A 51,918-nucleotide genomic window follows, 5' to 3' on the forward strand; every position below is an offset into this window, starting at 1 on the left:
AACGGCTCCGAGCCGTGGCGGGTGCCCGACGTCGCCGACCTGCCGGACCTGACCGTGCAGTTCGCGACGGAGACCAACGGCACCGACGCGAAGGGGGAACCGGCCTTCCTCCCCTTCGTCCGGGACGAGGAGACCCTCGCCCGCCCGTGGGCGGTGCCCGGCACCCCGGGCCTGGAGCACCGCATCGGCGGTATCGAGAAGGACAGCCGCACCGGCAACATCTCCTACGACCCCGACAACCACGACCTCATGGTCCGGCTGCGCCAGGCGAAGGTCGACGGCATCGCCGGGACCGCCGGTCCGCTCGAGGTCGACGACCCGACGGGCGATGCCACGGTGCTCGTCCTCGGCTGGGGCTCCACCTACGGCCCCAACCTCGCCGCGGTGCGGCGGCTGCGCGCGGCCGGGAAGTCGGTCGCGCACGCCCACCTGCGCCACCTCAACCCCTTCCCGGAGAACACCGGCGAGGTCCTCGCCCGGTACGAGAAGGTCATCGTCCCCGAGATGAACCTCGGCCAGCTGGCCATGCTGCTGCGCGCGAAGTACCTCGTCGACGTCACATCCCACACCTCGGTTCGCGGCCTGCCCTTCAAGGTGGGCGACCTCGAAGAGGTCATCTCCTCGACCCTGACGGAGGTCATCGCATGAGCATCGATCTGGGCATCCCCACCGCGATCGGCGGCACCGCCGGCGTCCCCGCACTGCCGGAGGGCGAGAAGCAGACCCGCAAGGACTTCGCCTCCGACCAGGAGGTGCGCTGGTGCCCCGGGTGCGGTGACTACGCGGTCCTCGCCGCGGTCCAGGGCTTCCTGCCCGAGCTCGGGCTGCGCCGGGAGAACATCGTCTTCGTCTCGGGGATCGGCTGCTCCTCACGCTTCCCGTACTACCTGGACACCTACGGGATGCACTCCATCCACGGCCGCGCGCCCTCGATCGCGACCGGGCTGGCCACGAGCCGCTCGGACCTGTCGGTGTGGGTCGTCACCGGGGACGGGGACGCCCTCTCCATCGGCGGCAACCACCTCATCCACGCGCTGCGGCGCAACGTCAACATGACGATCCTGCTCTTCAACAACCGGATCTACGGCCTGACGAAGGGGCAGTACAGCCCGACCTCGCAGCCCGGCCTGGTCACGAAGTCCTCCCCCATGGGCTCGGTCGACGCCCCCTTCAACCCGGTGTCGCTGGCCCTCGGCGCCGAGGGGACCTTCGTCGCCCGCACCATGGACTCGGACCGGGGGCACCTCACCTCGGTGCTGCGCGAGGCCGCCGCCCACCGCGGCACCTCGATCGTGGAGATCTACCAGAACTGCCCGATCTTCAACGACGGCGCCTTCGAGCTCATCAAGGACGTCGAGGAGCAGCGGGCCCGGCTGGTCCACCTGGTCGACGGCGAGGCCGTCACGACCGGCGAGGAGGGTGAGCGCGAGGTGCTCGTGCGCGACGGGCACGGATCGGTCCGCTTCGTCCCTGAGGCCGAGGTGGCCTCCGGGGGGCTGGCCGAGCACGTCGTCGTGCACGACACGAGCCTTGCGGACCCGAGCCAGGCCTTCTCGATCAGCCGGCTGGACTCCGAGGCGATGACGCACGTCCCGATGGGCATCTTCCGCAGCGTCGAGCGCCCGACCTACGACGACGAGGTGCGTGCGCAGGTCGAGTCCGCGGTCGACCTCGGCGGCGGGCCCGCGACCGACGCCGACCTGGGCGAGCTGCTGCGCGGCCCGGACACCTGGACGGTCGAGTAGCCCCGAGCGGGGCTCACTCCCCGAGGACCCGCCCGAGGTAGTCGTTGGTGAGCACCCGGTCCGGGTCGAGCCGGTCCCGCACGGCGACGAAGTCACCGTGCCGCGGGTAGAGCTCGGCCAGCCGCTCCGCGTCGAGCGTGTGCAGCTTGCCCCAGTGCGGCCGTCCCGCGTGAGCGGCGACGATCTCCTCGAAGGCCGCGAAGTAGGCCCGGTGGTCCCCCTTGCGGTACTGGTGCACCGCGACATAGGCATTGGCCCGCTCGTACCCGGTCGAGAGCCAGATGTCGTCCGGTGCCGCGACCCGCACCTCGACGGGGAAGGGGATCGGCTCCCTCCGCCGCTCCACCCACGCGGCGAGGTCGGTGATCACGTCGGCGACCGCTTCGCGCGGCACCGCGTACTCGGACTCGACGAAGCGCACCCGCCTCGGGGTGCAGAAGACCTCGTGGGAGGGCCCGGTGTAGGAGCGGGCGCTCAGGGCGCGGGCGGAGACGGAGTTGAAGGGCAGCGCGAGCCGCGGCACCGTCGCGACGACCTCGTTGACGGCGCCGAAGACGACGTTGGAGAGGAACTCGTCGTCGAGCAGCCGCCGCCACGTCGCGAGCGGCTCCTGCACCTCGTCGGCGACGAGGTCGTTGGCCTTGGTCTGCACCCGCCGGGTGCCGGGGAACCAGTACATCTCGAAGTGCCGGTGGGCGTCGAAGTGCTCCTGGATCCGCGGGAGCACCGCGTCGAGGGAGTCGGGGCGCTCGACCGCCCGCAGCCGGTACGCGGGCAGGCAGGCCAGCTCGAACTCGGTGATGATCCCGAGCGCGCCGAGGCCGAGGCGGGCGGCGCCGAAGAGCTCCGGGTCGCTCCGGTCGATCCACCGGTCGGTGCCGTCGGGCGAGACGAGCCGCAGCCCCGCGATGGCGCCGGTGAGCCCGGGCAGCGCCGCCCCGGTGCCGTGGGTGCCCGTCGAGAGCGCCCCGGCGAGCGTCTGCGCGTCGATGTCACCGAGGTTGGGCATGGCCAGACCGAGCAGCTCCAGCGCCACGTTCAGGTCACGAAGGGGGGTCCCCGCCGCCACCCGGACCCTGCCGGTGGCGCGGTCCGCGGCCAGCACCCCGGTGAGGTGCTCGAGGCTGAGCTGGACGTCCTCGGGGGCCGCGACCGGGGTGAAGGAGTGGCCCGACCCGACGGGACGGATGCGGTGCCCGGCGGCAGCGGTGACGCGCACCTGCTCGGCGAGCTCCTCGGCGGTGCGCGGCCGCAGCACCTCCGCCGGGCGGCCGTGCACGTTGCCGGCCCAGTTCGACCACGTGGTGCTCATCCGAAGTTCTTCCCCTCGCCGCGGTAGGTGGGCAGGACGTCGACGACCTCGTCGCCGCGCAGGGCCAGGTAGGCGTCGAAACGCTCGGCGGGCTCGCCGGCCTTCGCGTGGCGGAACCACACCCGGTCCCCCATCGCCAGGTCGCGGGCGGCCCGGCCCCGCAGCGGCGTCTGCACCTCGCCGGCGCCCTCTGCCCCGCTGAGACGCAGGCCCTGCGGCGCGTGCACCGACGGCACCCGGCTCGCCCCCGGTGGGCCCGAGGCGATGTAACCGCTGGAGAAGACCGTGACGACGTCGCGGGCGGGGCGGCGCACGACCGGCGCCGCCCAGGCGACCGCCGGGCGCGGGGAGAAGCCGTCGTAGCCGTCGAAGAGGGTCGGGCCGATGAGCCCCGACCCGGCGGCCACCTCGGTGAGGGTCGGGTCGGCACCGGTGAGGTCGACCGAACCGGTCCCGCCGCCGTTGACGATCTGCAGCGGCCCGACGACCTCCTCGACCGCGGCCCGCACCCTCGGGCGGCGGCGCCGCAGTGCGGCGTCGCTGCGGGACTTGACCATCCGCACCGCCGCGGAGGTGTCCGGGAGGCCGGCGATCTGGGCGTCGTAGAACATCAGGCCCACGACCCGCAGCCCCGCCCGCCGGGCCTCCCTCGCGACGGCGGCGGCACGCCGCGGCGACCGGGTCGGGCTGCGGCGCACCCCGAGGTGGGCCGGCCCCACCCGCAGCGAGGCGTCGACGTCGATGACCACCCGGACGGGCGCCCCCTTCGGCAGCCACGACGTGAGGGCCTCGACGTGCTCGGTGGAGTCGATGGCGATGCTCACCTGCTCCAGGGCGTGCTCGTCGGCGGCGAGCCGCGCGAGGGCCTCCCGGTGGCTCGTGGGGTAGGCGACGAAGACGTCCTCCAGCCCCTCGCCGACCAGCCACAACGCCTCGGGCAGCGAGTAGGACATCACCCCGGAGAAGCCCGGCTGCGCCAGCACCCGCTCCAGCAGGCCGCGCACCCGGACCGACTTGCTGGCGACCCGGATCATCCGCCCGGCCGCCCGTCGGCGCAGGTCGGCGGCGTTGGCGTCGAAGGCCTCCAGATCGACGATGGCGAAGGGGGCGTCCCGCCCCGCGGTCGCCCGGTCCCAGTCGGCTGCCGTGCTCACACCACGGACATTACCTGTGGGTCACCTGATGTGGCACTAGCCTCGTCCCGTGAACGCCCCACACCACGCCAGAGGAGTCCTCGCCGCGTGGTTCGCCTACGGCATCTGGGGCCTGTTCCCGCTGTACTTCAACGCCCTCGTCCCGACCGGGGCCCTGGAGATCCTCTCCCACCGCATCGCGTGGACCTTCGTGCTGTGCGTGGTCGTCCTGCTCCTGCGCCGCGAGCTCCTCGGCCTGCTGCGACAGCTGCGCGGGCGCCTCGCGGTCGGCGTGACGATCGCGGCCCTCGTCATCGCGATCAACTGGCTGGTCTACGTCTACGCGGTGCTGGCCGGACGCACGAACGAGGCCGCCCTCGGCTACTTCCTCAACCCGATCGTCACGGTCGCGCTCGGCGTGCTCGTGCTCGGCGAGGGGCTGCGCCGGCTGCAGTGGGCCGCCGTGGCCATCGGGGCCGTGGCGGCGGTCTACCTCACCATCGTCGGGGGCGGCCTGCCATGGGTCTCGCTCGTCCTGGCCCTCTCCTTCGGCACCTACGGCCTGACGAAGAAGCGCCTCGGCACCTCCTTGCCGGCGCTGCACTCCCTCTCCGCCGAGACCATCGTGCTGCTCCTGCCGGCCCTGGGCATCATCGGCTGGCTGACCTCCAAGGGTGAGTCGACCTTCACGATCGACGCGCCCTGGCACCCGCTGCTGCTCATCGCCGCGGGCGCCGTGACGGCGGTGCCGCTGCTGCTCTTCGCCGAGGCCGCCCGACACATCCCGCTCGTGACGATCGGGCTGATCCAGTTCATCACCCCGGTGCTGCAGCTCGTCGTCGCCGTGACCCTGCTCGACGAGACGGTCTCCACGAGCCGCTGGGTCGGCTTCGCGATCGTGTGGATCGCACTGGGGTTCCTCACCGTGGACTCGGTGCGCACGGCGCGGCGGCAGCGCCGGCAGCAACCGGACGAGGTCGAGTCGCTCGAGCCGGTGGAGCCCACCTGAGCGACCGGCGGTGAGGGGCCTCAGCCCACCCGGTGCACCACGCTGTCCATGAGCGCGACGAGTGCCTGCTTGGCGTCGCCGTCCGGGAGGGGGGCGAGGGCCTCGATCGCCCGGCGACCGACCGCGAGGGTCTCCTCCCGGGCGGCTGCCATCCCCGGGTGGGCGCGCAGCAGCTCCAGGGCCCGCTCCAGGCGGGAGTCCTCGCGCAGGTCCGAGCGCAGCAGCTCCTGCAGCTCCCGGTCGGCCGGGTCAGCCGAGGCGAGGACGTTGAGCACCGGGAGGGTGCGCTTGCCCTCGCGCAGGTCGGTGCCGGGGGTCTTGCCGGTCTCGTCGGAGTCGCTCGCGATGTCGATGAGGTCGTCGGCCAGCTGGAAGGCGACGCCGAGACGCTCCCCGTACTCGGTCGCCATCGCGACCGTCTCCGGCGGGCAACCACCGAACATCGCCCCGTAGCGGGCGGCGGTCGCGACGAGCACACCGGTCTTGTCGGCGAGCACGCCGCGGTAGTACTCCCCCGGGTCCTGCCCCTCAGGGCAGGGCCGGTCGTCGCGGATCTGCCCCGAGCAGAGCCGGATGAAGGTCTGCGCCTGGATCTTCACCGCGTCGGCGCCGAGGTCGGCGATGATGTCCGAGGCCGTGCCGAAGAGCAGGTCACCGACGAGGATCGCGGTGGAGTTGCCGTACTGCGCGTTGGCGCTGGGAGCCCCGCGCCGCAGCTCCGCCACGTCCATGACGTCGTCGTGGTAGAGGCTCGCCAGGTGGGTCAGCTCGACCCCCGCCGCCGCCGCGACCACCTGCTCGGAGATGCCCTCGCCGAGCTCGGAGACGAGCAGCGTGAGCATCGGGCGGAAGCGCTTGCCGCCGGCCCTGGCCAGGTGGGTGCTCGCCTCGCTGATGAAGCCGTCCTCGTGACGGGTGCTCTCGATGATGAGCTCCTCGACACGGGCCAGGCCCTCGGTGAGCCGCTCGCTCAGCCCGGCGCTCGCCTCGGGCAGCGCCAGGACGGGTGGGGTGGTGCTCGACACGTCAGCCCGCGACCAGGACGCTGGACATCTGCGCGAGGTCGAGCAGCGGCGCGGGGAAGACCCCGAGGACGAATGTGAGCAGCACGCCGATGATGATAGCGACCATCGTCATCGACGCCGGTGCCGCGACGACGACATCCCCCTCCGGCTCCTCGAAGAACATGATGACGATGACCCGGATGTACATGTAGGCCGTCACCACCGAGGCCAGTGCGCCGATGACGACGAGCAGCAGGCCGGCGAGCCCACCGTGCGCGATCGCCGGCATGAAGGCCGCGATCTTCGCGGTGAAGCCCGAGGTCAGCGGGATGCCGGCGAAGGCGAGCATGAGGAAGGCGAAGGCGGCCCCGGTGAGCGGGTGCCGACGGCCCAGACCCGCCCACTGCGACAGGTGGGTCGCCTCGGCGTCGTGCTCGCGCACGAGGTGCACGATCGCGAAGGCCGCGATGACCGAGAAGCCGTAGGCCGCGACGTAGAAGAGCACGCCCTCGATCGCCGTCTTGTCGAAGGCGATGAGCGCGACGAGCGCGAACCCGGCGTGGGCCACCGAGCTGTAGGCGAGCAGCCGCTTCACGTCGGTCTGGGGGACGGTCATCACCGCGCCGATGATCATCGTCAGCGCCGCGACCCCGATGACGCCGATGCGCCACTCCCACCGGGTCGTCTCGAAGCCGACGTAGAGCAGGCGGAGCAGGGCGCCGAAGGCGGCGGCCTTGGTGCACGCGGCCATGAAGGCGGTGATGGGAGTGGGCGCGCCCTGGTAGACGTCCGGGGTCCAGGAGTGGAAGGGCACGGCGCCGACCTTGAAGAGCACGCCGATGATGACGAGCGCGATGCCCGGCAGCAGCAGCCCCTCGAACTCCCCCGTGGACGCGGCGGTCGCGGTGGCGATCTCCGGCAGGTTCACCGAGCCGGCGTAGCCGTAGAGCAGCGCGGCGCCGAAGAGGAAGAAGCCGGAGGAGAAGGCACCGAGGAGGAAGTACTTCAGCGCCGCCTCCTGCGAGAGCAGCCGTCGACGGCGCGCCAGACCCGACATCAGGTACAGCGGCAGCGAGAGCAGCTCGAGCGCCACGAACATCGTCAGCAGGTCGTTGGCCGCGGGGAAGAGCAGCATGCCGGCGAGCCCGAAGAGGGCCAGCGGGAAGACCTCGGTCGTCGCCCAGCCCCGGCGCGTGGCCTGGGCCTCCAGGTCCGAGCCGGGCGAGGCCGCCCCCATGGGGGTGAAGCCGTCCTGCCCGTCGATCCGGTCGGCCATGACGAGCAACGACATCACGCCGAACACCAGCAGCGTGCCCTGCAGGAAGCGCGTCATCTGGTCCACCGCGACGGTGCCGTCGACGGTGACGCCGGTCGAGTCGGCGGTCAGCAGCAGCGCGACGAAGGAGATCACCACGGTGGCGATGGCGAGCCCGACCTGGGCCGCGTAGCGGGCCCGGCGGGGCACGAAGGCCTCGAGCAGCACCCCGACGAAGGCACCGACGAGCAGCACGATCATCGGCGACAGCGCGCGGTAGTCGATGTCCGGCTGCGCGAAGGCAGCGGCCATGGTCACATGCATCAGTCGTCACTCCCGGTGGTCGAGGCGTCCGCCGGGGCGGACGGGGCCGGATCGGTGACCCCGACGATCTGCAGGGTCTGGTCCACGGCCGGGTTGAGCGTGTCCAGCAGGGGCCCGGGGAAGAAGCCGAGGCCGATGAGCGCCACGACGATCGGGGCCATGACGATCTTCTCGCGCATCCCCAGGTCGCGGACGCGGCCGGCGAGTCGACGCTCGGGCACACCGGTGTCGAAGTCGCTGCGGACGTACTCCAGGTCGTCCCCCGCGGGGACCCAGTCGCCGTCCCCCACCTTCGGGGTCGGACCGGTCGCCATCCGCTTGTACATGAGCAGGATGTACAGCGCGGCCAGCACGATCGCGGTCACGGCGAAGGCCGAGACCACCGGATAGCGACCCCAGGTCCCGGCGATCACCAGGAACTCCGAGACGAAGGGGGAGAGCCCGGGCAGCGAGAGCGTCGCCAGCCCGACGAGCAGCCACAGCCCGGCGAGGACCGGGGTCACCCGCTGCCAGCCGCCGTAGTCGTCGATCCGCTTGCTGCCGCGACGGGCGACGAACATCCCCGCCAGGAGGAAGAGCCCGGCGGTGGTGAAGCCGTGGTTGATCATGTACAGGTTGCTGCCGGCCTGGGCCATGGACGTGAAGGCGAAGATGCCCATGACGATGAAGCCGAAGTGGCTCACCGAGGTGAAGGCGATCAGTCGCATCATGTCCCGCTGCCCGATCGCCAGGATCGCCCCGTAGAGGATCGTGACCACCGCCAGCGCGAGGACCACCGGGGTCGCCCACCGGCTGGCGTCGGGGAAGAGCTGCAGGCAGAAGCGGATCATCCCGAAGGTACCCACCTTGTCCAGCACGCCGACGAGCAGCGTCGCGACGGCCGGCCTGGCCTCGGTGGCCGCGTCCGGCAGCCAGGTGTGGACCGGCCACATCGGCGCCTTGATCGCGAAGGCGATGAAGAAGGAGATGAACAGCCAGCGCTCGGCGGTCGCGCCCAGCTCCAGACCGGTGAGGCGCTCGACGAGGAACCCGTCCGAGCCGCCCGGCCCGACGACGTAGAGCGCGATGACACCGACGAGCATGATCAGCCCGCCCAGCAGGCTGTAGAGGATGAAGTTCAGCGCGGCGGAGCGACGGCCCTCACCGCCGTACATCCCGATGAGGAAGTAGATCGGGATGAGCATCGCCTCGAAGAAGATGTAGAAGAGGAAGACGTCCGTGGCGGCGAAGACGCCGACCATGAACGGCACCATGAGCAGCATCAGGGCGAAGTAGGTCTTCTCCCGACTGCCTCCCTCGGGCACGTCGTCCCACGCGGCGAGCACGCAGACGGGGGCGAGCACGAGCGCCATGAGGATCAGGCTGATCGCGATCCCGTCGACACCGAGCGAGTAGCTGACGCCGATCTGCGGGATCCACTCGTGCTGCTCGACCATCTGGAACTGCTCGGTCGCGCCACGGGTGTAGCTCGTGGCCGTCGCGACGATCGCGATGAGCAGGGTCAGCAGCGAGAAGCCCAGCGCGAGCGGCTTGGCCAGCGACGAGCTGCGCGACGGGAGCACCGCCACCACGACCGTGCCGACCAGCGGCACGAGCATCAGCAGGGTGAGCCAGGGCATGTTGTCCATCAGTTGATCACCCACACAGCACCGAGGAAGGCGACGACGCCGGCGAGCATCGTCAGGGCGTACGAGCGTGCGAAGCCGTTCTGGGCGCGGCGCACCCAGCCGGCGGCGTCCCCGACGCCGCGAGCGAGCCCGAGGACCACACCGTTCTGGAGGGCGTCGTCGTCGGCCTCGGTCAGGCCCCGCGTGAGCCGGATGCCGGGGAACATCAGGGCCGTCTCGTTGATCTCGTCCTGGTAGAGGTCGCGCCGTGCGGCCCGGGTCAGGGCGTTGCCCACCGGGGGCACGACCGGCACCTCGTCCCGGCCGTAGACCAGCCAGGCCCAGACGCCGCCGATGATCACGACGGCCAGCGTGCCGATCATGATGACCGGGACCGGGATGACCGGTTCGTGGTGCCCGACCCGGCCGAAGACCGGCTCCAGCCAGGCATCGATCGGGGCGAGGTAGACGAGGACGAGGCCGAGCAGTCCGGAGCCCACGGCCAGGACCATCATCGGGACGGTCATCGAGAGCGGCGACTCGTGCGGGTCGACGTCGTCGGTCCAGCGGTGCTTGCCGTGGAAGGTCATGAAGAACAGCCGGGACATGTAGAAGGCGGTGATCCCCGCACCGATGAGCGCGGCCAGACCGAAGACCCAGGGCCGCCACCCGTCGCCGACGAAGGCGGCCTCGATGATCTTGTCCTTGCTCCAGAAGCCGGCGAAGGGGGGCACGCCCAGGATCGCCAGCCACCCGAGGCCGAAAGTGACCCAGGTGATCTTCATGGCCGAGGAGAGGCCACCGAAGCGGCGCATGTCGATCTGGTCGTTCATGCCGTGCATGACCGACCCGGCACCGAGGAACATCCCCGCCTTGAAGAAGCCGTGGGTGAGCAGGTGGAAGATCGCGAAGGCGTACCCGACCGGGCCGAGGCCTGCGGCGAGCATCATGTAGCCGATCTGGCTCATCGTCGAGGCGGCCAGCGCCTTCTTCAGGTCGTCCTTCGCGCAACCGACGATCGCCCCGAAGAGCAGCGTGATCGTGCCGACGATGACGACGGCCAGCTGGGCGTTCGGGGCGGCGTCGAAGATCGCGTGGCTGCGCACGATGAGGTAGACGCCCGCGGTGACCATCGTCGCGGCGTGGATGAGCGCCGAGACCGGGGTCGGGCCGGCCATCGCGTCGCCGAGCCAGCTCTGCAGCGGGAACTGGGCCGACTTGCCGCAGGCGGCGAGGAGCAGGAGCAGTCCGATGCCGGTGGCGGTGGCCTCGCTGGCCCCGTCGACGGCGCCGTCCACGGCCGCGAAGTCGACGCTGCCGAAGGTCGCGAACATCATCGACATCGCGAGGAAGAGCCCGATGTCACCGACGCGGTTGACGACGAAGGCCTTGTTCGCCGCGGTGGCGTAGGCCGGGTTGTGGTTCCAGAAGCCGATGAGCAGGTACGAGGCCAGGCCGACGCCCTCCCAGCCGACGATGAGCAGCAGGTAGGAGTCCGCCAGGACGAGCAGCAGCATCGAGGCGACGAAGAGGTTCAGGTAGGCGAAGAAGCGGCGCTTGGCCGGGTCGTGGGCCATGTACCCGAGGGAGTAGACGTGGATCAGCGAGCCGACGAAGGTCACGAGCAGCACGAAGGCCATCGACAGCGGGTCGATGAGCATGCCCGCGTGCACGTCGACACCACCGCCGGCCGGGATCCAGTCGAAGAGCTCGATCGCGGAGGCGCGCTCCCCCGCGTCGACGCCGAGCATGGCGATCCAGATCGCGGCGCCGACGACGAAGGACCCCCAGGAGAGCAGGGTGGCCAGCATCGGTCCGAAGGAGTCGGTGAGGCGTCCGCCGAGCAGCAGCAGTGCGGCGCCGAACAGCGGCAGCGCGACGAGCAGCCATGCCACGGAGGTGACCCCGGTGGCGGCGGCCGGGCCCGCGGCCGCGGTCGTCTGGGCTGCTGCCGTCGCAGTCAGTGCGGTGAGCAAGGCGGCTCCTTACAGCTTCAGCAGGTTGGCGTCGTCGACCGAGGCCGACCTACGGGCGCGGAAGACGGTCATGATGATCGCCAGGCCGACGACGACCTCGGCGGCGGCGACGACCATGACGAAGATGGCGATCGCCTGACCGTCCAGGGAGCCCCTCATCCGGGAGAACGTCACGAAGGCGAGACTGGCCGCGTTGAGCATGAGCTCGACGCCCATGAAGACGATGATCGCGTTGCGGCGCAGCAGCACGGTCGCGCTGCCGATCGTGAAGAGGATGATCGCCAGGTAGATGTAGTTGAGCGGGCTCACTCCTGCCTCCCTTCGGGCGTGGAGGTCGATCCGAGTCGGCCGAGCGACTCCGTCGAGTCCTCCGAAAGGCGGCTCTCGTTGATCCGCGCGTCCTCGGTGTACACGGTCGGGTTGGTCACCTGGTCGCGGGCGACGAGCACCCGGCTCACGGACAGCTCGGAGATCGACCCGTCGGGCAGCAGCGCCGGGGTGTCGACCGCGTTGTGCCGTGCGTAGACGCCCGGGGCGGGCAGGCCCGCGAGGTGCTTGCCGTCGCGGAAACGCTTCTCCATCCACTCCTTCTGGGTGGGCTTGGCGAGGATCCGCTGCCGGTGGGCGAAGACCATCGCGCCGAGGGCGGCGACGGTCAGGAGCGCGGCGGTGATCTCGAAGAGCCAGATGTAGCGGCCGAAGATCAGGTGGGCCAGCCCCTCGACGTTGCCCGGGTCGGCGTTGACGTCGGTGAGGTTCGGGTCACCGACGTAGGTGATCCGGCCGACGGCGCCGACGAGCAGCGCGAGGATCGCCAGGCTGAGCAGGGCGCTGAGCACCCGCTGCCCCTTGATCGTCTCCACGAGGGAGGAGGAGTGGTCCACGCCGACGAGCATGACGACGAAGAGGAAGAGCATCATGACGGCGCCGGTGTAGACGAAGACGTGCACGATGCCGAGGAAGGGCGCCTCCTGCAGCAGGTACATCACCCCGACGACGATCATCGTCAGCACCATGCCGATCGCCGCGTGCACGGCCTTGCGGGCGAAGAGCAGCGCGAGTGCGCTCGGTACCGCGACGCAGGCCAGGATCCAGAACATGACGGCCTCGCCGGTGCCGGTCATCGCGCCCCCTCCGAGTTGCGTTCGATCCACTCCCGCTGCTCCGGGGTGGAGGTGGTGACCTCACCGCGGTAGTAGTCCTTCTCGTCCGTCCCCTCGACCACGGGGTGCGGGGGCGGGAGCATGCCCTCCTGCAGCGGGGCGAGGAGCTGCTCCTTGGTGAAGATCAGGTCGGCGCGGTTGTCGTCGGCCATCTCGTAGTCGTTGGTCATCGTCAGTGCCCGCGTCGGGCAGGCCTCGATGCACAGCCCGCAGAAGATACAGCGCAGGTAGTTGATCTGGTAGATGTGCCCGTACCGCTCGCCGGGGCTGAAGCGCAGCCCCCGCTCGTCGTCGTTGTCCTTGCCCTCGACGAGGATGGCGTCCGCGGGGCAGGCCCAGGCGCACAGCTCGCAGCCGATGCACTTCTCCAGACCGTCCGGGTGCCGGTTGAGCTGGTGGCGCCCGTGGAAGCGCGGCTGGGTCGGCCACTTCACCTCCGGGTACTCCTGGGTGGCGACCTTGCGGAACATCGTCGCGAAGGTCACCCCGAACCCGGCGACGGGTCCGAAGAGCTCGGCGATGAAGCCCTTCTCGTTCTCCTCAGCCACGGGTCTCCTCCTCCTCACGGGTGGACGGCGCGCTGGTCAGGGCCTTCTCCCCGCCCTCACGGGGGGCCTCCACGAGACGCTGGCCCGGCAGTGGTGGGACGGGGTAGCCACCCGCCCACGGGTCGACCTCCGCGGGGACCTCGGCCGCCTCTGCGGCGGCCTTCTCCTGGGCCTCGACCCGGTTCTCCCAGATCCACATCGCGCCGAGCACGATCACCGCGAGCACGGCGATGATGATCAGCGAGGAGACCGGGAAGGAGAGGCCGAGGACGTCGACGGTGCCGTCACCGAAGAAGCCGGCGTCGGCCCCGCGGATGAAGGTCACGGCGACCACCCAGGCGACCGTGAGGGGGATGAGCAGCTTCCAGCCGAAGCGCATGAACTGGTCGTAGCGGGTCCGCGGCAGGGTGCCGCGCAGCCACACGAAGCCCCACATGAACAGCCACATCTTCAGGGTGAACCACAGCAGGCCCCACCAGCCGGTGTTGAACATGCCGTCGCCGATGGCCGCGATGCCGGGAGGCGCCTGCCACCCGCCGAGGAAGAAGGTCGTCGCGAGCCCCGAGACGGTGAACATGTTGACGTACTCCCCGAGGAAGAACATCGCGAAGCGCATGCCCGAGTACTCGGTGAAGTACCCACCGACGAGCTCGCCCTCGCCCTCGGCGAGGTCGAAGGGCAGCCGGTTGGTCTCACCGACCATCGTGATGAGGTAGACGACGAAGGAGACGCACGCGGGGATGACGAACCACAGGTCGGACTGCTGCGCGACGATCTCGCTGGTGCTCATCGAGCCCGCGTACATGAAGACCGCCACCAGGGCCAGGCCCATCGCGATCTCGTAGGAGATGATCTGCGCGGTCGCCCGCAGCCCACCGAGCAGCGGGTAGGTCGAGCCGGCCGACCAGCCACCGAGGACGATCCCGTACGCGGCGACACCGGCGACCGCCAGCACGAGCAGTCCCGCGATGGGGGTGTCGGTCAGCTGCAGCGGCGTGGTGTGCCCGAACATCTCGACCGACCCGCCGAGCGGGATGATCGAGAAGGAGACGAAGGCCATCGTGGCGAAGAGGACCGGCGAGAGCGTGAAGATCAGTGCGTCCGCCGTCGCCGGGCGCACGTCCTCCTTGAACATCGACTTCATGCCGTCGGCGAGACTCTGCAGCAGGCCGAAGGGGCCGACCCGGTTCGGGCCGGGCCGCTGCTGCATGCGGCCGATCATGCGGCGCTCGAACCAGATCATCAGCAGCACGCTGAGCAGCAGGTAGACGAAGATCAGCAGCGCCTTGACCAGCGACAGCCACAGCGGGGTGTCGCTGAAGTCGGCCGCCGCGGGCTTGTCCGCGGCGGCGAGGGTCAGGGCCAGGTTGGTCATGCGGCACCACCCTTGGTGACGGAGACGAGCTCGCCCGCTCGCCCGGCGAGGCTGCGCACGTCACAGCTCTCGGAGTTGGTCGGCAGCCACACGACCCGCGCGACCATGTCGGGGCGGATGTCGGCCGGGACGGTGATGCGCACGTCCTCCGCCGAGACGGTGACGAGGTCGCCGGCGACGATCCCCATCGACTCGGCGGTCTCCGGGGAGATCACCGCCCGGGGCGCACCGGCGGTGCCGGCGAGGTAGGGCTCCCCGTCCTGCATCGATCCCTTGTCCAGCAGCAGGCGCCAGGTGGCCAGCACCAGCTGGCCCTCGTGCGGGCTGATGACGCGGGGCAGCTTGCCGGCGGGGATGTCGCCGCCGGACCGCGGGGCCGGGGTCGCCTCGAGGGAGCGGCGGGCCTCGGCGACGGTGCGGGTGCCGAGGAAGGCGTCCATCTCGTCGGCGAGCATGTGCAGCACCCGGTGGTCGGGTACGGCCTTCGTCGCCAGCGAGGTCTCGAAGGGCCGCAGCCGCCCCTCCCAGTCCAGGAAGGCGCCGGAGCGCTCCGCGTGGGGGGCCACGGGCAGGACGACGTCGGCGTGCTCGGTCACGCTGCTCGGGCGGATCTCGAGGGAGACGGTGAAGGCCTTCTCGAAGGCCGCGTGGGCCTCGCGCAGGCCGAGGTCGTCGGCGTCGACACCGCCGACGAGCAGCCCGCCGACCGTGCCGGCGGCGGCGCCGGAGATGATCCCGGCGGTCTCCAGCGCGCCCTGGTGCGGCAGGCACCCGGCCTCGACGGCTCCGCGTTCACCGGCGCGACGCGGCACCCACGCCAAGCGGGCACCGGTGGCCTCGGCCAGCCGGGTGGCGGCGGTGAGGCCGCCCGGGACGGTGGCCAGCCGTTCACCGACGAGGATGATCGCCCGCTCACCGCGCAGCCCCTCCCGGACCGCGGCCAGCGACTCCTCCGAGCCGTCCTCGCCGAGGGCCTGCAGGACCTCCGTCTCGGTGCCGGGCGCCGTCGGGACGAGGGTGCCGCCCATCTTCTCCAGACCGCGCGTGGCGAAGGGGGCCAGCGCGTGGACCTTGGTGCCGGCCGTGCGGAACCCCTTGCGCAACCGGAGGAAGACGATCGGGCTCTCCTCCTCCGGCTCGAAGCCGGCGAGCAGCACCGTCCCGGCGGACCCGAGGTCCTCGTAGGTGACGCCCCCGGTCTCGGGCGTGCGGCCCACGACGTGGCGCAGCAGGAAGTCGCGCTCCTCCGTGGAGTGCGGGCGGGCGCGCAGGTCGACGTTCTCGGTCCCGAGGACCTGCCGGGCGAAGGTCGCGTAGGCGTGCGCGTCCTCGATGCTCGCCCGACCCCCGACGAGCACGCCGTGCTCGGTGGCGGCCCGCAGTCCCTCCGCGGCGGCGGTCAGCGCCTCCTGCCAGGAGACGACCTGCAGCTGCCCGGCGGCATCGCGCACCATCGGGAAGTCGAAGCGGTCACCGGTGCTCGCGTAGGTGAAGGCCCAGCGGCCCTTGTCGCAGTTCCACTCCTCGTTGACGAGCGGGTTGTTGCCGGCCATCCGCCGCAGCACCGTGCCGCGGCGGTGGTCGGTGCGGATGGAGCATCCGGAGGCGCAGTGCTCGCACACGTCCGGGGTGGAGACCAGGTCGAAGGGGCGGGAGCGGAAGCGGTAGGCCGCGCCCGTCAGCGCGCCGACGGGACAGATCTGGACCGTGTTGCCCGAGAAGTAGGACTCGAAGGGCTGCTCCTCGTAGATGAGGACCTGCTGCAGCGCCCCGCGCTCCCCCATCTCGATGAAGGGATCGCCGGCGATCTGCGAGGAGAAGCGGGTGCACCGGGTGCACAGGATGCAGCGGTCGCGGTCCAGCAGCACCTGGGAGGAGATGTTGATCGGCTTGGGGTAGGTGCGCTTGACGTCGTCGAAGCGGGAGGTGGACCGGCCGTTGGACATCGCCTGGTTCTGCAACGGGCACTCCCCGCCCTTGTCGCAGACCGGGCAGTCCAGCGGGTGGTTGACCAGGAGGAGCTCCATGATCCCCTGCTGGGCCTTGTCCGCGACCGGCGAGCTGGACTGGGTGCCGACCTGCATGCCCTCCGCGACCGTCATGGTGCAGCTGGCCTGCGGCTTGGGCATCGGCCGCACGTTGCCCTCGCGGTCGGGCATCGCGACCTCGACGAGGCACTGCCGGCAGGCACCGACGGGGTCGAGCAGCGGGTGGTCGCAGAAGCGCGGGATCTGGATCCCGGCCTCCTCCGCGGCGCGGATGAGGAGGGTGTTCTTCGGGACGGCAACGGGGACGCCGTCGATGGTCAGGTTGACCAGCTCGGGCGTCGTCTGCTGCTCCGGGGACGATGATGTGGTGGTCATGCGGTCACCATCGGGTTCTGCTCCTTGCGGAAGAGCGTGGACGCGGCGGGCGGGAAGAGCTCGCTGGCGGCGGTGTGGCAGCCGGCCTCGAACTCCTCGCGGAAGTACTGCACGGCCGAGGTGATGGGGCTCGTGGCACCGTCACCGAGGGCGCAGAAGGCCCGGCCGAGGATGTTGTCGCAGATGTCGACGAGCAGGTCGATGTCGGTCCGGGTGCCCTTGCCGTCCTCGAGGCGGTGCAGGATCTGGGCCATCCAGTACGTGCCCTCGCGGCACGGCGTGCACTTGCCGCACGACTCGTGCATGTAGAAGTCGTTCCACCGGCTGACGGCGCGCACCACGGAGACGGTCTCGTCGAAGATCTGCAGGGCCCGGGTGCCCAGCATCGACCCGTGGGCGGCCACCGACTCGAAGTCCAGCGGCACGTCGAGGTGCTCGTCGGTGAAGATCGGGGTGGAGGAGCCTCCCGGGGTCCAGAACTTCAGCTTCTTGTCCGGGTCCCGCATCCCGCCGGCCATGTCGAGCAGCTCGCGCAGCGTGATGCCGAGCGGCGCCTCGTACTGGCCCGGGTGCTTCACGTGCCCCGACAGCGAGAAGATGCCGAAGCCGTTGGACTTCTCGGTGCCCATGTCGGAGAACCACTCGGCGCCGCGGTCGACGATGACCGGGACCGAGGCGATGCTCTCGGCGTTGTTGACCACGGTCGGGCGGGAGTACAGGCCCGCCACCGCGGGGAAGGGGGGCTTGAGGCGGGGCTGGCCGCGGCGGCCCTCGAGGGAGTCCAGCAGGGCCGTCTCCTCGCCGCAGATGTAGGCGCCGGCCCCGGCGTGCACGACGATGTCCAGGTCGTAGCCCGTGCCGAGGACGTCCTTGCCGAGGTAGCCGGCGTCGTAGGCCTCCTGCACGGCCTGGAGCAGGCGCCGGTAGACGTGGGCGACCTCGCCGCGCAGGTAGATGAAGGCCTTGTCGGAGCCGATCGCGAAGCTCGTGATGATCGAGCCCTCGATGAGGAAGTGGGGCGCCGCCATCATCAGCGGGATGTCCTTGCAGGTACCCGGCTCGGACTCGTCGGCGTTGACCACGAGGTAGCGGGGCCCGCCGTCGTGCGGCGGGAGGAAGCCCCACTTCATGCCGGTGGGGAAGCCGGCACCGCCGCGGCCGCGCAGGCCGGAGTCCTTCAGCTCCTGGACCAGGTCGTCCGGCTCGCGCTCCAGCGCCGAGCGCAGCGCCCGGTAGCCGCCCTCCCGCTCGTAGGTGGCCAGCGTCCAGGACTGCGGGTGGTCCCAGAACTTGGTCAGGATCGGCGTCAGCTGCGTCGACATCCCGGTCACTCCCCCTTCTCGTGCGCGCTGTGCGGCGGAGTCTCGTCAGAGGCGTTGTCCTCGTCGGCGGGGATGTGGCGGCCGGGGGCCAGGCCCTCGACCTGCGCGCCCGCCTCGTCCGGCGTGGTGGTGGGCGTCGGCTCCTCGCCCGGGGCGGCCCAGCCCTCGGCGCGGGCCACCTCGAGGCCCCGCAGCGAGGCCTTGCCGGCCCCGGGGCCCTCGTTCGCGTGGTCGTCGGGGAAACCGGCGAGCAGCCGGGAGACCTCCTTGAAGCTGCACACCCGGTCCGGCCCGCGGGTGGGGCGCACCGGGTTGCCGGCGCGCAGGTCGTCGACGAGCTTGGTCGCCGACTCGGGGGTCTGGTTGTCGAAGAACTCCCAGTTGACCATCAGCACCGGCGCGTAGTCGCACGCGGCGTTGCACTCGAGGTGCTCCAGGGTGACCTTGCCGTCCTCGGTGGTCTCGTCGTGACCGACGTCGAGGTGCTCGCTGAGCTGGTCGAAGATCTGGTCCCCGCCCATGATCGCGCAGAGGGTGTTGGTGCAGACCCCGACGTTGTACTCGCCGCTCGGGTGGCGCTTGTACTGGGTGTAGAAGGTCGCGACCCCGGAGACCTCGGCCCGGGTCAGCTCGAGCAGGTCGGCGCAGAAGTTGATGCCACGACCCGTGACGTAGCCGTCGACGCTCTGCACGAGGTGCAGCAGCGGCAGCAGCGCCGAGCGCTTCTGCGGGTAGCGCTCCAGGATCTGCGCGGCATCGGCGGTGAGCGCCTCGAGCGTCTCCTCGGAGTAGGGCTCCTTGCTCTCCGCCGACAGCTTGAGGTGGCCGAACGAGTCCTGCCGGCCGAACTTGATCGTCATCAGCGATCCACTCCTCCAATGACCGGGTCGATCGAGGCGACCGCGACGACGACGTCGGCGAGGTTGCCCCCTTCGCACATGGCCGCGATGGCCTGCAGGTTGTTGAAGCAGGGGTCGCGGAAGTGGGCCCGGTAGGGCCGGGTGCCACCGTCGGAGACGACGTGGCAGCCGAGCTCCCCCTTCGGGGACTCGATGGCGGCGTAGGCCTGGCCCGGCGGGACCCGGAAGCCCTCGGTCACCAGCTTGAAGTGGTGGATGAGCGCCTCCATCGAGGTGCCCATGATCTCGCGGATGTGGTCGAGGCTGTTGCCCTGGCCGTCGCCGCCCACGGCCAGCCGGGCCGGCCAGGCGATCCGCTTGTCCTCGACCATCGTCGGGCCGGGGTTCTTCTGCAGCTCGTCGCAGACCTGCTCGATGATCCGGATGCTCTGGCGCATCTCGTCCAGCCGGATGCACAGCCGGTCGTAGGCGTCGGCACCGGTGCGGGTGACGACGTCGAAGTCGTACTTCTCGTACCCGCAGTAGGGGTCGAGCTTGCGCAGGTCGTGCGGCAGCCCGGTCGAGCGGAGCACCGGACCGGTGATGCCCAGCGCGGTGCAGCCGGTCAGCGAGAGCTCGCCGACGTCCTTGAGCCGGCCGATGAGGATCGGCAGCTCGACGAGCAGCTTGTCCAGCTCGTCGACGCCCTTGGCGACCACCGGCAGGGTCTCGCGGATCTTGTCGATCGCGCCGGGCGGCAGGTCCTGGGCGACGCCGCCGGGACGGATGTAGCCGTTGTTCATCCGCAGGCCGGTGATGTTCTCGATGATCGAGAGGATCCGCTCGCGCTCGCGGAAGCCGATCGTCATGATCGTCGTCGCGCCGAGCTCCATGCCCCCGGTGCCCAGGCAGATCAGGTGGCTGGAGATGCGGGTCAGCTCCATCATGAGCACCCGGATCGCGCTGGCCCGCTCGGGGATGTCATCGGTGATGCCGAGGAGCTTCTCGATGCCCAGGCAGTACGCCGTCTCCTGGAACATCGGGGACAGGTAGTCCATCCGGGTGCAGAAGGTCACGCCCTGGGTCCAGGTGCGGAACTCCATGTTCTTCTCGATGCCCGTGTGCAGGTAGCCGATGCCCGCGCGGGCCTCGGTCACCGTCTCGCCGTCGAGCTCGAGGATGATCCGCAGCACGCCGTGGGTCGAGGGGTGCTGCGGCCCCATGTTGAGGATGATCCGCTCCTCGGGGTTCATCCCGAGCTCGCCGATCTCCCGGTCGAAGTCGCCGCTGGCCTGGACGTCGACGATGTGGCCCTCGGCGTAGTCGTCGGCGCCCGGGGTCGAGTGCACCCCGGAGTCTCCTGTGTGCGTCGTCATCAGTTGTACGACCTCCGCTCGTCGGGCGGCGGGACGGTGCCGCCCTTGTACTCCACGGGGATCCCGCCCAGCGGGTAGTCCTTGCGCTGCGGGTGCCCGACCCAGTCGTCCGGCATGAGGATGCGGGTCAGCGCCGGGTGGCCGTCGAAGACCACGCCGAACATGTCCCAGGTCTCCCGCTCGTGCCAGTCCGCGGCCGGGTAGGTCTCGACGATGCTCGGGATGTGCGGGTCCGCGTCGGGGGCGCTCACGTCGAGCCGCAGCCGGCGACCGCCGTGGGTGATCGAGAGCAGCTGGTAGGCCACGTGCAGCTCCCGGCCCGCCTCGTTCGGGAAGTGGTACCCGGAGACCGACATGCACATCTCGAAGCGCAGTCGCGGGTCGTCCCGCAGGGCGCGCGCGACGCGCGGCAGGTGCTCGCGCGGCACGTGGAGGGTCAGCTCGCCGGCGTGGACGACGACCCGCTCGAGGAGGTCCGCACCCGTGCTCTCCTGCAGCAGGTCGACGACCTCGTCGAAGTAGCCGCCGTAGGGGCGCTTGGCCGCCCCGGGGAACTCGATGCGCCGCTCCAGCTCGCCGTACCCGGAGGTGTCCGAGCCCTGTCGGACGCCGAAGAGGCCGCGGCGCTGGTCGACGACGACCGGCTCGTGGCCCGGCTCGGGAACGCCGAGGGAGTCCTCGTCCTCGACGTTGGTGTACTCCACGGGGCGGTGGCCACCGGTGAGCCCGCTCGTGTCGGGGTAGTCGGTGTGTGCCGTCCCGGCCAGGCCCGGCCCCTCGGGGTGGACCCCCTTCGGCCGGGGGGTGTCGACGTCCTGCGTCGTGGCCTCGACGTCCTTGCCCGCCTCGTCCGCGGGCTTCTCCTCCTCGGTCATGCCAGCAGGTTCCTTCCGAGGAGCGACTCGTGGTCGTGGGTGGGCTCCTGCAGCTCGGTGGGCGTCGCGGTCAGCGCCGCCTGCTCCGCCGCGCGGGCCGCGGCCTCGCGGTTGACGCCGAGCTTGGAGCCCTGGACCTGCTCGTGGAGGGTGATGATCGCGTTGAGCAGCATCTCCGGGCGCGGCGGGCAGCCGGGCAGGTAGACGTCCACCGGGATGATGTGGTCGACGCCCTGGACGATCGCGTAGTTGTTGAACATGCCGCCGGAGCTGGCGCAGACACCCATCGAGATGACCCACTTCGGGCTCGCCATCTGGTCGTAGACCTGCCGCACGACGGGAGCCATCTTGTTGCTGACCCGCCCGGCGACGATCATCAGGTCCGCCTGCCGCGGGGTGGCGGCGAAACGCTCCATGCCGAAACGCGCCAGGTCGTAGTGGGGGGTGCCGATCGCCATCATCTCGATGGCGCAGCACGCGAGGCCGAAGGTGGCCGGCCACATCGACGACTTGCGCATGTACCCGGCGAGCTTCTCGACCGTGGTGAGCGCGATCCCTCCCGGGATCTTCTCCTCGAGTCCCATGTCTAGACCTCCGTCTCGTCAGTCCCACTCGAACCCACCGCGACGCCACACGTAGGCGTCGGCGATGAAGAACGCGTTGAACAGGAAGAGCACCACCGCAAAGAGGGTGAACGCACCGAGCTCGTCGAAGGCGACGGCGAAGGGGTACAGGAACAGCGCCTCGATGTCGAAGATGATGAACAGCATTGCGGTCAGGTAGTACTTGACCGGGAAGCGGCCGCCCTCCTCGGCCTGCGGTGTGGGCTGGATACCGCACTCGTAGGCCTGGGACTTGGCCAGGTTGAACCGGGCCGGCCCGACGATGAGGCTCATCCCGACCGACACGACGGCGAAGCCGAGGCCGATGAGGAAGAGGAACAGCAGCGGGATGTAGGGGTTCATCGCTGCACGACCTCACTTTCTGACGGGGCGGTGACGCCTTCTTCGATACTAGGGCCGACCGTGATCGAGGCCACACCCGGCTCACGCATTGGGGGCCATCCGCGTCATCAGGTGCACGAGCCGGTCGTCCAGTCCGCCGCCCTTCTCCTCCGGCAGGTTCGCCATGAGCTTGAGCATGAAGTGCATGAGCGTCTTGCGCGGCAGGCCGTACTTCGTGGCCAGGCGCATGATCTCGGGCCGGCCGATGAGCTTGGCGAACTGCGCCCCGAGGGTGAAGTAGCCCCCGTGCATCTGCTTCATCGTCTCGGCGTAGGAGGCGAGCACCCGCTCCCGCCCGTCGGCGTCCCGGCGGGCCAGCCCCTGCAGGATCGTGTCGGCGGCCGCGTGGCCGGCCTCCAGCGCGTAGTCGATGCCCTCGCCGTTGAAGGGGTTGACCATCCCGCCCGCGTCGCCGACGAGCATCAGCCCGCGGTCGTAGAGGGGCTGGCGGTTGAAGGCCATCGGCAGGGCCGCGGCGGTGATCGAGCCCTGCATGGTGTCGGCGTTGATGCCCCACTCCGGCGGCATCGTCTCCACCCAGCGGCGCATGACGTCCTTGTAGTCGGTGCGCCCGAAGGCCTCGGAGGTGTTGAGGACGCCGAGCCCGACATTGCTGCGCCCGTCGCCGAGCCCGAAGAGCCAGCCGTAGCCGGGCATGAGGATGCGTTCCCCGCTCGGCGTGCTCGACCACAGCTCGAGGTGGCTCTCGAGGTACTCGTCGTCGTGCCGGGGGGTCTCGTAGTAGGCCCGGACCGCGACCGCCATCGGCCGGTCCTCGCGCTTCTCCCGGCCCATCTTCACCGAGAGCCGGGAGGAGACGCCGTCGGCGGCGACGACGACCGGGGCCCGGTAGGTCTCCTTCTCGCCGGTGGCGCGGCCGCGCTCGTCGACGACCTTGGCGACCACGCCCTCGATCCGACCGTGCTCGTCGAGGATCGGCTCGTGGGCGTTGCGGCCCTCCAGCAGCGTCGCACCTGCGGACTGCGCGTGCCGGGCGAGGACCTCGTCCAGGTCGGCCCGGGCACGGACCATCCCGGTCGCGGGGAAGGAGGTCACGTCCGGCCAGTCCAGCTGCAGGCGCATGCCGCCGCCGATGATGCGCAGGCCCTTGTTGTGCGCCCACCCGTCGGTCTCGTCCAGGGGGACCCCGAGGTGGACGAGCTGGCGGACCGCACGCGGGGTCAACCCGTCGCCGCAGATCTTGTCGCGGGGGAACTGCGCCTTCTCGAGCAGGACCACGTCCTTGCCGGCCTTGGCCAGCCACGCAGCGGTGGCACTGCCGCCCGGTCCTGCACCGACGACGATGGCATCCGCCGTCGAACCGTCCGTCGCGTCACTGGTCACGAAAAGTTCCTCGAAGGCTTGTGAATGAATTCACGATCGCCGGGCAGCCTACCCCTCGCCCGGGGCTCTCGCGTCAGGCCCCCTTCGTCGCCCGGTGCAGCGCGACGATGCCGCCGGTGAGGTTTCGCCACTCGACCCCGCCCCACCCGGCGTCGGCGATCCACCGGGCCAGCCTCTCCTGCGCCGGCCAGGCCTGGATCGACTCGGCGAGGTAGACGTAGGACTCCGGGTTCGAGCTCAGTCGGCGGGCCACCGGCGGGAAGGCGGCCATGAGGTACTCCGAGTAGACCGTGCGGAAGAGCCGGCCCACCGGCTGGCTGAACTCGCAGATGAGCAGCCGGCCGCCCGGCCGGGTCACCCGCAGGAACTCCGCGAGCGCCACCTCCGGCCGGACGACGTTGCGGAAGCCGAAGGACATCGTCACCACGTCGAAGGACTCGTCGGCGAAGGGCAGGCGGGTCGCGTCGGCCGCCGAGAAGTCCAGCCCCGGACGCTGCCGCAGCCCCTGCCGGAGCATCCCGAGGGAGAAGTCCGCGGAGACCACCTCCGCCCCGGCACCACGAAGGGGGACCGAGGAGGACCCGGGGCCGGCGGCGATGTCCAGGATCCGCTCCCCCGGACGCGGGTCGATCGCCCGCACGACGCTGCGGCGCCACAGGCGGGTCTGCCCGAGCGACATGACGTCGTTCATCAGGTCGTACTTCGCGGCGGTCTCGTCGAACATCGCGGCGACGGCCTTGGGGTCCTTCTGGAGGGAGGCACGACTCATGTCCTCATCCTCGCACCCGCAGTCGTACCCTGTTCACGCCATGACCTCCCCTTCCCCTGCCGACCAGCCCCCCGTCGGTGACCCCGGCGACACCCTGCTCGCACGTACCGTCGCCGTCCCCCTCCCACGCGTGGAGGACCTGCTCGCCCTGCTGCCGGAGCCAGAGGACGTCGGGGACGTCGTCTCCTGGGTCCGCCGTGGCGAGGGCCTGGTCGGGTGGGGGCGCGTGGCCACCTTCGCCTCGAGCGGGCCCGACCGCTTCGCCGAGGCCCAGCAGTGGTGGCGACGCACGACGGCCGAGGCCATCGTGCGCGACGACGTGCAGGAGCCCGGGACCGGCCCGATCGCCTTCGGGTCGATGGCCTTCTCCCGCCACTCCGACTCCGACTCGGTGCTCGTCGTCCCCGAGGTCGTCGTCGGACGCCGCGGCTCCCACGCGTGGATCACGACGATCACGCGGGCCTCGACCGTCCCGCCGGCGGACGTGCTGCTCACGCACCAGCCCGAGCCGGAGGGGCCGGGGCCGGTGGACTTCGAGGACGGCGACCTCGGCGTGCAGCGCTGGTCCCAGGCCGTCGACGAGGCCGTCGCGCGCATCGGCGCCGGTGAGCTGGACAAGGTCGTGCTCGCCCGCAGCGTGCGCGCGTGCGCCGGGCGGCGGATCGACCCGCGATGGGTGCTGCGACGCCTCACCGAGGACTACGACACGACGTGGGTCTTCGCCGTCGACGGGCTCGTCGGCGCGACCCCGGAGATGCTCGTGCGCCTCGAGCGCGGACTGGTCACGTCGCGCGTGCTGGCAGGCACGATCCGACGCAGCGGTGACGACGGTCACGACCTGGCCCTCGCCGGGTCCCTCGCCCGCAGCAGCAAGGACCTCGAAGAGCACGAGTACGCGGTGCGCTCGGTCGCGGACGCGCTCGCGGAGCACACCTCCTCGATCAACGTGCCGGAGTCCCCCTTCGTGCTGCACCTGAACAACGTCATGCACCTCGCGACCGATGTCGCCGGGGTGGTCGACGACGACTCGACCTCGCTCGGGCTCGCCGCCTCGCTCCACCCCTCCGCGGCGGTCTGCGGCACCCCCACGCCGGCGGCCGACGACGTCATCTCGCAGCTGGAGTCGATGGACCGCGGCCGCTACGCCGGGCCCGTCGGCTGGATGGACGCCTCCGGTGACGGCGAGTGGGGCATCGCGCTGCGCTGCGGCGTCTACGAGGACCCGACCTCGATCTCGCTCTACGCCGGCTGCGGCATCGTCGCGGGTTCCCGCGCCGAGGACGAGGTCGCCGAGTCGGTCGCCAAGCTGCTGCCGATGCGGACCGCGCTCGGCGGCTGAAGGGGGCGCCCCGCCCGCCCCACGATCATCGGGTCACCCGAGAATCCCCCTCTTCGCAAGAGTTTGGAACTCTTGCGAACCGGCAGGAACTCTTGCCGAGCCGGGGCGAAGGGGACCGCAGTGCCCGGTCAGGAGCGAAGGGGGCCGCCTGACCCGAGTGCCGCGGCGACCACCTCGTGGGTCCGCGCCTCGGTCTCCCGGCGCCGGTCCCCGTCGATGGGCACCCTGACCACTCTGATCCCCTGCGCGGGCCCGGCCACGACCCGGGCCAGCTCGGCGACGTCGGTCACGGTGGTGCAGTGCAGGCCGTGGGCCGCACACAGGGCAGAGATGTCGGTCCCGGTCGGCGTGGTGAAGAGCCGACGCAGCGAGCCGGAGAGCTCCGGGGCGCCGTACTCAAGCGTGCTGAAGATGCTCCCACCGTCGTCGTCGACCACGACGATGGTCAGGTCCGGCCTCGGCTCGTCGGGGCCGATGAGCAGACCATTCGCATCGTGCAGGAAGGTCAGGTCCCCCAGCAGCGCCGCCGTGGGGCGCCCCGGCCGCGAGAGTGCGAGGCCCACCGCGGTGGAGACGCACCCGTCGATGCCGGCGAGGCCCCGGCTGGTGACCAGGTCGACGTCGGGGCGCTGCCGCGGGATGCCGAGGTGGACGTCCCGGGCGACGCTGCTGCTGCCGAGCAGGAGAGCGGCGTCCGGCGGCAGGGCGTCGTGCACGGCACGGGCGAGGGCCGGCCCGTCGAGGTCGGCGCCGGCCACCGCGGCCAGGGCGTCGGCGCACCGTTCGGCGGCCTCCAGCCACACCCGGGCGAAGGGGGTCACCCCCCACCCCTCACCGGTCACCGCGAGCGCCGCGAAGGGGTGCACGGCCTCGGCCTCGTGGGTGGAGTCGGCCCAGCCGTGTGCTCCGGGCTCTCCCGTGGTGACGACCTCGACCCGCACGTCCGTACGGCGGGTCAGGGCGGGCACGAGGCGCCCCAGGGTAGGGCGGCCGATGACGAGCAGCCGGGAGGGCAGGTGCGCGCCGACCCAGTCCCGCGCGCCGAGCAGCCGGGTCCCGTGGGGCAGGACGAGGTCACCGGTGCCGGCGCCGGGCTCGGCGATGACCGGCGCGCCGTGGTGGCGGGCCCAGCGAAGGGCATCGGCCCGATGCGCGGCCGTCGGCAGCTCCCCGATGACGACGAGGGTCTCCGGGTCGTGCGGCAGCGGCGGTGCCGGGCCGGCCGTGGGGGCCGGTGGCTCGGGCAGCGTGACCCAGGGTCGGCCGTCCGGGCGCCCCGCGACGGCGCCACCGGTCCCGGCCCGGCTCCCGGGGTCGTCCCGCTCCCGCCGGGCGGGGGCGGGCGCCCCGGTTCGGGGAGGCGGGTCGGGCGCGAGCGGGTCGCGGTAGGGCAGGTCCAGGTGCACGGGGCCGGCGAGCCCGGACCCGGCGAGGTCACCGGTGGCAGCTGCGTGCGCCCGGGCTGCGGTCGTGCGCCAAGCCGCGGCCTGCCTGGTCGGGTCGCTCGGGGTCTCCAGCTCGGCCATGAGGCGGACGGCGCCGCCGAGCAGGCCGAGCTGGTCGGTGGCCTGGTTGGCCCCGACGCCGCGCAGCTCGGGCGGGCGGTCGGCGGTGAGCAGGATGAGGGGCACCGCGCCGTGGTGGGCCTCGAGGACGGCCGGGTGGAGGTTCGCCACGGCGGTGCCGCTCGTCGTGACGACGGCGGCGGGGCTGAGGCTCTCCTTCGCCAGGCCCAGCGCGAGGAAGGCCGCGCTGCGCTCGTCGACACGCACGTGCAGCCGCAGTCGCCCCTCGGTCTCCAGCTCGTGGGCCGCGTAGGCCAGCGGCGCGGACCGGGAACCGGGGCAGAGGACGAGCTCGCGCATCCCGAGCCGGCAGAGCTCGTCGAGCAGCACGCGGGCGCCGGTCGTCGAGGGGTTCACGGGCCCGATCCTGCCACGCGGCCGCGGGCGCGACGGGAGCCGTCACTCCAGCACCCGTTCGATGTCGTAGTCGATGACGACGACCTCCGGGGCGTCCGGCGCGAGCAACCGGTCCGGATCCCCCAGGAAGGGCGCGGCGCCCTCGCGCCATGCCCGGACCGAGGGGTGGTCGCTGGCGTCGACGAGCCCGGCGGTCTCGGTGTACTCCCCCAGGGCGTGCGCGTCGGTGGCTCCCGCGTCGGCCCCCAGGTCCTCGGCGAGGCTGCGGCGGATCGTCACCCAGTCGGCGCGATCGGGGTTGGGCGCCCCGTCGAGCCCGGCGACGAGGTCCTCCTCGTGCTCGAGGCTGAGGACCGAGACCCCCTCGGGCACGGGCACCTGCCCGATCGGGGCGCCCGAGGTGACGACGTGGGTCACGTCGTGGTCCTCGCGGAAGCGCGGGTCGGCCGCGAGCGCAGCGGCGGTGAGCCCGCCCTGGCTGTGGCCGGTGAGCATGACCGGCCCGGAGCGGGGGGCGCCCGTCCGTGCCCGGGCGTCGTCGAGCGCCCGAGCGGCCCCGCGACTCGTCAGGCTCGTGCCGCGGGCCGAGAGCAGGACGTCGCTCGTGAGGTCCCAGGGGTTCTCACCGGCGCGGGGGTCGAAGCTCTGGGTCCCCGGCAGGTCCACGATCCAGCGCCACCGGCCGTCGGGGCCGGGGATGCCGGTCACGCGCAGCCGGTCCCGCCCCGAGGTCGGCCCGTCAGGGGCGACGAGGTCTCCGAGGGAGTGTGGCGCGGGCACGTGCCGCGGTGCGCCGTGGGCCCGCACCCGCACCCGCCTGCCCGACTCGTCGAGGGCCGTTCCCGAGGCCGCTGCGACGATGACCCGCAGCGCCTCCTTCCGGGTGCGCGGCGGGTAGGCCACCCCGGCGCGTGCGGACCGCCACCCGAGCCAGGCCCCGAGGGGCGGCAGACCGCCGCCGAGACCGGTGACGAACCCGTCGAGCCCGTCCGCCGCGGCAGGCACGAGCCACGGCTGGTCGAAGAGCACCTCGTCGACCTCCCCGCCGACCGAGTGCCCCACGCCGGTGACCGCCTCCTGCACGTCCTCGCCGATCGCGGCGCCGACGGGGGTGGCCAGTGCGGCCCCGACGACTGGCACGGCGAGCGCGCCCACCCCGACGACGGGAGGGCCGATGCCGCCGAGGGCGGACCCGACGGCCGTGCCGGCCCAGGCCCCGACGGCGGTCGCCGCCTCGTCGGCGAGCCGCCCGGCGACGTCCTCACCGCGCCGGTAGGCGCGCACGGCCAGGTCGGTCACCGTGCCCGTTGCCAGGAGCCGGGCTGCCGAACCCGCCGCGCCCCCGGGGCCGGCGGCCGACGCGAGGACACGCTCGACCTCGAGCAGCTCGGCCGGGGCCAGCGCTCCGGCCGCCGCGAGCGCCGGATCGGCGGACAGCCGCCCGATGGAGAGGACGACCTCGAGCAGGTCATCGGCGAGGGTGCGCAGCCGGGCGGCGGCGTCCTCGAGCTCCTCCAGCGTCACGGCCAGCCCCGCGACGCCGCCCCCGACCTCGATGCTGCTCACCACAGCACCCCGGGGCCGGGTGGCCCCCCACCGAGCGCCGCCAGGTGCTCGAGCGCGGCCCGCCGCTCGCGTGCCGTGGACTCGAGATCACGCACCGACCGGGCCGCGCGGCGGACCTGCTCGGCGAGCTCGAGGAGCTCCTCCCGGTGCTCGGCGACACGGTCGGCGAAGGCGTCGGCCGCGACGCCGCGCCACTCCCCCTTCGCCATGACCGGTAGCCGACCGGCGGCGCCGTCGACCGTCTCGGCGCACCCCCGCAGGGCGGTCACGACCCGTTCGGCGTCGGTGATCCGCCCGATGTCCGGCATCCCCTCGATGTCCATGTTCCATGGCACCGTGCGGGAGGCGGTGCGCGCAGCAGCCGTCCCCGGCCTGTGGGCCGGGGGCTCCGGCCGGTCGGGGATGTGGAGGAGTCAGCCCGGCAGCTGCGCCCGGGCGGCGGTGATGCGCTCGCGCCACCACGTCACCCGGTCCGGCGCCGCGGCGTGCGCCTCGAGCAGCCCCGGGTCCGCGGTGACCTCACGTACCGGGAGCCGGCCGTCGTGCGGGCGGAGGGGCTCGTCGGTGACGTCGGCGGCGAGCATCGCCCCGGTGCCGAGGCCGCACGCGTGCTCCAGCGACGGCAGGGCGGCGGCGAGGGCGACGCCGGCGCGCAGCCCGATGCTCGAGTCGATCGCGGAGGAGACGACCGCGGGCAGGCCGGTCTCGGCGACGATGCGCAGCGCCGCGTCGACCCCGCCGAGGGGGGCGACCTTGACGACGACGAGGTCGGCTGCGCCGAGCCGGGCGACCTCGAGAGGGTCCTCCGCCTTGCGGATGGACTCGTCCGCGGCCACCGGGACCTCGACCCCGGCGCGGGCCAGCGCCACCCGCAGGCGGGCCAGGTCCCCCACGGCCGCGCAGGGCTGCTCGGCGTACTCCAGGTCGTAGCGCCGCAACCGCGCCAGCGCGTCGCCGGCCTGGGCGATGCTCCAGCCACCGTTGGCGTCGACGCGGACCCGCCCCTCGGGGCCGATCACGTCACGGACCGCGGCCACCCGGTCGACGTCGTCCTGCTCGTCCTGCCCGGGCTCGGCGACCTTGACCTTGACGGTGTCGCACCCGTCGTAGCGGGCCAGCACCGCGGGGACCTCCCGCGCCGGGACGGCCGGGACGGTCGCGTTGACCGGGACCGTATCGCGCACCGGGTCGGGCCAGCCGCTCCACGCGGCCTCGATGGCGGCCGCCAGCCACCGGGAGGCCTCGGCGGGCCCGTACTCGACGAAGGGGGCGAATTCCCCCCACCCCCGTGGCCCCCGGATGAGGGCGACCTCGCGCTCGGTGACGCCGCGGAAGCGCACGTTCAGCGGCAGCGTGACCACGGCCAGCCCGTCGAGCAGCTCCGCCACGCCGGGCCGCGGCGCGTCGCCCATGGTGCTCACCGGTCGCGGCTGGAGAGCACGCAGAATTCGTTGCCCTCCGGGTCGGCGAGGACGGTCCACGTCACGTCCGGGTCCTGCCCGACGTCGGCGCGGGTCGCCCCCTTCGCCAGCAGCTCCTCGATGAGCGCATCCCGGTCCTGGTCGATGTGGGGTGCGAGGTCGATGTGCAGCCGGTTCTTGGTCGTCTTGCCCTCCGGCACGGGGGCGAAGCTGAGGCCGGTGCGCCGCGCCTGCCACGTCGCGACGTCGTCGACCGGGCCCTCGGTCTGCTCCGGGGGCAGGACCTCGCACTCGTACTCGTCCTCGTAGCCGATGCGGTAGCCGAGGACATCGGCCCACCACCGAGCGAGCGAGCGGTGGTCGCGGGCGTCGATCGCGAGCTGGTACAGGAGCAGGCTCATGCGACCAGACCGTAGACCTTGTCGATCGCCAGCACGCCGAAGGCGATGGCGCAGAGCACGAGAGCGGCATTGGCGGGCCACTTGTTGCGCCACTGCCGGGGCACGCGGTCGGTGTTGAGGATCCACAGCAGCGTCACCGAGAGGAAGGGCATGAACAGCGCCCCGAGCACCCCGTAGGCGAGGATCAGCCACACCGGCTTGCCGAGGAACATCATGGTCATCGGCGGGAAGGTCAGCCAGAGGATGTAGACCCGGTACCAGAGGCCACCGCCCAACCGCTCCGGAGCATCCTCATCGAGTCCCCGCAGGTGACCGACGAGGTCGGCGAACATCAGGGAGACGCCGTTCCAGACCCCGAGGAGGGAGGACATGGCTGCGGAGAAGAACCCGACGAGGAAGACCTTGCCGACCCATACTCCGTACCGTCCGGCGAGCACGTGCGAGAGGTCGAGCAGCCCCTTGTCCCCGTCGGTGATGGCGATCTGGGTCGAGTAGAGCAGCTCGGCGCCGACGATCAGGGTGGCGAGGACGAAGATGCCGGTGACGGTGTAGGCCACGGTGTTGTCCACCCGCATGAGCCGCATGTGGCCGGGGGTGTCCCAGCCCTTCTCGCGCAGCCAGTAGCCGTAGGCGGCGAGCGTGATGGTGCCGCCGACACCGCCGGCGAGTGCGAGCACGTTGATCAGGCCCTCGTCCGGGATCACCGGCCGCAGCCCGGAGAGGATCTCCGGGAGGTTCGGGAGGGTCATCAGCGCCGCCCCGACCATCGTGATGAACATCAGTCCGACGAGGGCGGCGCAGGTCTTCTCGAAGAGGCCGTACCGCCCGGTCCACACCAGGGCAGCGCCGATGACGGCGGCGATGATCCCCCACCAGGCCACCCCCAGGACGGGGAAGAGGGAGCGCAGCGCGAGCCCGGTCCCGGCCATGGCGGCGGCCCCGTAGACGAAGCCCCAGATGACGATGTACGGCACGAAGTAGACATGGGTCCACCGCCCGAGGCTGGACCACCCCTCGTAGATCGTGTGACCGGTCGCGAGGCTGTACCGGCCGGCGCCCTCGACGAGCACGATCTTCATGATGCAGCCGAGGACCACGCACCAGACGAGCGCGTACTGGAACTTCGCTCCTGCGATGAGGGTGGCCACGAGGTCGACGGCACCGACACCGGTGGCGGCGACGACGATGCCGGGCCCGACGAGGGACCATCTCTTCGCGCTGACCTGTTCGACCCCGGGTGTCGTCATCGCACCCTCCTCCTGTCGTGATCGGGGTCACCCACTGTCGCGCACGCCGGCTCCCGTCGCAGCGCGGGAGGGTGTGCAGATCCAGGCGGTCAGCCCGTCAGGACGACCGCGAGCTCACCGCGCTCGGCCTCCGCCGGCCGCAGCTCCCACCGCCACTTCGTCCAGTACCCACCCCGGTCGTCGGCGTGCGCGGTCCAGCCGTCGTCGACCAAAGCCGCGTCGAGACGCCGGCGCAGCTGCCGCTCGGAGCTGCCCGGGCCGCTCTCGTACTCGACCTCCAGCACCGGACACCCCTTGAAGCACCACGTGTTCCCGTGCACGTCGCGGGCCGCCTCGAGGAAGCCCCGCGGAGGGTGCACCTCGCGCTCGTAGGCCGCGACGAGCCGGTCGCGGGTAGGCGGAACCCGGTACCAGGTCACCGCGCCGGCCAGGAGGGCGCAGACGGTCAGACCGACCACCCACCAGCGCAACCGCCGTGGCCGCAAGCCCAGCAGGGGCATCACCAGCAGGAGGAACCACACGATCGCACCCCACAGCCACCCCCTCTGCCCGGAGGCCACGGTGAAGAAGCCGATGGCGGCATAGGCGATGACCGACATGACGGCCAGGACGAGGAGGGCAAGGACGACCCGCACGACGCGGTTGACGCTCCCCCGGGTGGCCACGGTCCCACCGTAGGAGCCCGAGGGGCGCCCCCGCCTGAGTGCAAGTGCTCGGGCTGCTGCTCCGGGGTGCGGGCGTCGTAGGCTCACCGACGTGAGTGCACTGGAGAACGTCAGCGAGACCTTCGACCCGCAGGCCTGGGAGGTGGTACCCGGCTTCGAGGATCTCACCGACCTCACCTACCACCGGGCCAAGGACGTCGGCTGCGTGCGGATCGCCTTCGACCGGCCGGAGATCCTCAACGCCTTCCGCCCGCACACCGTCGACGAGCTCTACCGCACCCTCGACCACGCCCGGCGCACCCCCGACGTCGGCGTCGTCCTGCTCACCGGGAACGGCCCGACCCCGCGGGAGGGCAGCAGCGCGAGCACCGAGGGCTGGGCCTTCTGCACGGGCGGCGACCAGCGCATCCGCGGCCGCTCCGGGTACCAGTACGCGAGCGACCCCACCGGCGACGACACCGTCGCCGGTGTCGACGAGCGCCGGGTCAAGGCCGAAGGGGGGCGCCTGCACATCCTCGAGGTGCAGCGCCTCATCCGCACCATGCCGAAGGTCGTCATCGCCCTCGTCGGCGGATGGGCGGCCGGCGGCGGGCACTCGCTGCACGTCGTCTGCGACATGACGATCGCCAGCCAGCACGCGCGCTTCAAGCAGACCGACGCCGACGTCGGCTCCTTCGACGGCGGCTACGGCAGCGCCTACCTGGCCAAGATGGTCGGGCAGAAGCGCGCCCGCGAGATCTTCTTCCTCGGCCGGGCCTACACCGGCGCGGAGATGAAGGAGATGGGCGCGGTCAACGCGGTCGTCGAGCACGCCGAGATCGAGACCGAGGCACTGCGGATGGCCCGGGAGATCATGGCGAAGTCCCCCACGGCGATCCGGATGCTGAAGTTCGCCTTCAACCTCACCGACGACGGGCTCATGGGCCAGCAGGTCTTCGCCGGCGAGGCGACCCGACTGGCGTACATGACCGACGAGGCGGTCGAGGGGCGCGACCAGTTCCTGCAGAAGCGGGATCCGGACTGGTCCTCCTTCCCCTGGTACTTCTAGACACCCCTCGCCGATCCCCGCGCGTCGGAGGTGACCGGCGCCACATCCGGTCCTAGGGTGTCCCGGTGGACGTCCTGCACACCCTCATCGCCATCGCCGTCGCGATCCTGCTGATCATCCGGTTCCGGATCGATCCGGTGATCTCGCTGATCATCTCCTCGATCTACCTCGGCCTGGCCGCGGGTGTCGGGCTCAAGGGGACCGCCGACGCGATCACCACCGGATTCGGCGACATCATGGCCGAGGTCGGTCTGCTCATCGGCTTCGGCGTGCTCATCGGGGCGCTGCTGCAGGCTACGGGCACCTTCCGCGACCTCGTCCACCTCATCGCCGAACGCGTGGGCAACCGACTGCCCTATGCGATGGCGGCGGCGCTGTCGATCATCTTCCCCTCCATCTACGTCGACGTGCAGGTCGTCCTCGCCTCCCCCATGGCGCGGCAGGCGGCGCCCGTCATCGACAAGCGAAGGGGGCTGCCCTGGCTGGCCGGGTCCATTGCCGTGGGCATCTTCGCCGGCTACGTCTTCGTCGTGCCCGGCCTGGCGGCCGTGGCCGTGGCAGGGTTGCTCGACCTGCCGCTCGGCACCTACCTGATCTTCGGGGCCCCGATCGGCCTCGGCACCGCGCTCCTCGTCGCCTTCCTCTTCCGGCAGCTGCTGCGCACCGGCTACTGGGATGCGCGCACCGACATCGACGAGTCGGAGATCGAGCACCCGGACCACCCGGACCACGCCGCGTGGGAGGCCATCGGCACCGAGGGCGAGCAGAGCGCGGCCGGGGCCACCACCACGGCGACCGACGAGGTGCCGGAGAAGGCCGCCCGGATGCCGCTGCTGCTGCGCCTGACCCCGATCCTGGTCCCCCTCGTCCTCATCGCCGTCGGCGCCTTCACCGAGCTCTTCGACGTGAGCACCCCGGTGCTGGCATTCCTCGGCAACGCGAACATCGCCCTCTTCATCGGCCTGCTCGTCGCCTTCGTCCTCGCCCGCGCGACGCTGGGCACCGACCACTCCGGCGAGGCCATGACCAGCGGCTTCCGCACCACCGGCGAGATCCTGCTCATCACCGGCATCGGCGGCTCGCTCGGCGCCGTCATCACCGAGACCGGCCTGGACAAGACCCTCAAGGGCCTCTTCTCCGCCGACGCGAGCGCCCCGATCCTGCTCAGCGTGCTGCTCTCGTGGTTCATCGCCGCGCTGCTGCACTTCGCCATCGGGTCGGTCTCGGTCGGCGCGATCACCGCGGCCGGCATCATCGCCCCCGTCGTCTCCCAGATCGGGGTCGACCCGGTCGTCATCGCCCTGGCGATCGCCTCCGGTGCGATGTTCGCGCTGCACGTGAACAGCAACTTCTTCTGGATGTTCAAGACACTGCTCGGCCTGTCCACCAAGGGCGCCCTGAAGACCCTGACCATGGCAACCTCCCTCGGCGCGCTCGTCTCGCTACCGTTGGTGCTCGTCGTCAGCGTCATCGCCTGAGGGGGAGCAGCTCGTGGAGGATGACTCCGTCCCGACCTGGGAAGCCGTGCTCTCGCTCGTGCCGGAGGCCCGGTGCGCCGGTGGACCCGCAGGATCTGCATCGCCCTGGCCGTCGCGGCCATCCTGATCTCCGCCCCACCTTCCTCCCGGTGCGGCGGTGACTCCGAAGCCATGTTCGAGCCGGGCACGACCCTGCTTGCCGCCAGCGTGCTCGGGCTCGTGTCGGTCGTGGGGCTCCTGGCCCTGGCGTCGAGGTCACGGGCCCGCACCGGAGGGGTCTGGTACCCGGCGCTGGCTCTGCTGCTGGCCGTCGGCCTCGTCGTGACGATCTTCCGTGTCGACCCGGACTCGTACCGGCCGTTGCTGGACCAGCTGGGCGACTACCTCCTGCGGGAGACGGTCGGGGCCGTGCTGCTGCTGGTCGCCGTCCTCGGATTCATCGCCCTGCCCCTGCTCGTGCGGCGGCGCCCGAGCGTCGCGCAGCTCGTGCTCGGGGGCGCCCGACTGCTCCGGGAGCTCGTCGAGCACTACCCACCGGCGGAGGCACCGCGCTCCTGAGCGTGGCCGGCGCAGCCTGTGGGAGCCGAACGCACGCTCGTCTCGCTGCCGTTGGTTCGTGTCTCATCGAGTCGGGCGAAGGGGGCTGCGGCGCCGCCAGTAGCCGACGAGCGCCACGGTCAGCACCAGCGGCCAGCAGAAGAGCGGGGCATAGGCCACACCGAGCACCGTCGCCTCGAACGGATCCATCCCCGCTGCCGGCGTCCAGCCCTCACGCAGACCCAGCCACACGCTGCCGTACGCGCGCACCAGCTGGCCCATGATGAGGTAGAGCGCCACCGTGCCCGTCCCGCCGAGGGCCATCGGCACGAGCCGGTGGACGGTCCGCCCGCCGAGGCCCGGGACGAACGACGGCACCCGCTCACCCCACGGCAGGGCGAGCCCGAGGCACAGCAGCGCCCCGGCGAGCTGGAGGGCATCGAGCCCGAGCACGTAGGCGACCCGGGAGCCCTCCGCGCGGTACCAGTCCGCATCGGCGAAGCCCGTGTCCACGCCGGCGAGCATGGCCACCCGCCAGAGGATCGACGGGAGGACGCACAGCACGCAGGCGAGCGCCGCCCTTCGCGCCCATGCCTGCGGCGCAACCCCCACGCGGCCGACTGCGGTCATGTCCGTGATCCCCATGCAGATCACGCTAGGGAGGCCGTGGCAGCGAGGCGATGGAGTTGTCCCCATACCCCGCGGCGGACAACCCCCGGTCCACAGTCACCGGCCCCCGACCACGTGGCCCCCGGTCGTCGGACAAGATGGACGGGTGCCGATCACTCCCCTCGCCCTGCCGTCCGGACCCGCCGTCCTCGAGGCGATCCCGGACCTCGAGCAGGCGCTGACCGGGACCGCGCCGATCCTCCCCCGCGCGCCGGAGGAGAGCCCCGAGGTCCCCGGCGGCGACCTGCCCGATGACCTCGCGGCCGTCGTGGCCACCTCCGGCTCCACCGGATCGCCGAAGCTGACGCTCCTGACCGCCACCGCGCTGCTCGCGAGCGCCCGGGCGACCGCGACCTTCCTCGGCGGGCACGGGCAGTGGCTGCTGGCCCTGCCGCCGCACCACGTCGCGGGTCTGCAGGTGCTGCTGCGCAGCATCACGGCGGGCACCACGCCGGTCGTGATCGAGGAGGCGGCCCCCTTCGCCCTCGTCCAGGCGACGGCCTCGATGACCGGTCAGCGGCGCTACACCTCGCTCGTGCCGACCCAGCTGGCGCGCCTCGTCGAGGACCCGATGGGGCTGGAAGCGCTGCGGCGCTTCGACGCGATCCTCCTCGGCGGTGCCGCCGCACCCCCCGGCCTGCTCGACCGCGCGCGCTCGCTCGGCGTGCGGGTCGTGACCACCTACGGCATGTCCGAGACCTGCGGCGGGTGCGTCTACAACGGCTCCCCGCTGGAGGACGTCCACGTGCGCGAAGGGGAGGACGGTCGCCTCGAGATCGGCGGGCCGGTACTCGCCGCCGGGTACCTGGGTGACGCAGGTGGGGCCTCCCCCTTCGTCACCGACCCGGACGGCTCCCGGTGGTACCGCACGAACGACATCGGCACCGTCGACGAGCGCGGACGGGTGAGCGTCCACGGCCGCGCGGACGACCTGATCAACACCGGCGGACTCAAGGTGGCGCCGCGTCTCGTCGAGGAGGCGGTGCTCCACCACGTGCCCGCGATCACCGAGGCCGTGGCCGTCGGCGTGCCCGACCCGGAGTGGGGCCAGGCGGTCTCCGTCGCGGCGGTCACCTCACCCGGCGGCCCGCAGCCCGGCCCCGTCCCCGACGCCGGCGTCGCCGAGATCCGGGAGATGCTGCGGTCCCACCTGCCGGCCCACGCCCTGCCCCGCCGGGTGCACGTCGTGACCGAGATGCCGCTCCGGGGGCCGGGCAAGCCGGACCGGTCCGCGGTGACGGGTCTCTTCGCGGGAGGGCCGGCGTCGTAGGATCGCCGGTCGTGGCCACCCTTTCCGAGTGGATCGCCGGCGCCCGCCCGCGAACCCTCCCCGCAGCGATCTCGCCCGTCATCGTCGGCACCGCCGCGGCGGCGGCCCACCACGACCCCGGCACCGGGGCGAAGGGGGCCTCCCTCGGCCTGGCGCTGCTGGCCGCACTGGTCGCGGGTTCCCTGCAGGTCGGCGTGAACTACGCCAACGACTACAGCGACGGCATCCGCGGCACCGACGAGGAGCGGGTCGGCCCGGTGCGCCTCGTCGGCCAGCGCCTGGCCGAGCCCTCCGCCGTCAAGCTCGCCGCGATCGTCTCCCTCGCCGTCGGGGCCTTCTTCGGTTTCGCGCTCGTGGCGCTCAGCAGCGCGTGGATCCTGCTGCCCATCGGGGGGCTGGCGATCGTCGCCGCCTGGCGCTACACCGGCGGCGACAACCCCTACGGCTACCGCGGCCTCGGGGAGGTCTACGTCTTCATCTTCTTCGGGCTCGTCGCCACCCTCGGCACGCTCTTCACCCAGGCCGGGACGATCACGGCGGTCGGCCTCCTCGGTGCGGTCGGCGTGGGCTGCCTCGCGATGGCGATCCTCGTCGCGAACAACCTGCGCGACATCCCCACCGACACCGAGACCGGCAAGACGACCCTCGCGGTGCGCCTCGGTGACGGCGGCACCCGCCGGCTCTACCTCGGCCTCTACGGCGCGACCGCGCTGCTCACCCTGGCGATGACGATCTGGCGGCCGTGGGCGCCGGTGGCCCTGCTCGGGCTGCTCGTGGCGGTGCCGGGCATCCGGGCGGTGCGCCGCGGCGCGACCAGCCGGGACCTCATCCCGGCCATCGGCACGACCGGGATGGCCGAGCTGCTCTGGGCGCTCCTACTGATCTGGCCGCTCGCGCTGGCCGGCTGACGACGTTCTCGGGTCACCCGAGAAACGGGTGACTGCCGCGCACGGTCAGCGGTACTGGTCGTCCTCGGCGTCGAGGGCGGCGTCCTCGGCGGACTCGTCCACGCCCGGGGGCCGGTTGGCCTTGCGCTCGGCGCGGCGGGCGCGGCGGTCCTCGATCTCGTGGACCATCTCGGCGCGGAAGGGCGAGAGGACGAAGGCCGAGATCACCATCGAGAGGATGCCGGCGAGGATCGCCAGCCAAGCCAGCTCGATGCCGTCACGCAGGCCGAGCAGCCACAGGAGGGCCAGGCAGCCGATGAAGATGAGCAGACGCAGGATCGTGTAGCGGACCATGGCACTCACTGGGCGTAGCTGTGCATGCCGATGAAGTAGAAGTTCACGACCGTGTAGTTGATGATGATGCACGCGAAACCGGCCAGCGCGATCCAGTTGGCCGTCCGCCGGGGCGTGTTCTTCGTCGCGCGGGCGTGCAGGTAGGCGGCGTAGACGGTCCAGATGACGAAGGTCCACACCTCCTTGGGGTCCCAGGTCCAGTACGCGCCCCAGGCCTCCCGCGCCCAGATCGCCCCCGCGATGAGGGTGAAGGTCCACAGCGGGAAGGCGACGATGTGCAGCGAGTAGCCCAGCTTCTCCAGCGAGGCAGCCGGCGGCAACTTGCGCCAGAAGCGCTCCCCGCCGAGCTGGCGGTCGCTGGCGAGGTACAGCGCGACGATCGCCGCGCCGACGATGAAGAGGCCGACCGAGAGGGTCGCGACCGTGACGTGGATCGGCAGCCAGTAGGACTTCAGGGACGGCACGAGCTCGTCGGCCGGCTGGTACCAGACCGTCGAGGCGACACCGAGGATGAGCACGACGGGTGCGGTGACGAAGACGCCGAGCCAGCGCAGGTCACGTCGCAAGCTCCAGATGCTGTAGGCGGCCATCGCGAAGAAGGACCCGGCGACCGAGAACTCGAAGAGGTTGCCCAGCGGCGGGCGCGAGACGGCGACGCCGCGCAGCACCGCGGAGGTGAGCAGCAGCATGGCGCCGAGCCAGCCGAGCGTCGAGGCGATGCCGGCCGCCTTGCGGGCACGGACCGGCACGCTGCCGTCGTCCTCGCCCGGTGCGGACCCGCTCTCGTGGAGGGCCGCGGCATCGCCCGCGGACCCGGGGGTCGCCCCCTTCGCCCCGGCGCCTGCGGCCACGACCTCGCGCTCGGGCACGGTCGCCTCCCGCGGTGCCGCCTCGTCGGCGGCCTCCCGCTCCGGGACGGTCCAGGCGAGGTACAGCGCATGGCCGATCATCGCCATCGTGATGACCATGATGGCTGACCACAGGGCGTAGTTGGCGTAGGTCGCCAGGATCTCGTTGCTCATGATGCCTCCGATTGTCCCACGAGCTCGTCGCGGACCTCCGTGACCACCTCGGTCAGGCCCTCGTCGTCGTCACGGCTCATGCCGCCGACCTCCACGCGCACGACCCCGTCGGCGCCCTCGGACTCGACGACCCGCACGAAGACCCGGCGCCGCTTGAGCACCAGGCTCGCGATGAGACCGGCCAGCGCGGCGAACGCGGACCACAGCACGAGGTGCTTGCCGGGGTCGTGGCGCACCGAGAAGCCGGCGTAGCGGTCCACCCCGTCGAGGCTGATGGTCCCCCGGCCGCCGGGCAGCTTCGCGGTCTCGCCCGGGGTGAGCCACAGCCGTGCCTGGTCCTTCCCGTCCTTGGTGAGGACCTTGTCCATCCCCTTGGTGTCGAGGCTGAAGACCGACTGCGGCATGCCGCCCGGGTAGAGGTCGCCGGTGTACATGCTCAGGGCGAGCGCCGGCGAACGGGTGTCGGGGAAGAGCGAGATCGGGCCGGTCTCCGGGTCGATGTGGGCCGTGGGCAGGAAGAGCCCCATGAAGCCGAACTGCTCGGGCTCGGCGGCCCCGACCTTCACCGCGCCGGTGGAGCGGTAGTTGCTGTCCTGGGCGAGGAAGGGGGTCGCCCCCTTGTAGAGGACCTCGCCGTCGGGGTCCTTGACGGTGATGACGGGCGCGTAGCCGTTGCCGAGGAGGAAGACGGTCGCGTCCGTCATCTCCAGCGGGCCGTTGACCTTGACGAGGTCCGTGAACTCCTCGCCGTCGGCGGTCACGCCCTTCACGTGCGCCGTGAAGTCCCGCGGCTGGCCGAAGGTCTCCGCCCCCGGCTCGCGGTCGTTGAAGTCCGCGGTCATCTTCGTCACCGAGATGGTGAAGGGGCTCAGGCTCTGCTCGTCCACGAGCGGGCCGGGAGCGAAGGTGTCGAAGCGGGTCGAGGTGCTCACGAAGGAGTCGCCCTCGGGGACGATGACGTCGGCCTTCCACCCCCACAGGTAGCCGATGGCCACGCCGATGATGATGAACACGAGCGCGATGTGGAAGACGAGGTTGCCGGTCTCCTTCAGGTACCCGCTCTCGCCCGAGACCGAGACCTCGTCGTGGCTGGCGACCCGGTAGCGCCGACGGCGCAGCACCCGCGTGGCGGCCTCGCGCACCTGCTCGACCGAGCCGGTCACCTCGCCCGTCGCGTGGGCCTCGAGCCGGGAGAGGCGTCGGGGCGCGCGCGGCGGCCGGCTGCGCAGCACGCGCAGGTGCTGGAGGCTGCGCGGCAGGATGCAGCCGATGAGCGAGATGAAGAGCAGCAGGTAGATCGCCGAGAACCACGGCGAGGAGAAGACGTCGAAGGCACCGAGCTTGTCCAGCGTCGGCCCGGTGGTCTCGTGCCGGGCGATCCAGTCCGCGGTCGCGCCGGGGTCCTGGCTGCGCTGCGGGAAGACCGAGCCGGGCACCGCCCCGATGGCCACGAGCAGCAGCAGGAGCAGCGCGGTGCGCATGCTCGTCAGCTGTCGCCAGCCCCACCGCAGCCAGCCGAGGACGCCGAGCCTCGGCTGGGTCACCCCGGCGCGGTGGTCGCTTCGCGGACGGCCCTTGGTCGCGGGCATCAGATGATCACCTCGTAGTCACTGATCAGGTGGGCCTGCAGCCAACGGGTGAGGACGTCCCACCCGCCGGTGAGGAGCAGCACGCCCACGACGAGCAGCAAGACCGCTCCGAAGACCTGGATGGTGCGCTGGTGGCCGCGCAGCCACCGCGAGACCGGCGCCCAGCGCTCGTAGGCACCGGCGATGAGGATGAAGGGCAGCCCGAGCCCGAGGCAGTAGGCCACGGCGAGGACGACCGCGCGGCTGGTGCCGGAGTCCCCGGTGAGGCCCAGGGTCAGCACGGCGGCGAGGGTCGGGCCGACGCACGGTGCCCACCCGAGGCCGAAGACGGCGCCGAGCACCGGGGCGCCGGCCAGACCGGTCGCGGGGCGGACCGGCAGCCGGAGGGTGCGCTGGGAGCCCATGCCGAGGAAGACCAGCGCCATGAGGATCACCAGCGCCCCGCCGATGCGCATGAGCAGCTCGCGGTGGGTGATGAAGACCTGCCCCACCGTGGCGACGAACATCGAGGCGAGGACGAAGACGAGGGTGAAGCCGAGGACGAAGAGCGCCGTCCCGAGCACCATCCGGCCGCGGCTGCGGTCCTCGAGTGCGACGTCGGAGAGCCCCGTGACGTACCCGAGGTAGCCGGGCACGAGGGGCAGCACGCAGGGGGTGGCGAAGGAGACGAGGCCGGCGAGCGCCGCCACCGCCACGGCGAGCGGCAGGGCGCCGTCGGTGACCGTCTCCCCGAGACCGGCGATGAGCATCCCGGTCATCGCCGGGGCTCGTCGAGGGTGTCCTCGATCATCCCGGTCAGCGTCGACTCGGTGATCGGGCCGAGCTTGACCGCGGCGATGCGGCCCTTGCGGTCCAGGACGGCGGTCGAGGGCTGCGCGGAGAGCTTGCCCTGCATGTCGATGGCGCTCTGACCGGACTTGTCGAAGACCGAGGGCCAGGCGTCCAGCCCCCACGCCTTGGCCTGGGCGCGACCGGTGTCCAGGGACGGCTCGCGGTAGTCGATGCCGACGAAGCTGACCTCGTCCTCGTCGACCTTCTCGTGCGCGGCGACGAGCTCCGGGGCCTCCTTCTTGCACGGCCCGCACCAGCTGGCCCACAGGTTGACCACGACGACCTCGCCGCGGTGCTCGGCAGCCTTCCAGGTCTTCCCGTCGAGGGTCTTGCCGGCGAGGTCGACCGGCTCCTCGCGCTCCTTCGGCGGGATGATGAGCAGCTCCCCGTCGCCGCTGCGGTAGCCGGCGTCCTGGGCGGCCTCGCTGGAGGAGGTCCCGTCGTCACCGCAGGCGGTCACCCCCGCGACGAGCGCGAGGGCGCCGAGGCAGGCGAGGAGGGCACGGATGGTTCGGTGCAGCATCGACTTTCGAAGGGGGTCAGGCACCCGACACGACCGAGGCACGGCCGTAGAGGTGGGCAGCGGGTTCGGAGTAGGAGACGTCGACGACCTCGTCGCCGACGAACGTGACGGTGGTCAGCGAGGCGAGGTTGCACTGACGCCGACGGGGGTCGTGCCAGAGCCGGCGCCCCTCGAGGACGCTGCGGATGGTCCAGATCGGCAGCTGGTGGCTGACGACGAGGACCTCGTGGCCCCGGGCGTGATCGCGAGCGTCCTCGATCGCGGCCATCATCCGCTTGCCGATGGCGTGGTAGGACTCGCCCCAGGAGGGCTTCGTGGGGTCACGGACCCACCACCAGCGCCGGGGGTCGAGCAGGAGGCGCTTGCGGAAGCGGCTCCCTTCGAACTTGTTGCCGGCCTCGATGACGCGCGGGTCGACCACGGCGGTCAGGCCGTGTCGGGCCAGCGTCGGCCCAGCCGTCTCCGCGGTGCGCTCCAGCGGGGAGTGCACGACCAGGGCCAGGTCGGCGTCGGCGAGGTGCTCGGCGACGACGTCGGCCATCGCCCGGCCCAGCGGGGAGAGGTGGTAGTCCGGCAGCCGGCCGTAGAGGATCTTCTCCGGATTGTCGACCTCGCCGTGGCGCATGAGGTGGACCACGGTCCGCTTGCTGCCCGGGTGCTCCTGACGGGCCGCACGCGCCTCCTGCGCACCCTCGGCGGCCCGGTCGGCCGCGGTCCTCGCCTGCTGGCGGGTCTCCTTCTCGAGGGGCAGGTCGGTCCCGGAGTCGGGGGTCGGCTCGGTCATGGCCGGGATTGTCCCACCTCAGTCTGAGCGGTCGCTGCGCCGGTGGGCGATGACGGCGTCGTAGAGCGCCTTCTTGCCGTGGCCGGTGGAGGTAGCGACCGCGGCGCACACGTCCTTCAGCCGAGCGCCCCGGTCGCGGCGGGAGATGACCTCGGCGACCGCGTCGTCCAGCGAGACGACGACCTCGGGGGCGCCCTCGACGACGACGGTGATCTCGCCGCGCAGCCCCTCGACGGCCCACTCGGCCAGCTCGCCCAGGCTCCCGCGCCGGACCTCCTCGTGGGTCTTCGTCAGCTCGCGGCAGACCGCGGCCTGCCGGTCGTGGCCGAAGACGCCGGCCATGACCTCGAGGGAGACCGCGATCCGGTGGGGCGCCTCGAAGAAGACCATGGTGCGCCGCTCGGTGGCCAGCTCCTCCAGGACCCGGCGGCGCTCACCGCCCTTGCGGGGCAGGAAGCCCTCGAAGCAGAAGCGGTCCACCGGGAGCCCGGAGACCGCGAGCGCCACGAGCACCGCGCTCGGCCCCGGCAGGCAGGTCAGCTCCTCGTCGGCCTCGACGCAGGCCCGCACGAAGCGGTACCCGGGGTCGGAGACCGAGGGCATCCCGGCGTCGGTGACGAGGAGCACGCGCTCCCCCTTCGTCACCGCCTCGAGGAGGTCCACGGTTCGGGACGCCTCGTTGTGCTCGTGGTAGCTGACGACCCGCTCAGGCAGCTCGACCCCGAGCTCGGCGGCGAGGCGGCGCATCCGACGGGTGTCCTCGGCGGCGACGACGTCCGCCCCGGCGAGCTCGTCGCGCAGCCGGATGGAGGCATCGCGGGGGTCTCCGATGGGGGTGGCGGCGAGGACGAGTGGCATGGGCCCCATCATCTCAGGAGGGCTCACCTACGATGACCGCCATGGATCGCAGGGGGCAGCAGCTGCAGGCCCGGCTGCTCGGATTCCGCCCCGGCGACGCCCTGCTCGGCTGGCTGGGGCCGTTGTTCTTCGCGGTCGTCGGCGGGCTGCTGCGCTTCTGGCAGCTCGGGCGGCCGCACCAGCTCGTCTTCGACGAGACGTACTACGTCAAGCAGGGGGTCTCCCTGCTCGAGCACGGCGTCGAGCTGAAGTGGCGTGGCGAGGGCGAGAAGGTCGACCCCTGGTTCACCCAGGGCACTCCCGACGTCTTCGTCAGCGGCCAGGGCGACATGGTCGTCCACCCACCGGTGGGCAAGTGGATCATCGCCTTCGGCGAGTGGCTCTTCGGACCGACGTCGAGCTTCGGCTGGCGCTTCTCGGTGGCGCTGCTCGGCACGATCTCGATCCTCATGATCGGGCTCATCGCCCGGCGGCTCTTCCGCTCCAGCTGGCTGGGCACGATCGCCGCCTTCCTCACCGCCTTCGAGGGGCACCACTTCGTCCAGTCCCGCACCGGCCTGCTCGACCTGATCCTCATGTTCTTCGCGCTCGCGGCCTTCGGGGCGCTGCTCATCGACCGCGACTGGTCCCGAGAACGGCTCGCCGCGAAGGTCGCCGCCCTCCCCGAGAGCGCGCTGCGCGGCACCGGCCCGTGGCTGCTCTGGCGACCGTGGCGGCTCGTGGCCGCGGTCTGCCTCGGCCTCGCCTGCGGCACCAAGTGGTCCGGGCTCTACTTCTTCGCCGCCTTCGGGCTGATGACGGTCTTCTGGGACATGGGCGCCCGCCGGGCCGTCGGGGCACGCCGCTGGTGGTCGGCCTCCGTCCTCAAGGACGGCGTCTTCGCGGGGATCACCATGTCCGCCGTGGTGCTCGGGACCTACCTCGCCTCGTGGGTGGGCTGGTTCCGATCGGAGTCCGGCTACAACCGCACCTGGGCCGTGGACCACCCGGACGAGGGCGTGCAGTGGCTGCCGCCGGCGCTGCGCTCGCTGTGGGACTACCACGCCCAGGTCCTCGACTTCCACGAACACCTCGACAGCCCGCACACCTACCAGTCGAACCCGTGGTCGTGGATGATCCAGGCCCGCCCGACGTCCTTCTTCTACGAGTCCCCGAAGATGGGCGTCGACGGCTGCCACGTCGACAAGTGCTCCAAGGCGATCACGAGCCTGGGATCGGTCTCGATCTGGTGGGTGGCCACCCTCGCCCTCCTCGTCCTCGTCTACTACTGGGCGATGAAGCGGGACTGGCGCGCCGGCGCGATCCTGGCAGGCTTCGTCGGGGGCTGGCTGCCGTGGTTCTTCCTGCAGCACCGCACGATCTTCGCCTTCTACGTCATCTCCTTCCAGCCGTGGGTGATCCTGGCGGTGGTCTTCCTCATCGGGCTGGTCCTGGGCCCGAAGGGGGCCTCCGCCCACCGGCGACGCATCGGCCACCTGATCATCGGGGCCTACTGCCTCGTGGTGCTGCTGAACTTCGCCTTCTACTGGCCGCTCTGGACCGCGCAGGTCATCCCGTACGAGCACTGGCGCTGGCGGATGTGGTTCCCGAGCTGGGTGTAGCTTCGCGGTCCTTCGAGGCTCGCTTGCTGCGCAAACTCGCGCCTCAGGAACCGCGACATTCCACCCGGTCCCTGAGGTGCGGAGGCCGCCCGCGGCCGGAGCCTCGAAGGGCTGTCACCCCGGGTCCGTAACCTGCTGCCATGCACTACCCGCTCCTGGACGGTCGTCCCCAGCCACCCGTCATCACCGCGGGTGACCTGCGTGCCGGCCGGTGCGAGCTCGGGCTGCTCGCCGAGGCCGACGTGGCCCTCGGGCGGCGCGTGTCCGTGCCCGAGCCGGTCGACCCGATGCGCGAGCGCTTCGGTCAGCTGGGCCGGGACCACGAGCAGCAGGTCGGCGAGCGCCTCTCCGCCGAGCACGGCGGCGGCGAGGTCGCCGTCGTCCCCGCTGCCGGTCCCGGTGGGTACGCCCGGGCCCACGCCCGCACCCTGGCGGCCCTCGCCGACCCGGGGGTCACCCTGCTCCAGGACGCCCCCGTGCGCGGTGCGCGCTTCATGGGACGGGTGGACCACCTCGTGCGCGAGGACGGCCGGTGGGTCGTCGTCGAGTCCAAGCTCGCCCGCTCCGCCCACACCCACGCCCTCGTCCAGGCGGCCGCGTACGCCGAGGCGCTGCTCGAGGACGGGGTCGAGCTGGCCCCCTTCGTCCGGCTGGCGCTGGGCGACGGGTCGCGCGTGGACACCCCGCTCGAGGACGTCCTGCCCGAGCTGGCGAGGCGCCGCGCGCGGGTGCTCGAGGTGCTCGACACCCACCTGTCGGAGGGCTTCGTCGCCGACCTCGAGGACGAGCGCTGGCGGGCCTGCCTGCGCTGCCCGGCCTGCGAGGACCGGATGGCCGAGCGCCGGGACGTCGGGCTGGTCGCCGGGGTCAGCTCGGCCCAGCGCTCGCTGCTGCTCGCGGCAGGGGTGCGGACGATGGACGACCTGGCCGGCAGCACGGGGCCGGTGGAGGGCGTCGACGACTCGCGCCTGGCCGTGCTGCGCAGTCAGGCCCGGCTGCAGGTGACCGTGCCGACCCCGCAGTGCCCGCTGCCCTTCGAGGTCCACGACCCGGCGCGGCTCGCGGCGCTGCCGTCCGCCAGCGACGGTGACGTGTTCTTCGACTTCGAGGGTGACCCGGTCTACGCCGAGGCCGGCTCCCCCGACCGGGGGCTGGAGTACCTCTTCGGGTGCCTGACCGCCGAGGGGGGCGTGGAGCGCTTCACCGGGTTCTGGGCGCACGACCTGGCGCAGGAGCGCACGGCCCTGATCGACTTCCTCGCGTGGCTGACCGAGCGGCGCCGGCGCTGGCCGGACCTGCACGTCTACCACTACGCGGGCTACGAGCAGGCCGCACTGCGGCGCATGGCGGCCCGGCACGGCGTGCACGAGGACCTCGTGGCCTCGCTCATCGACGAGGGCGTCTTCGTCGACCTCTACGCCGTGGTGCGCTCCGCGGTCCGGGTCGGCAGCCGGTCCTACTCGATCAAGCGGCTCGAGCCGCTGTACATGGGCGATGACCTGCGCGACACGGACGGCGTGACCGGCGGGGGCGAGTCGGTGCTGGAGTACGAGCGCTACCGCGAGGCGGCCGCCGCGGGCGAGACCCGGGAGGCCGCCGAGCGCCTCGAGGCGCTGCGGGTCTACAACGAGTACGACTGCCGCTCCACCCTCCGGCTGCGTGACTGGCTGCACAGCCACGCGGCCGATGCCGCGCCCCAGCACACCCCGATCTAGTCTGTGGGGCGTGCCAGCCCCCACCAGCCCCTCGCAGGCCCTCCGCCGACGGATCGGCGTGGGCATCGCCGTGCTGCTCGTGCTCGCCCTCGCCCTCTGGGCGGTGAAGTCCGTCGCCTCCGGCGAGGACACCGAGGCAGCCACCTCCTCCTCCACGAGCGCCCCCTCCTCGCAGGGCAAGGACGGCGCGTCCGACACCAAGGGCGAGGACGGCAAGGAGAAGCAGACGAAGAAGGCCACGAGGTCGGCCTCGCCCACGCTGCCCCCGTACCACTCGACCGGTGAGTACGAGAAGGTCTCGACCGAGAGCAAGGTGCGCGGCACCGGCGGGCAGCTGGTCACCTACAGCGTCGAGGTGGAGAAGGGCTCCGGCGTCGACCCGGAGAAGTTCGCTTCCTTCGTCGATACCGTGCTGGACAACCCCCGCGGCTGGACCGCGGACAGCGGGGCCCGCTTCCAGCGGGTCACCGAGGGCGCGGACCTCCGGCTCCACCTGGCGACCCCGGACACCGTCGACGACTTCTGCTACGCCGCCGGCTTCAAGACCCTCGGCAAGGTCTCCTGCACGGTCGGCCCGGACGTGATGTTCAACCTCGACCGCTGGTACATCGGCGTCGACCAGGTCGATGACCTGAAGACCTACCGCCAGTACCTCATCAACCACGAGGTCGGGCACTACCTCGGCCACGGTCACGAGGCCTGCCCCGGCAAGGGCGAGGTCGCCCCCGTGATGCTGCAGCAGACCTTCTCCCTGGACGGCTGCAAGCCCAACGCCTGGCCCCGGGCCGCCGACGGCAGCGAGATCCACGGCCCGCCCAGCAACGAGTAGCCGTCGGTGGGACCACGGGCAGGCGCGGGTGCCGCGGCGGTGACGCCGGCGGCCGGCTCGCTCTGGTTGGCCCGGGCCGGCGCCTGGGCCAGCGCGGGCTTCGTGCTCACCGTCGGTGCCCACGTGGTCGGGGGCGGGCAGCCCCCTTCGCCCACGGCCACGGCGGTCGTCGCCGCCGCCCTGCTCTGGACCGGTGCGCTGCTCACCCGGGGGCGACGCCTCGGGCGGACCACGCTGGCCGCCACGCTGGGCGCGAGCCAGCTGCTCCTGCACTGGCTGCTCACCCGCTCCGAGGGCACGGTCGGCTGCGCGACGGTCGGGCACGGCCACCACGAGACGCTGGCCTGCTCCGGAGGCGGGCACGCCGCCATGTCCCACGGGCACCAGGGTCTCCTCATGCTCGTCGCCCACCTGACCGCGGCGGTGGCCCTCGGTCTGCTGCTGGCCAAGGGGGAGGACCTCCTGTGGCTCCTCGCCGGCCTGCTGCGTCCGGCGCTGCCCACAGCGGTCGAGCCGCCCGCGCGCCGGGCCGACCACGTCCTCGTCCGGATCACCGCGCCGGCGGCGCAGCCGGTGCCACTCGGTGCTGTCGGGAAGCGCGGCCCTCCCGGCCGGGCCCTCCCGATCGCCTGACCCCCTTCGCCCGAGGTGGGGGCCGGGCCGATCGGCAACGCCCACACCCACCACGTCACGAAGGACGAAGAGAAGACCCATGCACCGATCCACCCTGCTCACCGTCCGCGGCGCCGCCGCGGCCACCGCCACCGGCGCGCTGCTCGCCCTCGGCACCCTGCCGGCATCCGCGCACGTCACCGTCCACGCCGACACGACCACCACCGGCGAGTGGTCGGCCCTGACCTTCCGCGTGCCCAACGAGTCCGACGAGGCGGCCACGAAGAAGCTCGTCGTCACCCTCCCGCAGGACACCCCGCTCGCCTCCGTCTCGGTCCGCCCCGTCCCCGGCTGGACCGCGAAGGTGACCGACAAGAAGCTGCCGAAGCCCTACGAGCAGGACGGCCTGAAGCTCACCGAGGCCCCGCGCACGATCACCTGGACCGCCGACTCGAAGGAGGCGGCGATCCAGCCGGGTGAGTACGAGGAGTTCGCGATCAGCGGTGGCCCGCTGCCGAAGCCGGGCACGATGGTGATCCCGGCGAAGCAGACCTACAGCGACGGCGAGGTCGTCGCCTGGGACGAGGAGCCGACGAAGGGCGGCGAGGAGCCGGAGCACCCCGCGCCGACCGTCGAGGTGACCAAGGCCGGGGCGGAGCAGCCCGCGGACGAGGCATCCGCGTCGACCGGCCAGCAGGGCGCCACCGCCGACTCCTCGGATACCACGGCCCGCGTGCTCGCGGGGGCAGCGCTGCTCGTCGCGCTCGTCGGGGCCGGCTTCGCCGGCGTCGCTGCCCGCAGGCGCGGCTAGCCTGTGGCCATGACCCACCCCGTCGACAGCTGGCTGACCGACATGGACGGCGTGCTCGTCCAGGAGCAGCACGCCATCCCAGGAGCCTCGGAGTTCCTCACCGAGCTGGAGCGGCTCGACCGCTCCTACCTCGTGCTGACGAACAACTCCATCTACTCGCGGCGGGACCTTCGCGCGCGGCTGCTCGCCTCCGGCATCGACGTGCCGGAGGAGCGGATCTGGACCTCGGCCCTGGCCACGGCCCAGTTCCTCTCCGAGCAGGCGACGCGCGAAGGGGGTCGTGGCACCGCCTTCGTCATCGGCGAGTTCGGCCTCACCGGTGCGCTGCACGAGGCGGGCTTCGTCCTGAGCGACCGCGACCCGGACTTCGTGGTCCTCGGGGAGACCCGCACCTACTCCTTCACCTCCATCACCCAGGCGATCCGGCACGTGCTGGACGGCGCACGGTTCATCGCGACCAACCCGGACACCACCGGGCCCTCCCCCGACGGGCCGCTGCCGGCGACCGGGTCGGTGGCCGCCCTCATCACCGCGGCGACCGGCGTGGAGCCGTACTACATCGGCAAGCCGAACCCGCTGATGATGCGCTCGGCGCTCAACGCGATCGAGGCGCACTCGGAGACCACGGCGATGGTCGGGGACCGGATGGACACCGACATCATCGCGGGCATCGAGGCGGGGATGCGCTCGGCGCTCGTGCTCACCGGCGTGACCGGGCGCGAGGAGGTCGAGCGCCACCCGTTCCGGCCGACGTGGGTGCTGGACTCGGTCGCCGACGTCGTCCCGATGGTCGAGGAGCTCGGTCGGTAGATGTCCCTCCCGGTCCCGGTGTCGCTGCTGGACCGGTCCCGCACCCGGGCCGGCGAACCGGCGGCGAGTGCGCTGCGCGACTCGATCGCACGAGCCCGGCGGGTCGAGGAGCTCGGTCTGCACCGTTTCTGGGTCGCCGAGCACCACGCCGTGCCGGGGATCGCCAGCGGCAACCCGCCGGTGCTCATGGCCGAGATCGCGGCCCGCACCGAGCGCATCCGGGTCGGCTCGGGCGGCGTGATGCTACCCAACCACCGGCCCATGGTGATCGCCGAGCAGGCCCGGATGCTCGCCGCGCTCCACCCCGGCCGCATCGACCTCGGGATCGGCCGCTCGCTCGGCTTCACCTCGCCGGTGCGCGACGCCCTCGGCGTGCACGACTACCCGACGGAGCGGATGGCGGAGCACCTGGCCGCGCTGGAGGAGTTCCTCGGCGACACTGGCCCGGTCACCGCGATGCCGAAGGGGGTCCCCGCGCCTCCCCTCTTCCTGCTCGCCACCGGCTCCGGCCTCGCGGTCGCGGCCGAGCGCGGGCTGCCCGTGGTCGTCGGCGGGCCGGTGCTGTGGGGTGACCTGACGCCGCTGGAGGAGTACCGGGAGCGCTTCGTGCCCAGTGCCGCCTGCCCCGAGCCGTACCTCGTGCTCAGCCCCGAGGTCATGGTCGGAGAGACCCCTTCGCGGGCTCGCGAGCTCGCGCTGCCCGAGGCCTGGGCGATGGTCGAGTCCCGCACGACGGGGGCCTTCCCGCCGCTGCGGCCCGAGCCGGCGATGCGGCTGACGCAGCGG

General features: G+C 72.0%; 49 protein-coding genes and 1 pseudogene. 16 read left to right on the forward strand and 34 right to left on the reverse strand.

The window, feature by feature from the left end:
• Both JCO01S_RS08100 and JCO01S_RS08105 read left to right on the forward strand, forming a co-directional pair.
• Nucleotides 1–648 (forward strand): annotated as a pseudogene (locus JCO01S_RS08100) (2-oxoacid:acceptor oxidoreductase subunit alpha); the annotation flags it as partial.
• Complete coding sequence (locus tag JCO01S_RS08105; protein WP_068253544.1) at nt 645–1,745, forward strand: 2-oxoacid:ferredoxin oxidoreductase subunit beta; 1,101 nt, start codon at nt 645–647, stop codon at nt 1,743–1,745. The pseudogene JCO01S_RS08100 and the gene JCO01S_RS08105, both read left to right, overlap by 4 nt.
• Nucleotides 1,746–1,758: 13 nt before the next feature.
• On the opposite strand, the gene JCO01S_RS08110 is transcribed toward JCO01S_RS08105, so the two are convergent.
• A complete protein-coding gene (locus tag JCO01S_RS08110) occupies nt 1,759–3,057 on the reverse strand; it encodes a D-arabinono-1,4-lactone oxidase (protein ID WP_068253548.1) in 1,299 nt (432 codons plus the stop codon).
• Entirely contained in the window at nt 3,054–4,211 is a 1,158-nt protein-coding gene (locus JCO01S_RS08115) for an alanine racemase (RefSeq protein ID WP_068253550.1), read from the reverse strand. The genes JCO01S_RS08110 and JCO01S_RS08115 overlap by 4 nt, the downstream gene beginning before the upstream one ends.
• A 49-nt stretch (nt 4,212–4,260) precedes the next feature.
• On the opposite strand from JCO01S_RS08115, the gene rarD reads away from it, so the two are divergent.
• Entirely contained in the window at nt 4,261–5,199 is a 939-nt protein-coding gene (gene rarD, locus JCO01S_RS08120; protein ID WP_068253551.1) for an EamA family transporter RarD, read from the forward strand.
• Nucleotides 5,200–5,219: 20 nt separating this feature from the next.
• Here the strand turns inward: rarD and JCO01S_RS08125 are convergent, their stop codons facing one another.
• From JCO01S_RS08125 to JCO01S_RS08205, 17 genes are all read right to left on the reverse strand, one after another.
• On the reverse strand, nt 5,220–6,224 hold the full coding sequence (locus JCO01S_RS08125; protein WP_068253552.1) for a polyprenyl synthetase family protein: 1,005 nt from the start codon (nt 6,222–6,224) through the stop codon (nt 5,220–5,222).
• Nucleotide 6,225: 1 nt separating this feature from the next.
• Nucleotides 6,226–7,770 carry an NADH-quinone oxidoreductase subunit NuoN gene (gene nuoN / locus JCO01S_RS08130; RefSeq protein ID WP_245634371.1) on the reverse strand — a complete coding sequence of 515 codons (1,545 nt, stop codon included), beginning with the start codon at nt 7,768–7,770 and terminating at the stop codon, nt 6,226–6,228.
• Nucleotides 7,771–7,781: 11 nt separating this feature from the next.
• A complete protein-coding gene (locus JCO01S_RS08135; RefSeq protein WP_068253556.1) occupies nt 7,782–9,410 on the reverse strand; it encodes an NADH-quinone oxidoreductase subunit M in 1,629 nt (542 codons plus the stop codon).
• Nucleotides 9,410–11,365, reverse strand: a complete 1,956-nt coding sequence (gene nuoL, locus JCO01S_RS08140) for an NADH-quinone oxidoreductase subunit L (RefSeq protein ID WP_084342748.1) — start codon at nt 11,363–11,365, stop codon at nt 9,410–9,412. The genes JCO01S_RS08135 and nuoL overlap by 1 nt, the downstream gene beginning before the upstream one ends.
• A gap of 9 nt (nt 11,366–11,374) precedes the next feature.
• Complete coding sequence (gene nuoK / locus JCO01S_RS08145; protein WP_068253558.1) at nt 11,375–11,674, reverse strand: NADH-quinone oxidoreductase subunit NuoK; 300 nt, start codon at nt 11,672–11,674, stop codon at nt 11,375–11,377.
• Entirely contained in the window at nt 11,671–12,519 is an 849-nt protein-coding gene (locus JCO01S_RS08150) for an NADH-quinone oxidoreductase subunit J (RefSeq protein WP_439645693.1), read from the reverse strand. Before JCO01S_RS08150 ends, nuoK begins: the two co-directional genes overlap by 4 nt.
• Nucleotides 12,486–13,076 carry an NADH-quinone oxidoreductase subunit NuoI gene (gene nuoI / locus JCO01S_RS08155; protein WP_068253563.1) on the reverse strand — a complete coding sequence of 197 codons (591 nt, stop codon included), beginning with the start codon at nt 13,074–13,076 and terminating at the stop codon, nt 12,486–12,488. Before nuoI ends, JCO01S_RS08150 begins: the two co-directional genes overlap by 34 nt.
• On the reverse strand, nt 13,069–14,451 hold the full coding sequence (gene nuoH / locus JCO01S_RS08160; RefSeq protein WP_068253566.1) for an NADH-quinone oxidoreductase subunit NuoH: 1,383 nt from the start codon (nt 14,449–14,451) through the stop codon (nt 13,069–13,071). The genes nuoI and nuoH overlap by 8 nt, the downstream gene beginning before the upstream one ends.
• Nucleotides 14,448–16,814, reverse strand: a complete 2,367-nt coding sequence (locus JCO01S_RS08165; RefSeq protein ID WP_068253569.1) for an NADH-quinone oxidoreductase subunit G — start codon at nt 16,812–16,814, stop codon at nt 14,448–14,450. Before JCO01S_RS08165 ends, nuoH begins: the two co-directional genes overlap by 4 nt.
• Entirely contained in the window at nt 16,811–18,136 is a 1,326-nt protein-coding gene (gene nuoF, locus JCO01S_RS08170; protein WP_068253688.1) for an NADH-quinone oxidoreductase subunit NuoF, read from the reverse strand. The genes JCO01S_RS08165 and nuoF overlap by 4 nt, the downstream gene beginning before the upstream one ends.
• A 5-nt stretch (nt 18,137–18,141) precedes the next feature.
• Nucleotides 18,142–18,996 (reverse strand): NADH-quinone oxidoreductase subunit NuoE, encoded by an 855-nt coding sequence (gene nuoE / locus JCO01S_RS08175; protein WP_084342749.1) that lies wholly within the window; start codon nt 18,994–18,996, stop codon nt 18,142–18,144.
• The gene (locus JCO01S_RS08180) at nt 18,996–20,351 is read right to left on the reverse strand and encodes an NADH-quinone oxidoreductase subunit D (RefSeq protein WP_068253573.1); all 1,356 of its coding nucleotides are present in this window, start codon (nt 20,349–20,351) and stop codon (nt 18,996–18,998) included. Before JCO01S_RS08180 ends, nuoE begins: the two co-directional genes overlap by 1 nt.
• Entirely contained in the window at nt 20,351–21,226 is an 876-nt protein-coding gene (locus JCO01S_RS08185) for an NADH-quinone oxidoreductase subunit C (protein WP_084342750.1), read from the reverse strand. Before JCO01S_RS08185 ends, JCO01S_RS08180 begins: the two co-directional genes overlap by 1 nt.
• Nucleotides 21,223–21,810 carry a NuoB/complex I 20 kDa subunit family protein gene (locus JCO01S_RS08190; protein WP_068253576.1) on the reverse strand — a complete coding sequence of 196 codons (588 nt, stop codon included), beginning with the start codon at nt 21,808–21,810 and terminating at the stop codon, nt 21,223–21,225. The genes JCO01S_RS08185 and JCO01S_RS08190 overlap by 4 nt, the downstream gene beginning before the upstream one ends.
• Before the next feature lie 18 nt (nt 21,811–21,828).
• Nucleotides 21,829–22,191 carry an NADH-quinone oxidoreductase subunit A gene (locus JCO01S_RS08195; protein WP_068253579.1) on the reverse strand — a complete coding sequence of 121 codons (363 nt, stop codon included), beginning with the start codon at nt 22,189–22,191 and terminating at the stop codon, nt 21,829–21,831.
• 81 nt (nt 22,192–22,272) lie between these two features.
• Nucleotides 22,273–23,574 carry a geranylgeranyl reductase family protein gene (locus tag JCO01S_RS08200; protein ID WP_068253581.1) on the reverse strand — a complete coding sequence of 434 codons (1,302 nt, stop codon included), beginning with the start codon at nt 23,572–23,574 and terminating at the stop codon, nt 22,273–22,275.
• Between the two features lie 73 nt (nt 23,575–23,647).
• Nucleotides 23,648–24,343, reverse strand: coding sequence for a demethylmenaquinone methyltransferase (locus tag JCO01S_RS08205; RefSeq protein ID WP_068253584.1), 696 nt, complete (start codon nt 24,341–24,343; stop codon nt 23,648–23,650).
• A gap of 40 nt (nt 24,344–24,383) precedes the next feature.
• Here JCO01S_RS08205 and JCO01S_RS08210 point away from each other — a divergent pair, with 40 nt between their 5' ends.
• A complete protein-coding gene (locus tag JCO01S_RS08210; protein WP_068253587.1) occupies nt 24,384–25,682 on the forward strand; it encodes an isochorismate synthase in 1,299 nt (432 codons plus the stop codon).
• A 128-nt stretch (nt 25,683–25,810) separates the two neighbouring features.
• Here JCO01S_RS08210 and menD read toward each other — a convergent pair whose 3' ends face one another.
• From menD to JCO01S_RS08245, 7 genes are all read right to left on the reverse strand, one after another.
• Nucleotides 25,811–27,604, reverse strand: a complete 1,794-nt coding sequence (gene menD / locus JCO01S_RS08215) for a 2-succinyl-5-enolpyruvyl-6-hydroxy-3-cyclohexene-1-carboxylic-acid synthase (RefSeq protein ID WP_068253590.1) — start codon at nt 27,602–27,604, stop codon at nt 25,811–25,813.
• A gap of 42 nt (nt 27,605–27,646) precedes the next feature.
• Nucleotides 27,647–29,170: a YoaK family protein gene (locus tag JCO01S_RS08220; protein ID WP_068253593.1), complete on the reverse strand. Its 1,524-nt coding sequence runs from the start codon at nt 29,168–29,170 to the stop codon at nt 27,647–27,649.
• Complete coding sequence (locus tag JCO01S_RS08225) at nt 29,167–29,493, reverse strand: hypothetical protein (RefSeq protein WP_068253596.1); 327 nt, start codon at nt 29,491–29,493, stop codon at nt 29,167–29,169. The genes JCO01S_RS08220 and JCO01S_RS08225 overlap by 4 nt, the downstream gene beginning before the upstream one ends.
• A 90-nt stretch (nt 29,494–29,583) precedes the next feature.
• The gene (locus JCO01S_RS08230; RefSeq protein WP_068253693.1) at nt 29,584–30,582 is read right to left on the reverse strand and encodes an o-succinylbenzoate synthase; all 999 of its coding nucleotides are present in this window, start codon (nt 30,580–30,582) and stop codon (nt 29,584–29,586) included.
• A 5-nt stretch (nt 30,583–30,587) separates the two neighbouring features.
• Entirely contained in the window at nt 30,588–30,992 is a 405-nt protein-coding gene (locus JCO01S_RS08235) for a VOC family protein (protein WP_068253607.1), read from the reverse strand.
• Entirely contained in the window at nt 30,989–32,239 is a 1,251-nt protein-coding gene (locus tag JCO01S_RS08240) for an Nramp family divalent metal transporter (protein ID WP_068253609.1), read from the reverse strand. Before JCO01S_RS08240 ends, JCO01S_RS08235 begins: the two co-directional genes overlap by 4 nt.
• An 89-nt stretch (nt 32,240–32,328) precedes the next feature.
• The gene (locus JCO01S_RS08245; protein ID WP_068253612.1) at nt 32,329–32,904 is read right to left on the reverse strand and encodes a hypothetical protein; all 576 of its coding nucleotides are present in this window, start codon (nt 32,902–32,904) and stop codon (nt 32,329–32,331) included.
• A gap of 91 nt (nt 32,905–32,995) precedes the next feature.
• Between JCO01S_RS08245 and JCO01S_RS08250 the strand changes: the two genes are divergently transcribed.
• From JCO01S_RS08250 to JCO01S_RS08260, 3 genes are all read left to right on the forward strand, one after another.
• Entirely contained in the window at nt 32,996–33,952 is a 957-nt protein-coding gene (locus JCO01S_RS08250; protein WP_068253620.1) for a 1,4-dihydroxy-2-naphthoyl-CoA synthase, read from the forward strand.
• Nucleotides 33,953–34,017: 65 nt separating this feature from the next.
• Nucleotides 34,018–35,430 carry a GntP family permease gene (locus JCO01S_RS08255; protein WP_068253623.1) on the forward strand — a complete coding sequence of 471 codons (1,413 nt, stop codon included), beginning with the start codon at nt 34,018–34,020 and terminating at the stop codon, nt 35,428–35,430.
• A gap of 72 nt (nt 35,431–35,502) precedes the next feature.
• A complete protein-coding gene (locus tag JCO01S_RS08260) occupies nt 35,503–35,988 on the forward strand; it encodes a hypothetical protein (protein WP_068253629.1) in 486 nt (161 codons plus the stop codon).
• A 63-nt stretch (nt 35,989–36,051) separates the two neighbouring features.
• Here the strand turns inward: JCO01S_RS08260 and JCO01S_RS08265 are convergent, their stop codons facing one another.
• Nucleotides 36,052–36,612: a hypothetical protein gene (locus JCO01S_RS08265; protein ID WP_068253696.1), complete on the reverse strand. Its 561-nt coding sequence runs from the start codon at nt 36,610–36,612 to the stop codon at nt 36,052–36,054.
• A 130-nt stretch (nt 36,613–36,742) separates the two neighbouring features.
• Between JCO01S_RS08265 and menE the strand changes: the two genes are divergently transcribed.
• Nucleotides 36,743–37,906 (forward strand): o-succinylbenzoate--CoA ligase, encoded by a 1,164-nt coding sequence (menE, locus tag JCO01S_RS08270; protein ID WP_068253632.1) that lies wholly within the window; start codon nt 36,743–36,745, stop codon nt 37,904–37,906.
• An 11-nt stretch (nt 37,907–37,917) separates the two neighbouring features.
• Complete coding sequence (locus JCO01S_RS08275; protein WP_068253639.1) at nt 37,918–38,814, forward strand: 1,4-dihydroxy-2-naphthoate polyprenyltransferase; 897 nt, start codon at nt 37,918–37,920, stop codon at nt 38,812–38,814.
• A gap of 45 nt (nt 38,815–38,859) precedes the next feature.
• Here the strand turns inward: JCO01S_RS08275 and JCO01S_RS08280 are convergent, their stop codons facing one another.
• From JCO01S_RS08280 to rsmI, 7 genes are read right to left on the reverse strand one after another with little or no spacing between them, the layout of a single operon-like run.
• Complete coding sequence (locus JCO01S_RS08280) at nt 38,860–39,147, reverse strand: DUF4229 domain-containing protein (protein ID WP_068253642.1); 288 nt, start codon at nt 39,145–39,147, stop codon at nt 38,860–38,862.
• Between the two features lie 5 nt (nt 39,148–39,152).
• A complete protein-coding gene (ccsB, locus tag JCO01S_RS08285) occupies nt 39,153–40,169 on the reverse strand; it encodes a c-type cytochrome biogenesis protein CcsB (protein ID WP_068253647.1) in 1,017 nt (338 codons plus the stop codon).
• Entirely contained in the window at nt 40,166–41,758 is a 1,593-nt protein-coding gene (gene resB, locus JCO01S_RS08290) for a cytochrome c biogenesis protein ResB (protein ID WP_068253650.1), read from the reverse strand. Before resB ends, ccsB begins: the two co-directional genes overlap by 4 nt.
• Nucleotides 41,758–42,516, reverse strand: a complete 759-nt coding sequence (locus JCO01S_RS08295; RefSeq protein WP_084342751.1) for a cytochrome c biogenesis CcdA family protein — start codon at nt 42,514–42,516, stop codon at nt 41,758–41,760. Before JCO01S_RS08295 ends, resB begins: the two co-directional genes overlap by 1 nt.
• Nucleotides 42,513–43,112: a TlpA family protein disulfide reductase gene (locus JCO01S_RS08300; RefSeq protein ID WP_068253653.1), complete on the reverse strand. Its 600-nt coding sequence runs from the start codon at nt 43,110–43,112 to the stop codon at nt 42,513–42,515. The genes JCO01S_RS08295 and JCO01S_RS08300 overlap by 4 nt, the downstream gene beginning before the upstream one ends.
• Nucleotides 43,113–43,128: 16 nt before the next feature.
• Nucleotides 43,129–43,896, reverse strand: a complete 768-nt coding sequence (locus JCO01S_RS08305; RefSeq protein WP_084342752.1) for a histidine phosphatase family protein — start codon at nt 43,894–43,896, stop codon at nt 43,129–43,131.
• An 18-nt stretch (nt 43,897–43,914) separates the two neighbouring features.
• Entirely contained in the window at nt 43,915–44,754 is an 840-nt protein-coding gene (gene rsmI, locus JCO01S_RS08310; protein WP_084342753.1) for a 16S rRNA (cytidine(1402)-2'-O)-methyltransferase, read from the reverse strand.
• Between the two features lie 41 nt (nt 44,755–44,795).
• On the opposite strand from rsmI, the gene JCO01S_RS08315 reads away from it, so the two are divergent.
• The 7 genes from JCO01S_RS08315 to JCO01S_RS08345 all read left to right on the forward strand — a co-directional run.
• Nucleotides 44,796–46,355, forward strand: coding sequence for a dolichyl-phosphate-mannose--protein mannosyltransferase (locus tag JCO01S_RS08315; RefSeq protein WP_369407287.1), 1,560 nt, complete (start codon nt 44,796–44,798; stop codon nt 46,353–46,355).
• Between the two features lie 140 nt (nt 46,356–46,495).
• Nucleotides 46,496–48,070, forward strand: a complete 1,575-nt coding sequence (locus JCO01S_RS08320) for a TM0106 family RecB-like putative nuclease (protein WP_068253659.1) — start codon at nt 46,496–46,498, stop codon at nt 48,068–48,070.
• 10 nt (nt 48,071–48,080) lie between these two features.
• Entirely contained in the window at nt 48,081–48,899 is an 819-nt protein-coding gene (locus JCO01S_RS08325; protein ID WP_169796914.1) for a DUF3152 domain-containing protein, read from the forward strand.
• A 6-nt stretch (nt 48,900–48,905) separates the two neighbouring features.
• Entirely contained in the window at nt 48,906–49,532 is a 627-nt protein-coding gene (locus tag JCO01S_RS08330) for a hypothetical protein (protein ID WP_157074524.1), read from the forward strand.
• A 79-nt stretch (nt 49,533–49,611) separates the two neighbouring features.
• A complete protein-coding gene (locus JCO01S_RS08335; RefSeq protein WP_068253676.1) occupies nt 49,612–50,322 on the forward strand; it encodes a YcnI family copper-binding membrane protein in 711 nt (236 codons plus the stop codon).
• 9 nt (nt 50,323–50,331) lie between these two features.
• Nucleotides 50,332–51,132 carry an HAD-IIA family hydrolase gene (locus tag JCO01S_RS08340; RefSeq protein WP_068253679.1) on the forward strand — a complete coding sequence of 267 codons (801 nt, stop codon included), beginning with the start codon at nt 50,332–50,334 and terminating at the stop codon, nt 51,130–51,132.
• A partial coding sequence (locus tag JCO01S_RS08345; RefSeq protein ID WP_068253682.1) for an MsnO8 family LLM class oxidoreductase occupies nt 51,133–51,918 on the forward strand: 786 nt, incomplete at its 3' end.

Source organism: Janibacter corallicola NBRC 107790, from assembly GCF_001570965.1.
In the GTDB taxonomy this organism is placed as follows: Bacteria; Actinomycetota; Actinomycetes; order Actinomycetales; family Dermatophilaceae; genus Janibacter; species Janibacter corallicola.

What these genes read in the sequence shown, in the direction of transcription:
- JCO01S_RS08300 (WP_068253653.1), bottom strand. Translation starts at nt 43,112, where the DNA reads ATGCTGCACCGAACCATCCGTGCCCTCCTCGCCTGCCTCGGCGCCCTC.
- JCO01S_RS08280 (WP_068253642.1), bottom strand. Translation starts at nt 39,147, where the DNA reads ATGGTCCGCTACACGATCCTGCGTCTGCTCATCTTCATCGGCTGCCTG.
- nuoE (WP_084342749.1), bottom strand. Translation starts at nt 18,996, where the DNA reads ATGACGATCAAGTTCGGCCGGCAGGACTCGTTCGGCCACCTCAAGCTG.
- nuoH (WP_068253566.1), bottom strand. Translation starts at nt 14,451, where the DNA reads ATGACCAACCTGGCCCTGACCCTCGCCGCCGCGGACAAGCCCGCGGCG.
- JCO01S_RS08105 (WP_068253544.1), top strand. Translation starts at nt 645, where the DNA reads ATGAGCATCGATCTGGGCATCCCCACCGCGATCGGCGGCACCGCCGGC.
- JCO01S_RS08340 (WP_068253679.1), top strand. Translation starts at nt 50,332, where the DNA reads ATGACCCACCCCGTCGACAGCTGGCTGACCGACATGGACGGCGTGCTC.
- JCO01S_RS08305 (WP_084342752.1), bottom strand. Translation starts at nt 43,896, where the DNA reads ATGACCGAGCCGACCCCCGACTCCGGGACCGACCTGCCCCTCGAGAAG.
- resB (WP_068253650.1), bottom strand. Translation starts at nt 41,758, where the DNA reads ATGCCCGCGACCAAGGGCCGTCCGCGAAGCGACCACCGCGCCGGGGTG.
- JCO01S_RS08265 (WP_068253696.1), bottom strand. Translation starts at nt 36,612, where the DNA reads ATGGGGATCACGGACATGACCGCAGTCGGCCGCGTGGGGGTTGCGCCG.
- JCO01S_RS08165 (WP_068253569.1), bottom strand. Translation starts at nt 16,814, where the DNA reads ATGACCACCACATCATCGTCCCCGGAGCAGCAGACGACGCCCGAGCTG.
- JCO01S_RS08185 (WP_084342750.1), bottom strand. Translation starts at nt 21,226, where the DNA reads ATGACCGAGGAGGAGAAGCCCGCGGACGAGGCGGGCAAGGACGTCGAG.
- JCO01S_RS08295 (WP_084342751.1), bottom strand. Translation starts at nt 42,516, where the DNA reads ATGACCGGGATGCTCATCGCCGGTCTCGGGGAGACGGTCACCGACGGC.
- JCO01S_RS08315 (WP_369407287.1), top strand. Translation starts at nt 44,796, where the DNA reads ATGGATCGCAGGGGGCAGCAGCTGCAGGCCCGGCTGCTCGGATTCCGC.
- JCO01S_RS08225 (WP_068253596.1), bottom strand. Translation starts at nt 29,493, where the DNA reads ATGGACATCGAGGGGATGCCGGACATCGGGCGGATCACCGACGCCGAA.
- JCO01S_RS08230 (WP_068253693.1), bottom strand. Translation starts at nt 30,582, where the DNA reads ATGGGCGACGCGCCGCGGCCCGGCGTGGCGGAGCTGCTCGACGGGCTG.
- ccsB (WP_068253647.1), bottom strand. Translation starts at nt 40,169, where the DNA reads ATGAGCAACGAGATCCTGGCGACCTACGCCAACTACGCCCTGTGGTCA.
- nuoN (WP_245634371.1), bottom strand. Translation starts at nt 7,770, where the DNA reads ATGGCCGCTGCCTTCGCGCAGCCGGACATCGACTACCGCGCGCTGTCG.
- JCO01S_RS08180 (WP_068253573.1), bottom strand. Translation starts at nt 20,351, where the DNA reads ATGACGACGCACACAGGAGACTCCGGGGTGCACTCGACCCCGGGCGCC.
- JCO01S_RS08335 (WP_068253676.1), top strand. Translation starts at nt 49,612, where the DNA reads ATGCACCGATCCACCCTGCTCACCGTCCGCGGCGCCGCCGCGGCCACC.
- JCO01S_RS08195 (WP_068253579.1), bottom strand. Translation starts at nt 22,191, where the DNA reads ATGAACCCCTACATCCCGCTGCTGTTCCTCTTCCTCATCGGCCTCGGC.
- rsmI (WP_084342753.1), bottom strand. Translation starts at nt 44,754, where the DNA reads ATGCCACTCGTCCTCGCCGCCACCCCCATCGGAGACCCCCGCGATGCC.
- JCO01S_RS08240 (WP_068253609.1), bottom strand. Translation starts at nt 32,239, where the DNA reads ATGACGACACCCGGGGTCGAACAGGTCAGCGCGAAGAGATGGTCCCTC.
- JCO01S_RS08210 (WP_068253587.1), top strand. Translation starts at nt 24,384, where the DNA reads ATGACCTCCCCTTCCCCTGCCGACCAGCCCCCCGTCGGTGACCCCGGC.
- JCO01S_RS08235 (WP_068253607.1), bottom strand. Translation starts at nt 30,992, where the DNA reads ATGAGCCTGCTCCTGTACCAGCTCGCGATCGACGCCCGCGACCACCGC.
- nuoF (WP_068253688.1), bottom strand. Translation starts at nt 18,136, where the DNA reads ATGTCGACGCAGCTGACGCCGATCCTGACCAAGTTCTGGGACCACCCG.
- JCO01S_RS08320 (WP_068253659.1), top strand. Translation starts at nt 46,496, where the DNA reads ATGCACTACCCGCTCCTGGACGGTCGTCCCCAGCCACCCGTCATCACC.
- JCO01S_RS08190 (WP_068253576.1), bottom strand. Translation starts at nt 21,810, where the DNA reads ATGGGACTCGAGGAGAAGATCCCGGGAGGGATCGCGCTCACCACGGTC.
- JCO01S_RS08135 (WP_068253556.1), bottom strand. Translation starts at nt 9,410, where the DNA reads ATGGACAACATGCCCTGGCTCACCCTGCTGATGCTCGTGCCGCTGGTC.
- JCO01S_RS08110 (WP_068253548.1), bottom strand. Translation starts at nt 3,057, where the DNA reads ATGAGCACCACGTGGTCGAACTGGGCCGGCAACGTGCACGGCCGCCCG.
- JCO01S_RS08205 (WP_068253584.1), bottom strand. Translation starts at nt 24,343, where the DNA reads ATGAGTCGTGCCTCCCTCCAGAAGGACCCCAAGGCCGTCGCCGCGATG.